The organism is Mesorhizobium sp. M6A.T.Cr.TU.017.01.1.1 (assembly GCF_004023115.1).
In the GTDB taxonomy this organism is placed as follows: domain Bacteria; phylum Pseudomonadota; class Alphaproteobacteria; order Rhizobiales; family Rhizobiaceae; genus Mesorhizobium; species Mesorhizobium mediterraneum.
Genome location: NZ_RZTA01000036.1, coordinates 1 through 55,062 on the forward strand (window position 1 = coordinate 1; position 55,062 = coordinate 55,062).

Annotated in this window: 51 protein-coding genes, 2 tRNA genes, 1 other RNA gene and 2 pseudogenes; 20 read left to right on the plus strand and 36 right to left on the minus strand. The window is 63.4% G+C overall.

Translation table 11 applies throughout. The features are described 5' to 3' along the window. The 15 genes and pseudogenes from EOB36_RS13960 to EOB36_RS14030 form a co-directional block, all read right to left on the minus strand. Window positions 1–353, minus strand: a pseudogene (locus EOB36_RS13960) (aminotransferase); the annotation flags it as partial. Window positions 354–522: 169 nt separating this feature from the next. After that, window positions 523–1,251, minus strand: a complete 729-nt coding sequence (locus tag EOB36_RS13965; RefSeq protein WP_128285066.1) for a GntR family transcriptional regulator — start codon at window positions 1,249–1,251, stop codon at window positions 523–525. 213 nt (window positions 1,252–1,464) lie between these two features. Beyond that, window positions 1,465–1,860 carry a RidA family protein gene (locus EOB36_RS13970; RefSeq protein WP_128285067.1) on the minus strand — a complete coding sequence of 132 codons (396 nt, stop codon included), beginning with the start codon at window positions 1,858–1,860 and terminating at the stop codon, window positions 1,465–1,467. Between the two features lie 83 nt (window positions 1,861–1,943). Beyond that, window positions 1,944–3,092, minus strand: a complete 1,149-nt coding sequence (locus tag EOB36_RS13975; protein WP_128285068.1) for an acyl-CoA dehydrogenase family protein — start codon at window positions 3,090–3,092, stop codon at window positions 1,944–1,946. Window positions 3,093–3,180: 88 nt separating this feature from the next. Next, a complete protein-coding gene (locus EOB36_RS13980; protein WP_128285069.1) occupies window positions 3,181–3,993 on the minus strand; it encodes an enoyl-CoA hydratase family protein in 813 nt (270 codons plus the stop codon). After that, on the minus strand, window positions 3,990–4,460 hold the full coding sequence (locus EOB36_RS13985) for a MarR family transcriptional regulator (RefSeq protein ID WP_095487734.1): 471 nt from the start codon (window positions 4,458–4,460) through the stop codon (window positions 3,990–3,992). The genes EOB36_RS13980 and EOB36_RS13985 overlap by 4 nt, the downstream gene beginning before the upstream one ends. Then, on the minus strand, window positions 4,454–5,212 hold the full coding sequence (locus EOB36_RS13990) for an SDR family NAD(P)-dependent oxidoreductase (protein ID WP_128285070.1): 759 nt from the start codon (window positions 5,210–5,212) through the stop codon (window positions 4,454–4,456). The genes EOB36_RS13985 and EOB36_RS13990 overlap by 7 nt, the downstream gene beginning before the upstream one ends. Window positions 5,213–5,381: 169 nt before the next feature. Next, window positions 5,382–7,676 carry a bifunctional salicylyl-CoA 5-hydroxylase/oxidoreductase gene (locus tag EOB36_RS13995; protein ID WP_128285071.1) on the minus strand — a complete coding sequence of 765 codons (2,295 nt, stop codon included), beginning with the start codon at window positions 7,674–7,676 and terminating at the stop codon, window positions 5,382–5,384. Window positions 7,677–7,821: 145 nt separating this feature from the next. Next, window positions 7,822–8,421, minus strand: a complete 600-nt coding sequence (locus EOB36_RS14000; RefSeq protein WP_128285072.1) for a VOC family protein — start codon at window positions 8,419–8,421, stop codon at window positions 7,822–7,824. A gap of 84 nt (window positions 8,422–8,505) precedes the next feature. After that, the gene (locus EOB36_RS14005; RefSeq protein ID WP_128285073.1) at window positions 8,506–9,336 is read right to left on the minus strand and encodes an ATP-binding cassette domain-containing protein; all 831 of its coding nucleotides are present in this window, start codon (window positions 9,334–9,336) and stop codon (window positions 8,506–8,508) included. Next, the gene (locus EOB36_RS14010) at window positions 9,329–10,213 is read right to left on the minus strand and encodes an ABC transporter ATP-binding protein (protein WP_128285074.1); all 885 of its coding nucleotides are present in this window, start codon (window positions 10,211–10,213) and stop codon (window positions 9,329–9,331) included. Before EOB36_RS14010 ends, EOB36_RS14005 begins: the two co-directional genes overlap by 8 nt. Then, complete coding sequence (locus EOB36_RS14015; RefSeq protein WP_095487744.1) at window positions 10,210–11,058, minus strand: ABC transporter permease; 849 nt, start codon at window positions 11,056–11,058, stop codon at window positions 10,210–10,212. The genes EOB36_RS14010 and EOB36_RS14015 overlap by 4 nt, the downstream gene beginning before the upstream one ends. Beyond that, window positions 11,051–12,058, minus strand: a complete 1,008-nt coding sequence (locus EOB36_RS14020) for an ABC transporter permease (RefSeq protein ID WP_127290171.1) — start codon at window positions 12,056–12,058, stop codon at window positions 11,051–11,053. The genes EOB36_RS14015 and EOB36_RS14020 overlap by 8 nt, the downstream gene beginning before the upstream one ends. Window positions 12,059–12,127: 69 nt before the next feature. Then, entirely contained in the window at window positions 12,128–13,654 is a 1,527-nt protein-coding gene (locus EOB36_RS14025; RefSeq protein ID WP_128285075.1) for an ABC transporter substrate-binding protein, read from the minus strand. A 109-nt stretch (window positions 13,655–13,763) separates the two neighbouring features. Further along, on the minus strand, window positions 13,764–15,338 hold the full coding sequence (locus tag EOB36_RS14030) for an NAD(P)/FAD-dependent oxidoreductase (protein ID WP_128285076.1): 1,575 nt from the start codon (window positions 15,336–15,338) through the stop codon (window positions 13,764–13,766). A 122-nt stretch (window positions 15,339–15,460) separates the two neighbouring features. On the opposite strand from EOB36_RS14030, the gene EOB36_RS14035 reads away from it, so the two are divergent. The 5 genes from EOB36_RS14035 to EOB36_RS14055 all read left to right on the plus strand — a co-directional run bounded on the left by EOB36_RS14035 (window position 15,461) and on the right by EOB36_RS14055 (window position 22,204). Next, entirely contained in the window at window positions 15,461–16,252 is a 792-nt protein-coding gene (locus tag EOB36_RS14035) for a cyclase family protein (protein ID WP_128285077.1), read from the plus strand. Between the two features lie 132 nt (window positions 16,253–16,384). Beyond that, a complete protein-coding gene (locus tag EOB36_RS14040) occupies window positions 16,385–17,956 on the plus strand; it encodes an NAD(P)/FAD-dependent oxidoreductase (RefSeq protein ID WP_128285078.1) in 1,572 nt (523 codons plus the stop codon). Further along, entirely contained in the window at window positions 17,956–18,435 is a 480-nt protein-coding gene (locus EOB36_RS14045; protein WP_126037474.1) for a MarR family transcriptional regulator, read from the plus strand. The genes EOB36_RS14040 and EOB36_RS14045 overlap by 1 nt, the downstream gene beginning before the upstream one ends. A 45-nt stretch (window positions 18,436–18,480) precedes the next feature. Next, on the plus strand, window positions 18,481–20,634 hold the full coding sequence (locus tag EOB36_RS14050) for an indolepyruvate ferredoxin oxidoreductase subunit alpha (protein WP_128285079.1): 2,154 nt from the start codon (window positions 18,481–18,483) through the stop codon (window positions 20,632–20,634). Continuing rightward, window positions 20,627–22,204: an indolepyruvate oxidoreductase subunit beta family protein gene (locus tag EOB36_RS14055; protein WP_128285080.1), complete on the plus strand. Its 1,578-nt coding sequence runs from the start codon at window positions 20,627–20,629 to the stop codon at window positions 22,202–22,204. The genes EOB36_RS14050 and EOB36_RS14055 overlap by 8 nt, the downstream gene beginning before the upstream one ends. A 2-nt stretch (window positions 22,205–22,206) precedes the next feature. On the opposite strand, the gene EOB36_RS14060 is transcribed toward EOB36_RS14055, so the two are convergent. Both EOB36_RS14060 and EOB36_RS14065 read right to left on the minus strand, forming a co-directional pair. Beyond that, window positions 22,207–23,145 carry a carbon-nitrogen hydrolase family protein gene (locus EOB36_RS14060; RefSeq protein ID WP_128285081.1) on the minus strand — a complete coding sequence of 313 codons (939 nt, stop codon included), beginning with the start codon at window positions 23,143–23,145 and terminating at the stop codon, window positions 22,207–22,209. Window positions 23,146–23,184: 39 nt separating this feature from the next. Continuing rightward, window positions 23,185–24,051, minus strand: a complete 867-nt coding sequence (locus EOB36_RS14065) for a class I SAM-dependent methyltransferase (RefSeq protein WP_128285082.1) — start codon at window positions 24,049–24,051, stop codon at window positions 23,185–23,187. Between the two features lie 149 nt (window positions 24,052–24,200). On the opposite strand from EOB36_RS14065, the gene EOB36_RS14070 reads away from it, so the two are divergent. After that, complete coding sequence (locus EOB36_RS14070) at window positions 24,201–25,115, plus strand: LysR family transcriptional regulator (RefSeq protein ID WP_128285090.1); 915 nt, start codon at window positions 24,201–24,203, stop codon at window positions 25,113–25,115. Window positions 25,116–25,183: 68 nt separating this feature from the next. Here EOB36_RS14070 and EOB36_RS14075 read toward each other — a convergent pair. From EOB36_RS14075 to EOB36_RS14095, 5 genes are all read right to left on the minus strand, one after another. Then, window positions 25,184–25,259 (minus strand) — tRNA-Thr (locus EOB36_RS14075). 45 nt (window positions 25,260–25,304) lie between these two features. Then, window positions 25,305–25,838, minus strand: coding sequence for a DUF2380 domain-containing protein (locus EOB36_RS14080; protein ID WP_164897523.1), 534 nt, complete (start codon window positions 25,836–25,838; stop codon window positions 25,305–25,307). 126 nt (window positions 25,839–25,964) lie between these two features. After that, entirely contained in the window at window positions 25,965–26,291 is a 327-nt protein-coding gene (locus EOB36_RS14085) for a hypothetical protein (RefSeq protein WP_127205436.1), read from the minus strand. A gap of 65 nt (window positions 26,292–26,356) precedes the next feature. After that, a complete protein-coding gene (locus tag EOB36_RS14090; protein WP_095487768.1) occupies window positions 26,357–26,782 on the minus strand; it encodes a globin family protein in 426 nt (141 codons plus the stop codon). Between the two features lie 322 nt (window positions 26,783–27,104). Beyond that, window positions 27,105–27,180: transfer RNA gene (locus EOB36_RS14095), tRNA-Thr, on the minus strand. Between the two features lie 345 nt (window positions 27,181–27,525). Between EOB36_RS14095 and EOB36_RS14100 the strand changes: the two genes are divergently transcribed. Continuing rightward, window positions 27,526–28,728, plus strand: a complete 1,203-nt coding sequence (locus tag EOB36_RS14100; RefSeq protein ID WP_164897524.1) for a hypothetical protein — start codon at window positions 27,526–27,528, stop codon at window positions 28,726–28,728. 61 nt (window positions 28,729–28,789) lie between these two features. On the opposite strand, the gene EOB36_RS14105 is transcribed toward EOB36_RS14100, so the two are convergent. Together EOB36_RS14105 and EOB36_RS14115 are read right to left on the minus strand one after the other, a co-directional pair. Next, on the minus strand, window positions 28,790–30,391 hold the full coding sequence (locus EOB36_RS14105; protein WP_128285085.1) for a cisplatin damage response ATP-dependent DNA ligase: 1,602 nt from the start codon (window positions 30,389–30,391) through the stop codon (window positions 28,790–28,792). A gap of 241 nt (window positions 30,392–30,632) precedes the next feature. After that, window positions 30,633–31,643, minus strand: a complete 1,011-nt coding sequence (locus tag EOB36_RS14115) for a ligase-associated DNA damage response exonuclease (protein ID WP_128285086.1) — start codon at window positions 31,641–31,643, stop codon at window positions 30,633–30,635. 206 nt (window positions 31,644–31,849) lie between these two features. Here EOB36_RS14115 and EOB36_RS14120 point away from each other — a divergent pair, with 206 nt between their 5' ends. Continuing rightward, window positions 31,850–32,209, plus strand: coding sequence for a hypothetical protein (locus EOB36_RS14120; protein WP_128285087.1), 360 nt, complete (start codon window positions 31,850–31,852; stop codon window positions 32,207–32,209). Here the strand turns inward: EOB36_RS14120 and EOB36_RS14125 are convergent. From EOB36_RS14125 to EOB36_RS14155, 7 genes are all read right to left on the minus strand, one after another. Beyond that, window positions 32,206–33,147 carry a glyoxylate/hydroxypyruvate reductase A gene (locus EOB36_RS14125; RefSeq protein ID WP_128285088.1) on the minus strand — a complete coding sequence of 314 codons (942 nt, stop codon included), beginning with the start codon at window positions 33,145–33,147 and terminating at the stop codon, window positions 32,206–32,208. The genes EOB36_RS14120 and EOB36_RS14125 overlap by 4 nt on opposite strands. Window positions 33,148–33,179: 32 nt before the next feature. Continuing rightward, window positions 33,180–34,811 carry an ABC transporter ATP-binding protein gene (locus EOB36_RS14130; RefSeq protein WP_095487782.1) on the minus strand — a complete coding sequence of 544 codons (1,632 nt, stop codon included), beginning with the start codon at window positions 34,809–34,811 and terminating at the stop codon, window positions 33,180–33,182. After that, on the minus strand, window positions 34,808–35,947 hold the full coding sequence (locus EOB36_RS14135) for an ABC transporter permease (protein WP_095487784.1): 1,140 nt from the start codon (window positions 35,945–35,947) through the stop codon (window positions 34,808–34,810). The genes EOB36_RS14130 and EOB36_RS14135 overlap by 4 nt, the downstream gene beginning before the upstream one ends. Further along, window positions 35,947–37,041 (minus strand): microcin C ABC transporter permease YejB, encoded by a 1,095-nt coding sequence (locus EOB36_RS14140; RefSeq protein WP_095487786.1) that lies wholly within the window; start codon window positions 37,039–37,041, stop codon window positions 35,947–35,949. Before EOB36_RS14140 ends, EOB36_RS14135 begins: the two co-directional genes overlap by 1 nt. A 30-nt stretch (window positions 37,042–37,071) precedes the next feature. After that, window positions 37,072–38,958: an extracellular solute-binding protein gene (locus EOB36_RS14145; RefSeq protein WP_128285089.1), complete on the minus strand. Its 1,887-nt coding sequence runs from the start codon at window positions 38,956–38,958 to the stop codon at window positions 37,072–37,074. Beyond that, the gene (locus EOB36_RS14150) at window positions 38,958–40,835 is read right to left on the minus strand and encodes an extracellular solute-binding protein (RefSeq protein WP_095487790.1); all 1,878 of its coding nucleotides are present in this window, start codon (window positions 40,833–40,835) and stop codon (window positions 38,958–38,960) included. Before EOB36_RS14150 ends, EOB36_RS14145 begins: the two co-directional genes overlap by 1 nt. A gap of 158 nt (window positions 40,836–40,993) precedes the next feature. Then, a complete protein-coding gene (locus EOB36_RS14155) occupies window positions 40,994–41,653 on the minus strand; it encodes a cytochrome c family protein (RefSeq protein ID WP_128243314.1) in 660 nt (219 codons plus the stop codon). Window positions 41,654–41,846: 193 nt separating this feature from the next. Here EOB36_RS14155 and EOB36_RS14160 point away from each other — a divergent pair, with 193 nt between their 5' ends. The 3 genes from EOB36_RS14160 to EOB36_RS14170 all read left to right on the plus strand — a co-directional run bounded on the left by EOB36_RS14160 (window position 41,847) and on the right by EOB36_RS14170 (window position 44,342). Next, window positions 41,847–42,575 (plus strand): 3-deoxy-manno-octulosonate cytidylyltransferase, encoded by a 729-nt coding sequence (locus EOB36_RS14160; RefSeq protein WP_095487794.1) that lies wholly within the window; start codon window positions 41,847–41,849, stop codon window positions 42,573–42,575. Between the two features lie 28 nt (window positions 42,576–42,603). After that, complete coding sequence (locus EOB36_RS14165) at window positions 42,604–43,467, plus strand: prephenate dehydratase (RefSeq protein ID WP_095487796.1); 864 nt, start codon at window positions 42,604–42,606, stop codon at window positions 43,465–43,467. A gap of 77 nt (window positions 43,468–43,544) precedes the next feature. Continuing rightward, window positions 43,545–44,342: a hypothetical protein gene (locus EOB36_RS14170; RefSeq protein WP_095487798.1), complete on the plus strand. Its 798-nt coding sequence runs from the start codon at window positions 43,545–43,547 to the stop codon at window positions 44,340–44,342. A gap of 63 nt (window positions 44,343–44,405) precedes the next feature. Here EOB36_RS14170 and EOB36_RS14175 read toward each other — a convergent pair whose 3' ends face one another. Continuing rightward, on the minus strand, window positions 44,406–44,879 hold the full coding sequence (locus EOB36_RS14175; RefSeq protein WP_126103778.1) for a VOC family protein: 474 nt from the start codon (window positions 44,877–44,879) through the stop codon (window positions 44,406–44,408). 445 nt (window positions 44,880–45,324) lie between these two features. Between EOB36_RS14175 and EOB36_RS14180 the strand changes: the two genes are divergently transcribed. Both EOB36_RS14180 and EOB36_RS14185 read left to right on the plus strand, forming a co-directional pair. Further along, window positions 45,325–45,822 carry a VOC family protein gene (locus EOB36_RS14180; protein ID WP_280953384.1) on the plus strand — a complete coding sequence of 166 codons (498 nt, stop codon included), beginning with the start codon at window positions 45,325–45,327 and terminating at the stop codon, window positions 45,820–45,822. Window positions 45,823–46,190: 368 nt separating this feature from the next. Continuing rightward, window positions 46,191–46,874, plus strand: coding sequence for a hypothetical protein (locus EOB36_RS14185; protein ID WP_206072995.1), 684 nt, complete (start codon window positions 46,191–46,193; stop codon window positions 46,872–46,874). 97 nt (window positions 46,875–46,971) lie between these two features. Here the strand turns inward: EOB36_RS14185 and EOB36_RS14190 are convergent, their stop codons facing one another. Then, window positions 46,972–47,265 carry a Dabb family protein gene (locus EOB36_RS14190; RefSeq protein ID WP_095487804.1) on the minus strand — a complete coding sequence of 98 codons (294 nt, stop codon included), beginning with the start codon at window positions 47,263–47,265 and terminating at the stop codon, window positions 46,972–46,974. Between the two features lie 59 nt (window positions 47,266–47,324). Beyond that, a pseudogene (locus tag EOB36_RS35745) lies at window positions 47,325–47,408 on the minus strand (NADH pyrophosphatase zinc ribbon domain-containing protein); the annotation flags it as partial. A gap of 165 nt (window positions 47,409–47,573) precedes the next feature. Here EOB36_RS35745 and EOB36_RS14200 point away from each other — a divergent pair. Continuing rightward, window positions 47,574–48,212: a hypothetical protein gene (locus EOB36_RS14200; RefSeq protein ID WP_126103775.1), complete on the plus strand. Its 639-nt coding sequence runs from the start codon at window positions 47,574–47,576 to the stop codon at window positions 48,210–48,212. A 177-nt stretch (window positions 48,213–48,389) separates the two neighbouring features. Here the strand turns inward: EOB36_RS14200 and nudC are convergent, their stop codons facing one another. Further along, entirely contained in the window at window positions 48,390–49,331 is a 942-nt protein-coding gene (gene nudC, locus EOB36_RS14205; RefSeq protein WP_095487810.1) for an NAD(+) diphosphatase, read from the minus strand. Between the two features lie 37 nt (window positions 49,332–49,368). Continuing rightward, window positions 49,369–49,788, minus strand: a complete 420-nt coding sequence (locus tag EOB36_RS14210) for an HIT family protein (RefSeq protein WP_095487812.1) — start codon at window positions 49,786–49,788, stop codon at window positions 49,369–49,371. Between the two features lie 252 nt (window positions 49,789–50,040). On the opposite strand from EOB36_RS14210, the gene ffs reads away from it, so the two are divergent. The 6 genes from ffs (at window position 50,041) to recR (ending at window position 54,803) form a co-directional block, all read left to right on the plus strand. Beyond that, window positions 50,041–50,137, plus strand: an RNA gene (ffs, locus tag EOB36_RS14215) — signal recognition particle sRNA small type. A gap of 105 nt (window positions 50,138–50,242) precedes the next feature. Further along, window positions 50,243–52,090: a DNA polymerase III subunit gamma/tau gene (locus tag EOB36_RS14220; protein WP_127205376.1), complete on the plus strand. Its 1,848-nt coding sequence runs from the start codon at window positions 50,243–50,245 to the stop codon at window positions 52,088–52,090. Window positions 52,091–52,116: 26 nt separating this feature from the next. Next, window positions 52,117–52,440 carry a YbaB/EbfC family nucleoid-associated protein gene (locus EOB36_RS14225; protein ID WP_023802083.1) on the plus strand — a complete coding sequence of 108 codons (324 nt, stop codon included), beginning with the start codon at window positions 52,117–52,119 and terminating at the stop codon, window positions 52,438–52,440. Between the two features lie 27 nt (window positions 52,441–52,467). Continuing rightward, window positions 52,468–52,872 (plus strand): hypothetical protein, encoded by a 405-nt coding sequence (locus EOB36_RS14230; RefSeq protein ID WP_095487816.1) that lies wholly within the window; start codon window positions 52,468–52,470, stop codon window positions 52,870–52,872. Between the two features lie 152 nt (window positions 52,873–53,024). Beyond that, a complete protein-coding gene (locus EOB36_RS14235; RefSeq protein WP_164759195.1) occupies window positions 53,025–53,909 on the plus strand; it encodes a cell wall hydrolase in 885 nt (294 codons plus the stop codon). A 288-nt stretch (window positions 53,910–54,197) separates the two neighbouring features. Beyond that, window positions 54,198–54,803, plus strand: coding sequence for a recombination mediator RecR (gene recR / locus EOB36_RS14245; RefSeq protein ID WP_095487818.1), 606 nt, complete (start codon window positions 54,198–54,200; stop codon window positions 54,801–54,803). Window positions 54,804–55,062 lie beyond the last annotated feature (259 nt).

Here is a 55,062-nt window from a genome sequence, read left to right on the forward strand (position 1 = left end):
GTGTCGAGCACGAAGTTGAAGCGTTCGGCCAGACCGGAAAGCAGGAAGTACAGGCTCGGAAAACAGTCGGCGGCAACCAGCAGGCGCTTTCCCGCCAGCCGCTCGGACGGCAAGGCGCCGATCAGGCTGTAGAGCGCCGAAGTGACGTTCTCGGCAGTGGTCAGTGTTCCTTGTGGCGCGTCGATCAGCGAGCCCCAGGCATCGATGAAGCGCTGCCGCGCGGCGAGGGCCGCCGGCCACTGCCCATCGTCTTCCGCCGACCAGATGCCCGAGAATTCCGACAGCGCAGCAGCCACGCGCTCCGCCTTGCCGGGAAACGTGCCGATCGAATGGTAGAGAAAATAACCAGACACGACGCTCTTACTCCCTGTGATCATGTGATCACAAAAGGGAACATGGATCAATCGCTGCCCGCAAAGAAATGCGATTCAATACCGAAGATCGGGACGATTTTTCTGGCCACGAGCGGTCGCGGATCGGCACATTCGGGCGCCGATTTGACGTTCGACCCGCAGCCGAGCTTCAGGAGGCTTTGCCGAATCCGGCGAACTCGACCGGCCTGGATTCCGGCACGTCGGGGCAGATCGCACGCAGCGTCTCCTGCGTCGTCTGGATGTCGGCAACCACCTCTTCGCGGGCGCGGGCAAAATCGCGATCCTTCAGCGCTGCGATAATCGCCGTGTGCCGCCCCGACGGCTCCATCGTGCCGGCGCGCATCAAAGGCGCGACATGGTTGGACAGCAGCCGCATATAGGGGCCGAAGCGTAGCCATAGCGTCTCGATCAGCTGGAACAGCACGTCGGAGCCTGAGGCACGGTAGATGGTGAAGTGGAATTGCTGGTTCTTGGCGATCAGCTCGTAGACGCTGCCATTGCGCCCGATCGCCTGCTGGTCGGCGGTGATCTTCTCCAATGTGGCTATGTCGGAAGCGGTCAGACGCGATGCCCCGAGTTCGGCAGCCAGCCCTTCGACGGCGACGCGCGCCCGGCAGAGATCGTCGAGCCGTGCGCGGGTGACGACCGGCACGCAGGCCGAGCCATTCTGCGATATCTCCAGCGCGTTCTCGGCGGCGAGCCGGCGCAAGGCCTCGCGCACCGGCATGTTCGAGGTACCGAAGGCTTCGGCTAGCGAGGCAATGGTCAGCACCTGGGCCGGGTCGAAGCTGCCGACCATCAAGGCATGCCGAAGCTGCTGGTAGACGCCGTCCTGGACGGTCACGCGTCCCGATACAGGTTCAAATCCCAGAGCCACGGTTTTTGGTTTCCTTGGGTTTCGACAGAAGCTATGTGCAAGCGGCACGCTGTAATCGCCCAGCCTGAAGCAGGGACGTGATCATCTGATCACAAAAACGGTGTCTAGCCAAGCGTCAGGCCGTCAACGCCGATGCTTCGATGCGCTTCGCCACCGAAGGAATTGCTTCCCCTGCAATGTTCGTGGAAACCGAGTTGATCTGCCTTGCCGGCATCAATCTGGGATCACTGCTGTCGCCTGGATCTCCACCTTGGCGCGATCCTCGACCAGCGCCATCACCTGCATGGCGGCCATGGCCGGAAAATGCCGCCCGATGACCTCGCGATAGGCCTCGCCGATGCCCCTGAGGTTGGCCAGATACTCGGCCTTGTCGATAAAGTACCAGGTCATCGAGGTGATATGCTCAGGCTTGGCGCCAGCTTCGGCGAGCACGGCGACGATGTTGGCAAGCGTCTGGCGCACCTGGCCGACAAAATCATCGGTTTCGAATTGGCCTTGCCCGGTCCAGCCGACCTGGCCGCCGATGAAGATCATCTGCCCGCGCGCGGCGACGCCATTGGCGTACCCAACAGGTTTCGCCCAGCCTTCCGGCTGCAGGATGGTGTGCATATCAAGCCTCCCGATACTCAAATCCGGTCGCAATGTTCAAAATCAAACCAGTCTAATTCGCAATTATCCGTCCCAGCTCGGCCTCAGACCGCTCCCATCACTTGCCTGGCTATGACCACCTTCTGCACGTCGGACGCGCCCTCATAGATGCGCAGCGCGCGAATCTCGCGATACAGGCTTTCGATGATGTGGCCCTTGCGGACGCCATCGCCGCCATGCAGCTGCACGGCCTTGTCGATCACCTCTTGCGCCTTGTCGGTGGCGAACAGCTTGGCCATCGCCGCTTCGCGGGTGACACGGGTGGCGCCCATGTCCTTGGTCCAGGCGGCGCGGTAGACCAGCAAGGCGGCGGCATCGACATCCAGCGCCATGTCGGCGATGTGGCCCTGCACCATCTGCAACTCGGCCATCGCAGCGCCGAACAGTCTGCGCTCGGCCACTCTTTTGATGCTTTCGTCCAGCGCGCGCCGGGCAAAGCCGAGTGCCGCCGCTCCGACCGTCGAGCGGAACACGTCGAGCACCGACATGGCGATGCGGAAACCGTCGCCTGGCTTGCCGATCAATGCCGAGGCCGGAACGCGGACGCTGTCGAAGGACAGGCGCGCCAGCGGATGCGGCGCGATCACCTCCAGCCGTTCGGCGATGGTCAGGCCCTTGATGTCTGCAGGCACGATGAACGCCGAAAGTCCCTTGGCGCCGGGCGCTTCGCCGGTGCGGGCGAAAACGACGTAGAGATCGGCAATGCCGCCATTGGAGATCCAGGTCTTTTCACCTGACAGCACATAGTCGTCGCCGTCGCGCGCCGCCGTCATCTCCATATTGGCGACATCCGATCCGGAGCGCGGCTCCGACAGCGCGAAGGCGGAAATCGCTTCGCCGGCGCGGGTCTTCGCCAGCCAGCGCTGCTGCTCCGGCGTGCCGAACAGGCTGAGTGCGCCCGTGCCAAGCCCTTGCATGGCGAAGGCGAAATCGGCCAGCCCGTCATGCCGGGCCAGCGTCTCGCGCGTCAGGCATAGCGTGCGCACATCGAGCGGTCCCGGATTGTCCACATCGAGCGCTGTCGGCTTCAGCCAGCCGTCGTTGCCGAGCTTCGCCACCAGCTCGCGGCAGGCGGCATCGACATCGTGGTGCGCGACCGGCAGGTTCTTCGCGCACCACGCGTCCAGCCGCTCGGCCAGCTCGCGGTGTCGGTTCTCGAAGAACGGCCAATTGAGGAAGGACCGGTCAGGCATTTCTGCCTCCACTGTGCTTCGGGCCTTGCACTCCACGGCGCCCCCCTCTGTCCTGCCAGCGTATCCATTTTGATTAAAGAAAACATCCTCAATTGCCCTCGAACACCGGCCTCTGCTTGCCAACAAAAGCCTCATACGCCCGCTTGAAATCGCCGGTCTGCATGCAGATCGCCTGCGCCTGCGCTTCCGCTTCGATCGCCTGGTCGAGACCCATCGACCACTCCTGGTTCAACTGCGTCTTGGTAATGCCGTGGGCGAAGGTCGGGCCGGAGGCGATGCGCGCGGCCATGTCGAGTGCTTCGGCCTCAAGCGCTGCGGCATCGACCAGCCGATTGAAGAAACCCCAGCGCTCGCCTTCCTCAGCATTCATCGTGCGGCCGGTGTAGAGCAGCTCTGCGGCGCGGCCTTGGCCGATGATGCGCGGCAGGATCGCGCAGGCGCCCATGTCGCAGCCGGCAAGACCGACGCGGGTGAACAGGAACGCCGTCTTGGCTTCCGGCGTGGCGATGCGGATATCGGACGCCATGGCGATGATGGCGCCGGCGCCCACCGCCACGCCGTCGACCGCCGCAATGATCGGCTTCCCGCAATTCAGCATCGCCTTGACGAAATCGCCGGTCATTCGGGTGAAGGCGAGCAACTCCTTCATGTCCATCTTGACCAGCGGGCCGATGATGTCGTGAACATCGCCGCCGGAGCAGAAATTGCCGCCATTGGGCAGGAACACCACCGCATCGACATCCTCGGCATAGACAAGGTCGCGAAAAATATCGCGCAGCTCGGCATAGCTTTCGAAGGTCAGCGGGTTCTTGCGCTCCGGCCGGTCGAGCCGGATTTTTGCGACCTTGCCTTCGACCTGCCAGAGGAAATGCTTCGGCTTGCGGCCGGCCATTTTTGTCATTCCCGTCCCTCCCAATTGCTGCGGAAGGAATTCAGCATGCCGGTTAGCCGGCGCGCCTCGTCCTCGCTCACATTGCCGAGCAGCTCGCCGATCCAGCTCTCATGTGCGGCGGCGATCACGGCGAAAGCCTTCGATCCTTCCTCCGTCAGCCGCACCATCGAGGTGCGGCGGTCGCCATTGCGTCGGGCGCGGGCGACCAGCCCTTCCGAAACCAGACGGTCGACGATACCAGTCACATTGCCGTTGGACACCAGCAGGAAGCGCGACAGGTCGCTCATCAGCATGCCTTCCGGCACGCGGTAGAGTGCGGCCATCACGTCGAAGCGCGGCAGCGTCGTGTTGAACTCCTGCCGCAGGCGCTCGCGCAATTCGGCCTCGATGCTGCGTGAGGCGCGCAACAGCCGCACCCACAGGCGCAGGCGGTCCTTGCCGGGTCCGGACGGCGCGGGCAGGGGACCGGCTACCATGTCTCGCCTCCCGAGATCGAGATCGTCTGGCCGGTGATCGATTGGGCCGCATCGCCGCACAGCCACAGCACCGCGGCTGCAATTTCTTCCGGCTGGATGAAGCGGCCTTGCGGGTTTGTCGAGGCAAGGCTCGTCCTTGCTTCTTCGGCCGAGCGGCCGGTCTTTTCGACGATGCGCTGGATGGATTCCTCGAGCATCTCGGTTTCGATGAAGCCCGGGCAGACGGCGTTGACCGTCACGCCGGATTTGACGGTCTCGACCGCCAGCGCCCGCATCAGGCCGACGACACCATGCTTGGCGGCAACGTAAGCGGCGACATACGGATAGCCCTTTAGCCCGGCCGTCGACGCGACGAATATGACACGGCCTGATTTCCGCGCGGCCATGCCGGCCAGCGCCGGTTTCACCGTCAGGAACGCGCCGGTCAGGTTGACATCGAGCGTGCGCTGCCAGTCCGCGAGCGAGGTCCGCTGTGCCGGGGCGCTGCCGGACATGCCGGCATTGGCGACGACGATATCGGTCGGCCCGCGCGCCGCCTCCGCCTGGCTGTAGAGCGATGCCATCGCCGTTTCGTCGGTGACGTCCGCAGCGATGCCGAAGATGCGTTCATTTCCCCTGGCGACCTCGGCCAGCGCTGCCTCGCGCCGGCCACAGATGGTCACGTTTATCCCCGCGCCGGCCAGCGCCAGCGCGATGGCGCGGCCGACGCCGGAGCCGCCGCCGGTGACCAACGCGTGCTTGCCCGCGATCATGCGGCAATCCTCGAAACATGGCGCTGCCCCTCACCCTTACCCTCTCCCCGTGAAGAACGGGGAGAGGGGGGCGCCAGCGCTGGAGCGTGTCTCTTCTCCCCGTTCTTCACGGGGAGAAGGTGCCGGCAGGCGGATGAGGGGCAGCGCCCATGTGGAAGTAAGGAAGCGCTCATACTTTCAGCCCCGCGGCCGCGTCGCGTTCGGCCAGCCGGTAGATCTGGTCGCGGCCCGGCAGATAGGGATCCGGCCATTTGACGCCGCGGTCGCCGAGCGTGACGGCCGCATGCAACGTCCAGTAGGGGTCAGCGAGATGCGGCCTTGCCATCGCGACGAGATCGGCGCGGCCAGCCATCAGGATCGAATTGACATGGTCCGGCTCATAGATGTTGCCGACCGCCATGGTCGCCATGCCGACCTCGTTGCGGATGCGGTCGGAAAACGGCGTCTGGAACATGCGGCCATACACCGGCCTTGCCTCGGCCGAGGTCTGGCCGGCCGAGACGTCGCAGATGTCGACGCCGGCCTCATGCAGCAGCCGTGCGATCTCGACCGCATCGGCCGGCGTCACGCCTTCGATGCCGACCCAGTCATTGGCCGAGATGCGCATTGAAACAGGTTTTTCATCAGGCCAGGCGGCGCGCACGGCATGGAAGACTTCGAGTGGATATCGCATGCGGTTTTCGAGCGAGCCGCCATAGGCGTCCGTGCGCCGGTTGGTCAGCGGCGTGATGAAGGAGGACAGGAGATAGCCGTGCGCAGCGTGGATTTCGAGCATGTCGAAGCCGCAGCGCGCCGCCATTTCTGCCGAGGCGACGAACTGGTCGCGCACCAGATCCATGTCGGCGCGGTCCATCGCCTTCGGCAGCTGGTTCTCAGGCGACCATGCCACCGCTGATGCCGCCATCACAGGCCAGTTGCCTGATGTCAGTGGCACGTCGGTTCCTTGCCAGCCGAGCCGGGTCGAGCCCTTGGCGCCGGAATGGCCGATCTGCGCGCAGATTTTGGCCTCGGTCTCGGTATGGACGAAATCGACCAGCCGTTTCCAGGCGACCTCATGATCGGGTGCGTAGAACCCGGGGCAGCCAGGCGTGATGCGGCCTTCCGGGCTGACGCAGGTCATCTCGATATAGACGAGGCCGGCGCCGCCCTTCGCCCGTTCGGCATAATGGGCGAAGTGCCAGTCGGTCGGGCAGCCGTCGACGGCCTTGTACTGCGCCATCGGCGAGACGACGATGCGGTTGTGCAGCGTCATGTCGCGCAGCCGGAACGGCGCGAACATCGGCGCGCGACGAAGACTGTTGCCGCCGGCGCCCGCCTGGCGCTGGAACCATTCCTCGGCGCCGGCCAGCCATTCGGCATCGCGCAGCCGCAAATTCTCGTGGCTGATCCGTTGCGAGCGGGTCAGCAGCGAATAGTTGAACTGGACCGGGTCGAGGCCGAGATAGCGCTCGACCTCCTCGAACCATTCGAGCGAATTGCGCGCCGCCGACTGCAGCTTCAGCACTTCGGTGCGGCGGGCGTCTTCATATTTGCGGAACGCCGCTTCGAGGTCGGGCTCGGACTCGACATAGTCGGCCAGCGCCACCGCACTTTCCAGCGCCAGCTTGGTGCCGGAGCCGATCGAGAAATGCGCTGATGCCGCCGCGTCGCCCATCAGCGCCAGATTCTCGTAGGACCAGCGTTCGCACAGCACGCGCGGAAAATTGATCCAGGCCGAACCTCTGATATGGTTGGCGTTGGTCATCAGCGCGTGGCCGCCGAGATGCCTGGCGAAGATCTGTTCGCAGACGGCGATCGATTCCTGCTGAGACATCGCGCCGAAGCCGAAGCGTTGCCAGGTCTGCTCGCTGCATTCGACGATGAAGGTCGCGGTATCGTTGTCGAACTGGTAGGCATGCGCCCACACCCAGCCATGCTCCGTCTTCTCGAAGACGAAGGTGAAGGCGTCGTCGAACTTCTGCTGCGTGCCGAGCCAGACGAACTTGCATTTGCGGGTGTCGATATCTGGCTTGAACACGTCGACGAAAGTGCCCCGCGCCTTCGAATTCAGGCCGTCGGCGGCGACAACCAGATCGTGGCTCTCCATATAGGGCTTGGGGTCGGCGATATCGGTCTCGAAGACCAGCTTGACGCCAAGCTCGCGCGCCCGCCGCTGCAGCAAGGTGAGCAACCGCTTGCGGCCGATGCCGCAGAAGCCGTGGCCGGTCGAGACCGTGCGCACCCCGTCATGAATGACGGCGATGTCGTCCCAATAGGCGAAATGTTTTTTGATCCAGACGGCGCTGACTGGATCGTTCCTAGTCAGGTTGTCGAGCGTTTCGGCCGACAGCACGACGCCCCAGCCGAATGTGTCGTCGGCGCGGTTGCGCTCGAACACCGTCACCTCGTGCGCGGCGTCCCTGAGCTTCATCGAGATGGCAAAGTAGAGGCCGGCTGGTCCGCCTCCGAGAACCGCAACCTTCATGTGTGCGATCTCCTCTTCGCTTTTCTGCGGCTAGTATCGCGCTTGACGCAAATTATTTCAAGCTTGAAGTTTCATAATTGAAACGACTCGCCTCGGATGCCTATGGCGTGCCTGCGGTCAGGCCCGCAAGCACGCGCCTTCCGGATCATTCCTCCGGGCTCTTCGGGCTCCACAGCACCGTCTCCGCGTCCTTTTCATAGGCCATGCCGTTGGGATAGCTGATCGCTTCCAGTTGCAGGCCCCAGGGCGCCTGGAAATAGAGGATGGTCTGGCCGGCAGCCGGCCCTTCGGTAACCGGCAGCGGGCCCATCCGCGTCTTCACGCCCTTTTCATCGAGATAGGCTTTCGCGGCAGCGATATCGTCGACATAGAAGGCGATGTGGAAGCCGCCAATGTCGCTGTTGCGGGCCTGCAGGTCCCTCTGGTCGGGCGCGGTGTATTTGAACAGCTCGATATTCGAGCCGTAGCCGCAGCGGACGAGGGTGATCTCCTCGATCACCGCCTTGGGGTCGACGCCCAGCAGATCCTGCATGAACGTGCCCTTGTCGTCGGCGAACGGGCCGAAGGACATCGCCTTCTTGCAGCCGACGACCTCGGTGAAGAAGTCGACGGCCTGCTTCATGTCGGGCACCGTAACCCCGGTGTGATCGTGCCCGCGCATGCCGGGAATGGTGCCGGCGGAAGCAGTGCCGATGCTGGCCAGGACGGCGGTCGCAAGCGTTGCGTTTCGGATAGCATTCCTCATGTCAGTCATCCTTCTCGCGGGACGTGGGTGGCTTGCCGGGCGCACGTCCCAGGCCCGCTCTTCGACGTGCGAATGAGATTTGCTTCATACCGGCACCTTAGCGGTGGGCAGCAGCCAGCCGTCATCGATCTCGGGCAGCGGAATGGCTGATATCAGGTCGCGCGTGTAGGCCTGCCGCGGGTTCTCGAATAAAGCGTCGGTGGCGCTTGCCTCGACGATCGCGCCTTCGCGCATGACGATCACTTGCCGGCAAAGCCGCCGGATCACCGACAGATCGTGGCTGATGAAGGCGACCGTCAGGCCCATTTCGGCGGCCAGCTTTTCCAGCAACGTCAGGATCTGTGCCTGGGTCGATACGTCGAGACCGGAAACGATCTCGTCGGCCAGCACGAATTTCGGCGACAGCGCGAGCGCCCGGGCAATGCCGACGCGCTGGCGCTGGCCGCCCGACAGTTCGTGACGGTAGCGGCTGGCGAAGCTTTGCGGCAGGCCGACGCGCTGCAATGCCTCCGCGACACGCCCCTTGAGATTGTCGCCAAACCCGTTTTGCCTGAGCGGTGCGGCGATGATGCTGGCAATGGTGCGGCGCGGGTTGAGCGACGACATCGGATCCTGGAAGATCATCTGCAGATTGCGGCGCAGCGGCCTGACCTCGGCCTCCGGCAGATGCGTGATGTCGCGGCCGTCGAAGGTGATGCTGCCGGCGCTGGACTCCAGCAGGCGTACGAGGGCGCGGCCGAGCGTCGACTTGCCCGATCCGGATTCACCGACGATGCCGGTCACCGACCCCTTTGGCAGGTCGAAATCCAGACCTTTCAGGATCTCTACCATCGGCGCCCGGCCGATCAGCGGCTTACGGGTCATATCAGGCAGCGCGACCTTCAGCCCGCGCACGGAAAACAGCGGCTCAGCCATGCGGTCGCCTCCAGGCCTGGTCGGCGGCGGCGATCTCCGCGGCCAGTCCGGCCAATACCGCGTCGTCCACCGGTTTCAGCGAGGCGAACGGGTCGGTGTAGCGCGGTGTCGCCGCCATCAGCGCTCGCGTGTAGGGGTGCTGCGGAGCCGCGAACAGCGCCGCCGTCTCGGCCTCCTCCACCACCTTGCCGGCATAGAGCACCGAGACTTTCTGGCTGATCTTGGCGACGACGCCGAGATCATGGGTGACGAACAGGATCGCCGTGCCGTGCTCGCGCTGCAATTGCGCAATCAGCCGCAGGATCTGCTTCTGCACGGTCACGTCCAGCGCCGTGGTCGGCTCGTCGGCGACGATCAACCGAGGCTCGGCGGCGAATGCGGCGGCGATCAGCACGCGCTGGCGCATGCCGCCGGAAAGCTCGTGCGGATAGCATTTGAGGACGCGGTCCGGGTCGCGGATCTGCACCTCGTCGAGCAACTGGCGGATGCGGGTGTCGGCTCGCTGCCCGCTCCAGCCGAGGATGCGCACCAGGCGGTCGGTCATCTGCGGGCCGATGCGGCGCGACGGGTTGAGCGCGGTCAGCGGGTCTTGTGGGATCAGTGCGGTGCGGGCGCCGATCAGCGTGCGCCTCGCCTTTGGCTGAAGCCGGCCGAGATCTTCGCCTTCGAGCAGCATATCGCCTTCGACGATGCGCACGCTCAGTGGCAGAACGCCGAGCACCGCCTTACCGATCATCGTCTTGCCGGCGCCGCTCTCGCCGACCAGCGCGCGAACCTCGCCAGGTTGGACGGAGAGCGACACCGAGCGCAGCACGCGCTGCCCATTCGCCAGCACGGCGCTCAGGCTGCGGATATCGAGGCAAACGCTCGCGCTCATCGCAGCACCGGATCGAAGCGTGCCTTCAGGCCTTCGCCGAACTGGCTGAACGACAGCACCGTCAGGATCAGCGTGACCAGCGGGAACACCAGCACCCACCAGGCCTGATGGATCGACAGGCGGCCCTCGGCGATGATGCCGCCCCAGGTCGGATCGTCGGTCGAGATCGACAGATTGACGAAGGACAGGATCGCCTCGACGATGACGGCGATGCCCATTTCCAGTGACAGCAGCGCGACGATCGACGGCACCACATTGGGCAGCACTTCGCGCAGCATGATACCGATGCGGCCGTAGCCGGCGATGCGGGCGTTCTCGACATAATCCATGCGCGCCTGGCCCATGGTCTCGGCGCGGATCACCCGGCAGAAGCGCGTCCAGTCGATGACCGCGATGGCGATGATGACCGAGCTCAGGCCGGTGCCGAGCACGGCGACCAGCAGGATGGCGAACAGCACCGGCGGAAACGCCATCCAGACGTCGACGATGCGCGAGATGATGCGGTCGGCCCAGCCGCCGAAATAGCCGGCGACAAGCCCGAGCGTCGAGCCGACCAGGCAGGCGGCCAAGGCCGCCGCGAAGGCGACTATGAAGGCGATGCGAGCGCCGAAGATCAGCCGTGACAGGAGATCGCGGCCGAGGCTGTCGGTGCCGAGCCAGAAGCCGGGCTCCGCGCCACTCATCCAGAAGGGCGGCAGGCGTTCGAACATCAGGTCCTGCGCCAGCGGGTCCTGCGGCGCGACCAGCGGCGCGAAGATCGCCGCCAGCAGCGCCAGCAGCAGCCAGCCGCCGGCCAGCCACAGCCTTGCGCCCGAGCCATGTCTGGAGATGCGGCCGTCATCCATGGCGCAGCCTCGGATTGAGCAGTGCGTACATCATGTCGACAGTGAGGTTGATCAGCACGAACAGCAGGGCGAAGACCAGCACGATGCCTTGGATCAGTGGCAGGTCGCGGTTGATTACGGCGTCGATCGCCATGTTGCCGAGACCCTCATAGGAAAACAGCCGTTCGACGATGACCGTGCCGCCGATCAGAAAGGTGAACTGCACGCCGACCAAAGTCAGCGTCGGCAGGGCGGCATTCTTCAGCGCCTCGCGCAAAATGACCTGCGTTTCCGAAAAGCCCTTCACTCGGGCCAGCACGACGTAGTCGAGATCGAGCACTTCCTTCAGCGACTGCTTCAGCAGCTGCGAGATGATCGCGGCCAGCGGCAACGCCAGGGCCACGGCCGGCATCAGCATGTGCCCGAGCAGGTCCTTGGTCAGGTCGAAGCGCAGCCGCGCAATGCTTTCGAACAGATAGAACTGGGTGACGAAGGGCAGGTCGAGCTGCGGCGAAACCCGGCCGGAAATGTCGAACACCGGCACCAGCACGCCGAACAAAAGGATCAGCACCAGCCCCCACAGGAAATCGGGAATGGAAAGCGCTGCACCGCTGGCGATGTCGATGCCGGCCTCGACTGCGGTGCCGCGTTCCCGCGCGCCAAGGATCGCCGTCGTGCCGCCGATCGCCAGCGCCATCAAAAGAGCGACGATAGCGAGCTCCAGTGTCGCCGGTAGCCGGTTGAAAACCAGCCCCAGCACGTCTTGCCTAAGCGAGATCGAGGTGCCGAAATCGCCTCTGACAACGCCGGACAGCCAGATGAAGAACTGCTCGACGATGGTCTTGTCGAGCCCATAGAGCGCACGCAACCGGGCGATGTCGGCATCGGTGGCGCCGGGCGGCAGCATCATCGCGATCGGGTCGCCGGGCGCGACGCGAATGACGACGAAAACCACGACGGCGACGCCGAACAGCGTGATCGCCATCGTCAGAAGACGGATCAGGAATCTTTGCAGCAGCATGGTCGCCCGTATGCCTGCGGAAAGGGCGCGCCATCGACGGCGATGGCGCGCTTGGACGCTATGCCGATCTCACGCCGGGGTCATCAGCGCCGGCAGCAGCGCGCCGGATATATGCTGCACGACATTGACGCCCTTGGCATGCACGATCGGCTGCGCATACTGGATCAGTGGCAGCACATAGGCCTGCTCGGCGATGTACTTGTCGACAGCCTTCCAGCCGCCGATGCGCTTGGCCTCGTCCTTCTCGCCCCATAGCGGGTTGATCATGTCGATCAGATCCTGGCTGTCCCACACCGAATGCGGGCTCGGGCCATAGGTGGCAAAGCCGGTCGACGTCGTCGGATCGCCAATGGCGTTGCCCCAATTGTAGAAGGCGGCCGGCGCCAGCTTGTCGGCGGCGCGCAGTTCGTAGTGCTTGGCGATCTCGTAGACCTCGATCGTCGCTTCGATGCCGACTTTGCGCCACATGCCGACGATCGCCTGGATCATCTCGTAGTCTTTAGGCTTGAAGCCTTTGGTCGTCTGTATCGAGAATTTGACCGGCTTTTCCGGCGAATAGCCGGATGCGGCCAGCAATTCCTTGGCTTTTTCCGGATTGTGCTCGACCTTGATCGACGCATCGTAGGCGGCGTATTCCGGTGTTTCCAGCGTGTCGATCGGCTGGCCGTAGCCGCGCAGCAGGCGGTCGACCAGCAGCTTCTTGTCGACCGCCATGACGGCAGCCTGGCGGACGTTCTTGTCCAGCATCACGTCGATGTCGTTGAAGAAGATCATGCCGATGTCGGAAACATTCTTGCACGAGCCGGCAAGCCCGTCCTTGGCGATCAGGCGGTCATATTCCTCATAGGGGATTTCGAGCGTCACCTGCGAGGAACCGGACTCGATTTCGGCAACGCGGCTCGCCGCATCGGTGACGAACTTGATCGTCACATTCTCAAAGGCCGGCTTGCCGCCCCAGTAATTCGGATTGGCCTTCAGCCGCAGGAAGGCGTTGCGCTCGAATTTGTCGACCATGTAGGGGCCGGTGCCGATCGGGGCTTTCTCGAAGCCCTCGGCGCCGACCTTCTCGTAATAGGCCTTCGGCATGATGTAGCCGGTCAGGAACGACATCCATTTGAAATACACCGGGTCGAACTGCACGACGTCCCCGGTGATCTTGTTGCCGTCGATCTTGAAGTTGTTGACGTTCTTCCAGACGAACTGGATCGGATTGCCGGTCTTTTCGTCGCCCGCCCGTTGCAGCGACCAGACCACGTCCTCGGCCGTGAACGGCGAGCCGTCATGCCAGGTGACGCCGTCGCGCACCGTCATCATGATCTTGGTGCGGTCGTCGTTCCAGCCCCATTCGGTAAGCAGGCCCGGCGCGAAGGACAGGTCCGGCTTCTGCGGAATGAACTGGTCGAACACCGACTGGTAGAGCCCCTGGATCGTCGGGTTGACCGCCGAAGGCCCGGTGGTCGGGTCCCAGGAAGGCAGGTTGACGTTGTAGGCGATGGTCAGTTCGCCGGCCGCCTTGGCTGTCTGCGGCAGGCCCAAAGCGGTCGCACCAAGCGCTGCTGCGCCATATCCGAGCAATTCTCGTCTGTTGATTGTCATGGTCGTTCCCCTGTTGGTTTTCTGTGCGCGTCGTCGTTGTCGTTCAGTGGGTTCAGGCTCCTTGGGCAACCGCGCATTGCCTCTCCTTCACCCGCAAGTGTTTTGGATTCTACCTCCCGCCAAGCTGTTGAGCGAGCATATAGCCCGAGGCCGCACCGGTGCCGGCACCCGGCCATGTTGCAGCCCCTGTGAGATGCAAATTCCCGACTGGCGTGTTCCAGCCGGCATAACCGCGCGCCGGGCGGAACAGAAAATTCTGCGCCAAATGGTGGCTGCCGCAGATCTGGTCGCCGCCGACGAGGTTGGGGTTCTCGCGTTCGAGGTCGAGCGGCGAGAACACGGCGCGGCCTAGGATTTTCCGGCGAAGACCTGGCGCATAGGTCTCGATGATGTCGAGAACGCGCTCGGCGTAGCGTTCCTTGACGTTGTCCCAGTGAGCCGGCGCGATCTTGCCCGCCGCATCGCCTGACATTTCGGCGGGCAGCATGCGCACCTGCACCCACAGCACATGCTTGCCTTCCGGCGCCCGCGACGGATCGACCGCAGTCGGCTGGCCGACGACGAGAACCGGCTCGTCCGGCAGCATGCCCGACATTGCCTGCTGATAGGTCCGCGACATGGCGTCGAGCGACGGCGACAGATGCACATAGGCGAATTGCCGAAGCTCGGCGCCGGCGCGCCAGTCCGGCAGATCGTCTAGCGCCAGATGGATCATCATCGTGCCCGGCGCATGGCGGAACTTTTGCATCGCCGTGTCGAAGCCGGCGTCGCCGGAACCATCAGCCAGCAGTCTGCCGGGCAACGCCCCTGGTGCAACCCCGGCGACGACAGCCTTGGTGGCGGTATGGGTCTCGCCGGAAGCGAGCCGCACGCCGGTCGCCTTGCCGGCGGAGACCGTGATCTCGGCCACCTCAGCCCCGGTGATAATCTGGCCGCCGGCAGCGGTTACCATGCCCGACAGGGCGCGGATGATGGTGTCGGCACCGCCCTTGCCGAGCACCATGCCGAAGCACTGGTTGGCCATGGACTCAAGGTATGGGAACACCGCGCCGCCGGCTACGTCGGGGGCGAAATCGAGATGCATGCCCCAGGCGGCGAGCGTCGCCCTGACATGCGGGGTCTCGAAATTCTCCTCGAGCCACGCGCGCGGCGACGACAGCAGCAGGCGACCGGTGTCGAGCGTGCCGGCAAAGCCCTTCCTGCGCCACAGGTTCCATGCAGTGCCGGCCAGCGCCCGCCCGCTCATCGGCGCTCCTAGCAGCCGGAACAGATGCTCGGCCTCCGCCGGGAAGGCGTCAACCAGCCGGCGCCAGGTGGCGGCGTCGGCTTGCGAAAATCCGGCGATGCGCGACGCGGTCTTCTCCAGGTCGTGGCTGACACCGAACCAGCGTCCGTCGGGAAAGGCGCTGGCAAAGCAGTCGGCGACCGGCGCAAATTCCAGCCCGTGTTTTTTCAATTCATTTGCATATTTCTTGTGAAAGGCCGAGCCGGCGAACAGGCTCAGATTCATCGCGCCGAAATCGTGCCGGAAGCCGGGAAGCGTGAATTCGCGGGTCTGGACGGCGCCGCCGATTGTTGCGCTGCGCTCGAAAATCGCGGTTTTCCAACCTTTCAACGCCAGATGCGCTGCGCATGCCAGACTGTTGTGGCCCGCCCCGACGAAAATGGCGTCAAACTCGCTCACACCCCACCCAACCCATTTCCTTTATGCTTAAAGATAATTGCAGATGCATATGTTTTCGTCTAGTAGGATATTAAGGGCCGCAACGAGCCTTCAGAGCCATCCAAGAAGAGGGAACAGAGACCATGGACACGCAAAAACTCCTCGGCGAGGTCGCCGGCCAGCTTCTTTCAGGCGCCATCCAGGTGGTCGACTTGACGGCCCCGCTTGGGCCGAACACGCCGCTGATCAAGCTGCCGCCGGAACTCGCCGTCGATACGCCGAAGGTCGAGATCCACGCCATCTCCGCCTATGACAAGAACGGACCGTGGTGGGCCTGGAACTGGCTGAAGCTCGGCGAGCACTCGGGCACGCATTTCGACGCGCCGCAGCACTGGATCACCGGCAAAGATTATCCGGACGGCGCCACCGACACCATTCCGGCGCAGAACTTCGTCGGGCCGGTCAATGTCATCGACTGCTCCAGCCAAGCCGCTGCCGATCACGACTTCCTGCTCACCGTCGACCACATCAAGGCGTGGGAAGCCGAGCACGGCACGATCAATGCCGGCGAATGGGTGGTGATGCGCACCGACTGGTACAAGCGCAACGGCTCGGAAGCCGAATTCCTCAACGCCGACGAGACCGGACCGCACACGCCAGGACCGACGGCCGAGGCCATCCAGTACCTGATCAGCAAGGACATCAAGGGCTGGGGCAGCGAGACCATCGGCACGGATGCCGGCAAAGCAGGGGGAATGGAGCCGCCATTCCCAGCGCACAGCCTGATGCACAAGGCCAACCGCTACGGGCTCGCCAGCCTCTGCAACCTCGACCGGCTGCCGCCAAAAGGCGCGATCCTGATCGCGGCACCGCTCAAGATCGAGCACGGCACCGGCAGCCCGATCCGCGCACTGGCGCTGGTGCCGAGACAATAGGACGAGGTGGCGGTCTTCGGGAGAAGATCATGGTCGCAGGTAACGCCGTAGTGACGATTTGGGAGCGGCAGCCTTGTAACGCTGCGGCTCTACGGCGCCCCCCTCTGTCCTGCCGGCGGAGAGCAATCGTCGATGAACGCGCCCGATCACATCATCGTCGGCAGCGGCATCAACGCGCTGGTCTGCGCGGCGATGCTTGGCGGCAAGGGGGCGAAGGTGCTGGTGCTCGAGCGCAACGACCGCATCGGCGGTTGCATGCGCACCGAGGAGATCACCGCGCCCGGCTTCATCCACGACGTGATGGCCACGACCTTCGTCCTGTTCATCACCTCGCCGGCCTATGCGGCGCTGGGCAAGGATCTGGCGCGGCACGGCCTGGAATTCTGCAACACCGGCACGCCGACCGGCGTGCTGCGCCCGGACGGCAGCCATGCCATCCTGCGCACCGACCGCCCCGCCAATGTCGCGGGGATGAATACGATGACGGCAGGTGACGGCGACCGGCACGGCAGCGATGTCGGCGAGATCGAGCGCAATGCCGGTCTGCTGTTCGGCCTGCTTGGCGGCAGCCTGTGGTCCTACCCCACGGCAAAGCTGCTGGCGGGCGAAGCCTGGCGGCGCGGGCCGCGTGGGCTTGCCGCCTTTCTTGGCGAAGCGCTGGTGCCGGCGCGCGGCTGGCTCGAAAGATCCTACCAATCCGAAACCACCCGCGCGCTGTGGGCGCCCTGGGTGTTGCATGCCGGCCTTGGGCCTGAAGACGCGTTCTCCGGCCAGATCGCCAGGGTAATCGCCTTCGCGCTCGAAGCGGCCGGGGCGCCAATCGTCAAGGGCGGCGCGAAGAACCTGCTGTCCGCGTTCGAAGCGCTAATCAAGGAGCGCGGCGGCGTGATCCGGACTGGCGGGGACGTCGCCTCGATCGTCCAGAGCGGAGGCCGAGCCACCGGCGTGCGGCTGGCTTCGGGCGAAACGGTCACCGCGAAGAAGAGCGTCATCTGTTCGGTCACGCCGACCCAGCTCTACGAGCGGCTGCTCGGCGACGCAGCGCCGAAAGCCGACGTCGAAGCGACGCAAAAATACCGCTACGGCAAGGGCAATTTCCAGATCCACTATGCCTTGGACAAACCACCCGCATGGCGCGGCGACGGCTTGGACAAGGTCGCGCTGCTGCATCTGACCCCCGGGCTCGACGGTGTATCGAAAGCCTGCAACGAGGCCACGCGCGGCATGCTGCCGGAGGTTCCGACCATCTGCGTCGGCCAACCGCATGCGCTCGATCCTTCGCGCTGTCCGGACGGAAAGGCGATCCTGTGGCTGCAACTGCCCGAGGCCCCACGCCATATCAAGGGCGATGCCGCCGGCAAGCTGCCGACGCCGGCCGACGGCCGCTGGACCGAGGCATTGCGCGAAGCCTACGCGGACCGTGCCGAAGCGATCCTCGCCAGCCATATCGCCGGGTTCAAGGACAGCGTGATTGCACGCCGCGCTTATTCGCCGGCCGATCTGGAAACAATGAACATCAATCTGGTCGGCGGCGATCCCTATGGCGGCTCCTCGGCCATCGATCAATCGTTCTTGTGGCGGCCGTTCAAGACGAGCCGCAATCACGCCACCGGGGTCAAGGGCCTCTACCATATCGGCGCCTCGACCCACCCCGGCGCGGGACTTGGCGGCGGTTCCGGCTTCCTGCTGGCGGGAAGGCTGTGATGGAACAGAAAGTTGAAAAGCGCCAGCGCATCTCGACACTGGGCCAGATCGGCCTGCAGCAGTTCGCGCCCTATCTGATGAACCGCATCATGGGCCGCTACAACGCCACCTTGCGCGACGATTTCCGCAAGCAGGGCCTGACCATCCCACAGGTGCGGACGCTGGCCGTGCTGTCGGTCACCGACGGCGTCACCGTCAACGACCTCTCGGTCTATACGGTCATCGAACAATCCACGTTGAGCCGGACGCTCGACACGCTGGAAGGGCAAGGGTTTGTGCGGCGCGAGCAGGGGGTAACCGACAGCCGTATCCGCCATGTGTTCCTGACCGACGAGGGTCGCGCCGAGTTCACCCGCGCCTGGCCGGCCATGCATGACGCGTTCGAGGCCATGTTCGACGACGTCGACGATGCCGAATATGCGGCGCTGATCGCGACGCTGCAAAAGATGCTGAAGAATATTCGCAAGCACGACATTTGATCTTACGCGCTGCCGGATGCCGGCGGTAACGGAAGGAGCCAAAAAATGGCCGAACGGTCTTTTGCTAAGGAAGTCGAAAAGCTCAGGCTCGGCGCCGGCGAGGAGTTTTCCGGCGAAGGTATTCTCGCCATCACCAAGGCGCTGCTGCAATGCGGCGTCGGCTATGTCGGCGGCTACCAGGGCGCGCCGATCAGCCATCTGATGGACGTGCTCGCCGACGCGCAGGACATTCTTGGCGAGCTCGGTGTGCATTTCGAGGCCAGCGCCTCGGAAGCGACCGCCACCGCCATGCTGGCGGCATCGGTGCATTATCCGATCCGCGGTGCGGCCACGTTCAAGTCGACCGTCGGCACCAATGTCGCGTCGGACGCGCTGGCCAACCTCGCCTCGGGCGGCGTCACCGGCGGCGCGCTGATCATCGTCGGCGAGGATTACGGCGAAGGCTCCTCGATCATGCAGGAGCGCAGCCATGCCTTCGCCATGAAGAGCCAGGTCTGGCTGCTCGATCCCCGGCCGAATCTGCCGTCGATCGTCAAGGCGGTGGAGGACGGCTTCGAACTGTCGGAGATTTCCAACACGCCTGTCATGCTGCAGGTACGCATCCGCTGCTGTCATGTCCATGGCCATTTCATCGCCAAGGACAACAAGCGGCCGGCGATGACGGTGGCCGATGCGCTCGACGCGCCGCGCCGTGACACCGGCCGCATCGTGCTGCCGCCAGCCTCCTTCCTGCACGAGAAGGAAAAGGTGCAAAAACGCTGGCCGGCGGCGGTCGATTTCATCCGCGAGAACAAGATCAACGAGTTCTTCGGTCCGGAGCACGGCTCGGTCGGCATCGTCATGCAGGGCGGCATGTATAATTCGGTCATCCGGGCGCTGCAGCGCCTCGGCCTCGCCGACACTTATGGCGACACAGACGTGCCGCTCTATGTGCTGAATGCCGTCTATCCCTTGGTCGATGACGAGTTCCTGTCCTTCTGCGAGGGCAAGGACGCCGTGCTCGTCGTCGAGGAAGGCCAGCCCAACTATATCGAGCAGGCCTTTGCCGCGATGCTGCACAAGGCCGGGCGCGGCACGAATCTCGTCGGCAAGGAGCATCTGCCGATGGCCGGCGAATACACCGGCCAGGTCTTGCTCGACGGCATCGGATCGTTCCTGCGCGCCACCATCCCGCATTTGCTGCCGGGCGAGGTTCGCGCGCCGAACAAGATCGGCGACGGGCTCGACACCGCCGACCTGATCAACGTCGTCCCCGGCCGTCCGCCCGGCTTCTGCGTCGGCTGTCCGGAACGGCCGATCTTCGCCGCCACCAAGCTGGTCGAGCAGGAGCTCGGCAAGCACCACATCGCCTCCGACATCGGCTGCCATCTGTTCTCGATCATGCCGCCGTTCGAGCTCGGCGCCACGACCATGGGATATGGGCTGGGGCCGGCCTCGGCCTCGGCGTTCAATTCGCCCGATGCCAAGCGCCGCTCGATCTCCTTCGTCGGCGATGGCGGCTTCTGGCACAACGGCCTGACCTCGTCGATCGGCAATGCGGTGTTCAACAAGAATGACGGCGTTATCGTCATCGTCGACAATTTCTATTCGGCCGCGACGGGAGGGCAGGATATTCTTTCATCCCGCGCCGGCAACAAGACGAAGTCGACAAAGCATCCGATCACCGAGGCGGTGAAAGGCATGGGCGTCAAATGGCTGCGCCACATCGACCGCACATATGACGTGACCAAGATGCAGGACACGCTGCGCGAGGCGCTGACGACGGATGAGAAGGGCCCAAAAGTCATTGTCGCCTCGTCCGAATGCATGCTCAATCGGCAGCGCCGCGAAAAGCCGCTGGTCGACAAGGCGATCAAGGGCGGGACAAGGATCGTCAAGCCGAAATTCGGCGTCGACGAGGACATCTGCACCGGCGACCATGCCTGCATGCGGCTTTCCGGCTGCCCGTCGCTTTCGGTGAAGTCGCTGGACGATCCGCTGCGTGACGATCCGGTGGCGCATATCGACCAGAGCTGCGTCGGCTGCGGCAATTGCGGCGAGGTCGCCGATGCGGCGGTGCTGTGCCCATCCTTCTACCGCGCCGACGTGGTGCACAATCCGAGCCGCTGGGACCGTTTCCTGGAAGCCGCACGTCGCGCCACGATCGGCCTCTTGCAGCGGCGCCGTGAAAGCCGGCGCCTGACATTCGCCGATGCTTGACGCCGTCCCCTCATCGCGCTCGAAAGCCGGCGCTCCCGAAGACGAGCGCGTCATCAAGCTAGCCGTGCTGGCGGTCGGCGGCCAGGGCGGTGGCGTGCTCGCCGACTGGATCACCGACGTCGCCGAGCGCAATGGCTATGTCGCGCAGTCCACTTCGGTCGCCGGCGTCGCCCAGCGCACCGGGGCCACCATCTACTATGTCGAAATGTGTCGCGACACCGGCCGGCTGCCGGTCTTCGCGCTGTCGCCCTCGCAGGGCGACGTCGACATCCTGATCGCCGCCGAACTGATGGAAGCCGGCCGCGCCATCATCCGTGGCTTCGTCACGCCCGAGCGCACGACGCTGATCGCCTCGTCGCACCGCATCGCCGCTGTATCGGAAAAGATCGAGCCCGGCGACGGCCGGGCATCGTCGCCAAAGGTGCATGCGACAGCGGAAGCCGCGGCCAAGCGCTTCATCGCCTTCGACATGGAGAAGATCGCCGCCGACAATGGCTCGATGATCTCGGCCAGCCTGCTCGGCGCACTGGCGGGGTCCGATGCCTTGCCGTTCACCCGCGAGAGCTATGAGCAGGCGGTCAGTGCCGGCGGCCGCGGCGTCAAGGCCAGCCTCGCCGCTTTTGGCGCCGCCTTTGATCGCGCCCGCGGCATTACGAACGCGCCACCTCTGGGCGACAAGATCGCAGAGCCGAAAGCTGCCGAAATCGGCTCGGGCGCGGCGGCAAAGGTGAGCGGCCCGGAAAGCCTGCTGAAGGGCTGGCAGGATCTTGCGGCGCGCGTCGACGCGCTGCCGCTTCCCCTGCACGACATGGCGTTTCGCGGTCTGAAAAAGGTCGTCGACTATCAGGACATCGCCTATGGCGGCGAGTATCTCGACCGGCTAGACCGGGCGGTCGTCCTGGACAATGCCGACCACGACTACGCGCTGTCGATCGCTGCGGCAAAGCATCTGGCCAACGCCATGTGCTACGACGACATGATCCGCGTCGCTGACCTGAAGACGCGCTCGACTCGCGACAAGCGCGTGCGCCGCGAGGTCGGCGTCAAGGACGGCTCGATCCTCCAGGTGACCGAATATTTCCATCCGCGCATCGAGGAGTTCTGCGGCACGCTGCCGGCCGGGCTCGGCAGCTACATTGAGGCGCGGCCGAAGCTGGCCGCCTTTCTCGACCGCCGTATCAATCGCGGCCGCCGCATCCGCACCGACAGCTTCGCCGGCTTTGCCGCCCTCTGGTTCATCGGCGGCATGCGCCGCTGGCGTCGCCGCCTGCTGCGCCACAAGGTCGAGACCGCGCATCTCGAGCGCTGGTACGCGCTGGCGCTCGGCCATGTCCCGGAAGACTACGCGCTTGCCGTCGAGATCCTCAACTGCCGCCGGCTGATCAAGGGCTACAGCGACACCCATGTCCGCGCGCAGTCGAAATTCGACCGGGTGCTGTCGGCGCTCGACTTGGTCAAGGGCCGCGCGGATGCTGCCGACTGGATCCGGCGCCTGCGCGAAGCCGCGCTGAAGGACGAGAAGGGCGATATGCTCGATGGTGCGCTGAAGACCGTGGCGTCGCTGCAGTAGAGCTAATAGCTGAATTCTGCCGGCCTTTGCGATTTTGCGTTGACCTGCAAGGTGAAAATATCCGGCCGGCTGTAGTGCCCGGCGACGTCGAGACTGCGGCGAGCGGCAATTGCCGCCTTGAGATCGATGTCGGCATGCAGAATGCCTGTTTCCTTGCGCAAAGGGCCGGCAACGATTTTTCCCCCTGGCGCGATGACCACGGAGTCGCCCTGATTGATCCACTCGTCCGCGTCCGGATAGAGGCGGTCACGGTCGGGAAAGTCGCGCGGCAAGTCTTCCACGCGCAAGACATTGCCGGCGCCGATGACCCAGCAGCCGCCCTCGCGGGCGATATGCTGCAATGTGCCGATCCAGCCGTCGCCACTGTCGTAGGTTGGGGCGACGTGGATATCGATGCCTTGAGCGTAGAGCGCGTACCGGGCAAGCGGCATGTAGTTCTCCCAGCAAACCAGCGAGCCAACCCGTCCTGAAGGCGTGTCGACGACCTTGAGCCCACTGGCGTCACCAAATCCCCAGACCATCCGCTCGGGGTTGGTGGGCATGAGCTTGCGGTGCCTGTTTAGAAGCGAACCGTCCGGGCCAATCACGATGACGCTGTTGTAGATAGTGGCGCGGCTCCACTGGCTGTCGCGTTCGTTGATGCCGCACAGGATGGTCACTTTGAGCGTCCTGGCGGCGTCGAACAGCGGACGCAGTTGATCCGACGAGAGGTCGACGGCATTGTCGACCAGGCGCCCGTGCAATTGGCCTGCCAGGCCGCCGTCGGCCCCCGGCTTCAGGCGCCAGATCCAGGCGGGGTATCCGGGGATGAACGCCTCGGAGAAGACCACAAGCTCGGCCCCGCCATTCGCGGCCTCGGCAACCAGCCGCACTGCCTTGGCGATCGTCCCTTCGCGATCCAGAAAAGCCGGCGGTTCCTGGACAATGGCAATTCTCGTCATGAGGTTCCTCCTCGCTTCGGCACAGAGGCCGGCGTGTCCCTATCTTGTGGCGGCCGCGACTAGCATTTCGCATGGTCCCGCGAATTGTCCGTCCCGCTCGAACTGGCCAAGCGCCTCTTCGATTTCCGCCCACGCGTCGTCCTGTTCCCGGGCGGACAGGCCGGCGAGCATCTGATGCAGCGCGCCAAACGATTCCTGCTCGAACTGCAGACATTCCAGGGCCGAGTGCAGCCGCACCGGCGCATCGATCCTTTCGATCCGGACCTTACGGAATCCGGCATCGATCAGACGTTTTGCTAGAACCGTGGGATCGCCCAGGCTGAATGGGCCTGGCTGGCCGGGCAGCGGTGCGGGCAGCGCGGCGCGGCGGCGAATGATGCCGACAGGGATCGAAAAGAACGGGTTCTTGTCTGCCGTGGAATAGACGATTGCACCGACCCTTCCCCCCGGTTTGAGGTGGTCGCGCATTCCGCCCAGCGCCTTGTTCTGATCCGGAAAGTAGATCAGGCCGACGCGCGAAATGACGGCGTCGAAGGGGTCAGCGGATATGGCGCCCAGCATTTCGCCGTCGGCGACGATGGTGTCGATGTTGCCATGGCCCGCCAGTTTCGCGTTGCTGGCGGCGAAATCGAGAATCCCGGCCGAAATGTCGGTGGCGAGCACATAACCCTCGGGGCCAACGCGCCGCGCCGCGGTCAATGTCTGTTCCCCGGCACCGGCGGCGACATCGAGGACGCGACTGCCGCGCTTTACATCGGTCATGTCCAGCATCAGTTCCGTCGCCGGTCCAAGCCACCGGGACAGGAGCGGACCCCAGCGGTTCCATGCCTCGGCCGCGCTGTCCCATTGCTTGCGGGTCGTTTCCTTGAATTTGACGGGGTCGAAAGTCGGTTGCTGCTGATCCATGGTCGCCTCCAGGCGCATAACCTCGGAAACCGGACGGCATCCGGAAGACAGTATTGTCTTGCAGGAAACGATATTCGGCGCGTAGTTTCGGCTCAATTCTCGAAATCTAGACGCCCATTTTGCAAAATTGCACAGATCGGGGCTCCATGATGCAATGGGATGATTTGCGGATTTTCCTGGCGGTCGCGCGCGACGGCTCGATCAGCGGCGCCGCCAAACGCATGAACGTTCAGCATTCCACCGTGTCGCGCCGGATCAGGGTGCTGGAGACGCAGCTTGGCACGCGCCTGATCGAGCGCAAGAAGTCCGGATACGAACTGACCGCGGCCGGCGAGGAATTGAAAATGGCGGCCGGCAAGATGGAGATGGAGGTCCTCGAAGTCGAGGGCGCTCTCGGCGGTCAGGAAAATCGGATTGCCGGCGAGCTGAGGGTGTCGGCGATCAACAATATGGCATCATCCGTGCTGATGCCCATGTTTGCCAGTTTCAACGAAAGCTATCCGGACATCGAGCTGCATGTGCAGGTTTCCAACAAATATGTCAGCCTCGCCGAGCGGCACGCGGATATCGCCATTCGCCTGACCAACACGCCACTTGACACTCTGGTCGGTACCCGGCTCGCCAACGTTGCATCAGCCGTCTACGGGGAAAGAAACTACCTCAAGGCTTTGCGCGCCGGCAGCGCCAAACCAAGGTGGCTGGGGGTGGAATGCTGCGCTTTCCATCAATCCTGGACCAACGAGGCCTGCCCGGATCATCGTCACAGCTTTTTTGTCGACGATACGTTGCTTACGCTCGCAGCCATGAAACAGGGAGTCGGCTTGGCCTACCTGCCCTGCTTCATGGGCGACGGTGACGACCGGTTGGAGCGCTTCCGCGCGCCAGACCCGATACACGATCTGGGGCTATGGCTGCTTTATCACCCCGACTTGCGGCGCACCAAACGGGTGAGGGTCTTTCGCGAACATATGATTGCGCAGATCGGCGACCAGAGTGCCCTGTTCGAAGGGCGACGACCGAGGCACGGCGACGACACGCTGCTTGACCGAGAAGCGTTGGGATAAGTTTGGCCGGAGTCACTTTGGCTTTGATCGGCCAGCATTTCGGTGGCCGATTTGTTCGGGAAAATTTTTGGTGCCGCTTGCATGACTCGAACACGCGAACCCCGCATTACGAATGCGGTGCTCTACCAACTGAGCTAAAGCGGCCCGAGAAGCCAAGGCACTCCAAGATGCGCTGGGTGATAGACGCAACTACGGAATGCAGTGCTTCTCGATGTCGCGCGCTGTGAACTCTGCTGCTCGTCGCCACGCTTCGTCGGTATCTCCCCGGTAAGTCAGGTATCGATCGCAGACAGGCTTGTTGTTGTTCAAATCCAGCACTGCAAACTTCACCCAGCCAACCAGCGTGCTCATCTTGTGCATCTGACCGATCAGTAGATATTTCGCGCTGGCTGTTCTTGCCTGCTTCGAGAGATCGACAAGGCCGGGGTCCCTGATGGTGCACCGTTCTGCCTGACAGGGTAATGCGACGAGGTCGATCTTCTTCGAAAGACCATCCCGCAATGCAACGCCAAACGCCTTCAGTCGCGTTTCGTGTTCGGCGGTCTGGTCCCTGACTTCGCCTGACGTATCCCTGAACTCGAAATCCGCGACGGCGAGCGTTGTGGGCTCGGCGGCATCGGCAAAGGCGGCCGACGCAAGTGCACCGGCGCCTACCAGGACAAGGAAAAATCGTCCGCACTCAAAAAGCCGAAATCGAACTTCTGCACGTAGCACCTTGAGCATCTCGTTCTCCGAGGTTGGGACGATAGCCATCCCAATGGCGGTGCCGATTGTCTCTTCGCGTTGTTGGAGGCGCGGAAAGCAAGCGCAAGACTACCCGGTTGCGTCGCGACGTCAACTTTCCGCCCGTTACTGGGTGGATTCCGCCTTCGCGACGACGAGCTTGCCTTTGGCGCGCGAGATTTCGAGCGTCTGGCCGGGTTTTGCCAACTCGCCCGGGACCGAGATCACCATCGCCTGGCCTTCGGTGAGGGTCGCGACGAAGCGCACGGGCAGGTTTTCTTCGCCCGCCGCCATCGTGGTGACCACCCGATAGCCGTCATCGGCCTCGGTGTAGTAGACGACGCCGTGAAAGTTGCCGAGATCGACGGTCCCACCCTGACGGGCCGTGAGTTCGCCGGCAGAAGCGGAACTTGCCGCAACGCAAAGCGCTGCAAGAGCTGTGTATCTGAACATCGTTTTTCTCTCCATTTAGAATTGTCGTTCGGGTGGATGGTCGCCTTCGGCTGCATCCCAATAAATCACGCTGCGAGCTGATCCTCGCGGGCAGCCGCGATCATCACACTTGCGAGCAACCCGTAGGCTGCCTCCCAAGCGTCGCGCACGGCCGGCGTGAAAGCCGTGCCGAGGCCGGCCGCCAGCGTCTCGATGAGCGCTTGCCCGACGATCGGGTAATGATGTTCCTTGACGCCGTAGGTCACGTGACGCCTGGCAAGCACGCGCACCGTCGGGAGAATGGTGTCGGCACGGTCCAATCCGTGCACGACGAAGCCCAGGCTCGCCATCAGCTTGGCGCCTTGCTTGGCCATGTCTGTCACCGGAAACAGCGTGCGAAGATCCGCGTCGATCGCGAACAGGCGTTCATAGAACAGCGCGGCGGCGGCCACGCGTATTGCGACGACCTCGCGAAAACTGTCCTGGACAAGTCTGATCTGGTCGGGTGTCATCGGCGACGCTCCTGCATTCCCTAAGCTGGGTGAGGCTCGACAATCCTCCCAAAGCGTTTCGCGTGCATGTCGCCTGCGCGTAGATGTGTTTCAGTTGTGTCTCAATTGGGTTTCATTTGCGCTCATTTGTCTTTCAGATCCCGACGGACGGGATCGTGCGCTAGGGTCGCTCGCATCCTGGTGATGGGCGCGTTTGTGAGGCGGAGGGAGCCTGTGGCGACATGAGGCAAGGGGCGAAAAGGCGCCGCTTAAGAATGCTACCAACGTGCTACCACGTTTTTTGGCTCTACCCCTCGAAAACCCGCAAAGCCTTGAGAAATAGTGGTGCCGCTTAGGTGACTCGAACACCTGACCCCATCATTACGAATGATGTGCTCTACCAACTGAGCTAAAGCGGCCCGGGAAGCCAGGGCCTCCAAGATGCGCTGGGTGATAAACGCAACCCGCCACAAATTCAAGATGGGACTTTGGCATTTCGCGTTGGGGCTCATCCCAGGCCTGTCAGGGGCCGCCGCGCCGATCCGCCATGCGGTCGCGTGATGCCGCACCGGCAGGTCGCGCGACCGCCACGTTGGCGCCGTGGCGGGAAAATCGGTGAAAAATGTTGATTCCTTTACCGAAAATCGCCGAAATCGGCCGAGGATGCGTCGCCAAGGCAGAATGCGGCCGCTGGCCCGTTGATTGATTGGTCGCCTACGGCTAACGATCATGACAATGTGACCGTACGTGCAGAGGGATCCCGCTTGGACGCGATCGAAAAAGCGATCCGGAACGCCTTCGAAAAAGGCAATGCCGACGACCGGGCGTTTCGCGAGCGGGTCTACCGATCGGCCTTCGCCGCACTGGACCGCGCCCTGCAGGCCAACCCGAGCGTGACGGTGGAAGTCGCCATCAAGCGCCGCAAGGCGGTGCAGGCCAAGATCACGCAAATCGAATCCGAGTTCCTGCCGGCGGTTCCCGATGTCGCCCTACCGACCGATGATGACGCCGCAGCACCGGCGGCGGAGCAGCCGGCCGACAGCGAAGTCGAGGCCGATGCCGAAGCTGAAGCCGATGCCGAACCGGATGTCGAAGCCGATGCTGGACCCGCGCCGTCGCCTGACGTCGTTGTCGACGGTCCGGTAGGGTCTCGTGCATCCGATATGCCCCGGTCGCGCATCTTGCCGGTCGTTCCCGATATCATGCCCGAGGCGGTTTCTGCCGATGTGCCGGAGATCGACATGTCGTCCCCTGCATCGACCGGAGACGACGACGCAGAGGTGATGCCCGACCGCGACGAGAGGCGGGTGAGAGGCCCCCGCCTGCCTCTCACCGCGATCTTCCTCGGCGTCACGTTGCTCGCGGCCGCCGGCATCGGCCTCTATTTCGCTGCGCAGACCGGCGTCTTCAAGTCGGCGGCCCAACTCGACACGGCCCCTCCGCAAGCGCCTCCGACAGTGGAGGACGATGATTTCACGCCGCCAAGCGACACGGCCTCGCCGCTGACCCCCGGTGAGGCGGATGAGGATCGCGACTGGATCAATGTGTTTTCGCCGAGCGACCCGGCGCTTGTCAGTGCGCCTTCGGATGCCAAGGCCGAAGTCATGCAGGACGACAGCGGCTCCTTCCTGCGCATCCGGTCGGGCGCCTCCGGCTCTGCCATCAGCTTTGACGTCGGGCAAGGCGTGCTGGAAAAACTCGCCGGCAAGCACGCCGTGTTCGACATCATCGCCCGCTCCGAGGAGGGCAAGGAGACGCAGATCTCCGTCGATTGCAATTTCGGCGAACTCGGCGACTGCGGCCGCAAGCGCTACGCGGTCGGCCATGAGAACAACGAATATCTGTTCGACGTGCGCTTTCCCGACAAGCGTCCGGGCGCTGCCGGCACCATCGCCATCAATTCCGACTTCGACAAGCAGGGCAAGTCGGTCGACATCTACGAGATCCGCGTCTCGATCGTTCCTTGAGCTTCAACGCATCCAAAAGTGTTAGAGCGTACTTTGTGCGTCCAATTGGACGCACGTCGCTCTAACGGTCGAGCAGGGCCTGCAGCGTCTCGATGCGGTCGGCTTCGGCCGCCGGCTTGTCCCAGCGCAGCCGTGAAATGCGCGGAAAGCGCATGGCGACGCCGGATTTGTGCCGTGTCGAGCGGTTGAGCCCTTCGAACGCCACCTCCAGCACGAGGCCTTGTCTGCGGTCGGCGCGCACCGAGCGGACCGGGCCGAAACGCTCGATCGTGTTGTCGCGGACATATTTGTCGATCTGCCTCAACTCCTCGTCGGTGAAGCCGAAATAGGCCTTGCCCACCGGCACCAGTTCCTCCGACCCTTCCGGCCCGGACCAGACGCCGAACGTGTAGTCGGAATAGAAGCTCGAACGCTTGCCGTGGCCGCGCTGGGCATACATCAGCACGGCGTCGACCGTGTGCGGATCGCGCTTCCATTTGAACCATGGGCCTTTCGGCCGGCCGGCGACATAGGGCGAATCCCAGCGCTTCAACATGACGCCTTCGATAACCGGATGCAGCGGCTTGCGGCGCAATTCCTCCAGCGCCTGCCAGTCGGTGAACTCGACCAGCGGCGAAAGATCGAAGCGGCTCGGATCGAGACTCCTGACGAAGGCTTCGAGGCGGCCGCGCCGCTCGCGGAAGGAGAGCGGCCGCAAGTCCTCGTCGCCGATCTGAAGCACGTCGTAGCAGCGCATGAAGGCCGGGTATTGCTGCTGGATCTTCGGCGTCACGCTCTTGCGGTTCAACCGCTGCTGCAGGTCCGAGAACGTGCCGGTCGCCTGCAAGGGATCGCCGACCAGAAGCTCGCCGTCAAGCGTGGCGGAAAAATTCATCGCCTCGGCGAGGTCCGGAAAGGCACCGGAGACGTCGTCGCCGGTGCGCGAATAGAGCCGGCGAACACCGCCTTCGCAAACCGCCTGGACGCGGATGCCGTCCCATTTCCATTCGGCGGCGTAGTCGGCCGGGTCGAGCTTTTCGAGATCGCCGTCGCCGACCGGCGTTGACAGCATCACCGGCCGGAACAGCGCTAGCGCCGTTTTCTCAGGTTTCTCGGTCTTGCCTTCCAGCCAGGCGAACAGCTCGGTATACGGTGGCATCAGCCCGTGCCACAACTCCTCGATCTCGGCGATGTCGACCTTGCCAAGATCGGCCAGCGCCTGCTTGGCCAGCCGTGCCGAGACGCCGATGCGCAGGCCGCCGGTCACCAGCTTTATGATGGCAAAGCGCGCCGAGATGCTGGCGCTGTCGAGCAATCTGGCCAGCACCTTCGGTCCGTCGGAACGGCTCGCCGCCTGCAGCTTTGCGACGACCTCGGCGAGCGTCGGCTCATGGTTCGCGATGTCTGCGGGCGATTGCGGCCAGACCAGCGACACCGTCTCCGCCAAGTCGCCGACATAGTCGTAGGAATAGCCGAACAGCACCGGGTCCATGCGCTCCATGACCAGCGTGCGCAGCATCGCCGGCTTGACCGCCGCGATGGTGAGGTCGCCGGTGATGGCAGCCAGCGCCAGCCCGCGATCCGGATCCTCGACGCTGCGGAAATAATCGGTCAGCAGCGTCAGCTTGCCGTTGCGCGACGGTGTCAGGACGAGGCGATCGAGGAGTTCGGCGAAGCGGTTCATGTGGGTGCGCGCCAGGCCAATCGGGAAAGCTTGCGATCCTTCGCGCCCCCCTCTGTCCTGCCGGACATCTCCCCCACGAGGGGGGAGATTGGCAGTTTCGTTCTTGCCGCCCGTCCTGCAACGTCAGTGATTGGCGAAAGCCGGCGCGACATCCGATCTCCCCCCTTGAGGGGGAGATGTCCGGCAGGACAGAGGGGGGCGCCGTAGAGCTCTGCGCAGGTGACTACCGAACCTCCCGCCATCAATCGCCCTCATCCTCATAGCCGACCAGATGCAGCGGCCGCGCGGCGATGCCTTCGAGTTCGCACCAGCGCACCAGGGCCTCCTCGCGGCCATGCGTCACCCAGATTTCCTCGGCGCCGGTCTCCTTGATCGTCGCGGTCAGTTCGTCCCAGTCGGAATGGTCGGAAATGATCAGCGGCAGCTCGACGCCGCCCTGTTTGGCGCGCTGGCGGATGCGCATCCAGCCGGACGCAAAGCACGAGATCGGATCGGGAAAGCGCCGCGCCCAGCGGTCGGCGAAGGCCGAAGGCGGGCCGACGATGACGGCGCCGGTGAAATCGCCCTTGCCACCGCTTTCGACCGTCGCCGGTTCCAGTGTCCCGAGGTCGATGCCCTGGCCCTGGTAGTAGTCGCTGAGCTTGGCCAGCGCACCGTGGATGTAGATCGGCCTGTCGTAGCCGGCATCGCGCAGCAAGCGCATGACGCGCTGCGCCTTGCCGAGCGCATAGGCGCCGACCAGATGCGCGCGTTCGGGAAACTGCGCCGTCGATTTCAGCAGGCGGCCGATCTCTTCGGTATCGTGCGGATGGCGGAACACCGGCAGGCCGAAGGTCGCCTCGGTGATGAACACGTCGCATTTGACCGGTTCGAACGGCTCGCAGGTCGCGTCCCTCTGGCGCTTGTAGTCGCCCGACGCGACGATGCATGTGCCCTGATGCACGACCTCGATCTGTGCCGAGCCGAGCACATGGCCGGCCGGATGGAAGGTGACGGTGACGCCGTTCAGCGCAATCGTCTCGCCGAGTGCGGCTGCTTGCGTCGTCCCGGCAAAGCCCTCGCCGTAGCGAAGCCCCATAATGTCCAGCGTCTGTTGTGTGGCCAGCACCGAGCGGTGGCCGGAACGGGCATGGTCGGAATGGCCGTGCGTGATCAGCGCCCGGTCGACCGGCCGCACCGGATCGATGAAAAAATCGCCGGGTGGGCAATAGAGGCCCTCAGGCCGGGGATGAAGCAGGTCGCTGGCGCGCATGGCTTAGAGATAGTTGCTAATTCCGGCGCGGGAAGCCTGTTGCAAGTGACTGCTGACTCGGCCTACAGGCAACGGCCGGCGGCACCTCCGTTTTGGGGCCTCGTCCGGCGCCCTTTTTCGTTCACTTGCGCCACGTGTGGCGCAGGCTGCGAAAAAGCCCGATTCGCATGCCCGAAAGGGCGGGACATCGATACGGAGGACATTCCATGCGCTGGAACTTGGTGGCCTTGGCATCTTGCCTGGCGATGGCCGGCTGCGCCGGCGCCTCGATGGCCGAACGACAGGATGAGAATGTCCAGTCCTCGCTGCAATATGATAGCGTGCCTTGCGATCAATTGCTGGCGCAACGAAACGAGCTGGCGCAGCGATATCGCCTTTCGCGGGACGCCAAGCCGTCCTTCTCCGATCCGGGGGTGGGCCTCGGCCCATTCACGCCGGATGTTCGCTCCAAGACCCAGCGTGACGTCGAACAGGCAAGCGGCAGGATCGACGCCATGAACCGGTCGATCGCCCGCCGCGAATGCGGCAACCCGGCCAAGCAGACCAAGCTTGGCTTGCCTAGTTAATACCCCGCGTCGCGATCCACCAGGTTCTCGAGCTTCTCGCCGCGCTCGAAGGCGGCCATCTGGCGGAGCATGATCGGCGCCAGGTGGACGGGGTCGGAGGTCGCCGCCGCATGCGGCGTCACGAACACTTTCGGGTGGCTCCACAGCGGACTGGTCTTCGGCAGCGGCTCGACCTCGAACACGTCGAGGCTCGCTTCCTTCAGCGTGCCGTCCTCCAGCGCGCGCGCGATGTCGGCATCCTTCTGCAGGCGGCCGCGCCCGGCGTTGATCAGCACCGAGCCGCCGAGGCCGTTGCGTTTCCTCAGCTCCTTCAGCACGCCATAATTGATGATGCCTTGCGTGTGCGGCGTGAGCGGCAAAAGCACCACCAGAATGTCGGTGGCGTTGAGGAAGGGGATCAATCCGGCCTCGCCCGCATAGGTCGAAACGCCCTTCATCGGCCGCTCGCTGCGCGACCAGCCATTGACTGCAAAGCCGAGCGACAAAAGCACCGACGCCGCCGCGCGGCCAAGCGTGCCGAGCCCCATGATGCCGACAGAGATGTCGCCGGCCGGGCGCTGCGGCGGCTCGTGCCAGATCTTCCTTTTCTGCTGCGTTCGGTAGAGCATGCCCTGGCGGTGATGATCGAGCACCCGCCAGACGACATATTCGGTCATGTACTGGGTCAGGTTGTCGGCGACGACCTTCACGATCGGCACGTCGGGCACAGTGGGATCGGCCAAGATGTGGTCGACGCCGGCGCCGATCGAAAAGATGGCGCGCAGATTGGGCAGAGACGACAGAAGGTTCGGCCGCTGCTTCCAAACCACCGCATAGGTGATCGAGGGATCGCTGGCGCCGTCCGGCTCGAGCACCACCTCGCGTTCCGCCGACAAGAGTTCGCGCCAGCGTTGCGGATGAAAGCCGGTGACGGCGAGCAGGATACGGCCTTTTTCCATTTCGGATTCTTTTTCCTATTTACGCGACCCTGTCACTCGCTGACGATGCCGACCGGCGCCGTCTCGATCCTGAACGCGGCCGAGATCAGCGCCTTGGTATAGTCGGTCTGCGGCCGTTCGAAAATCTGTTCGGAGGGGCCGGCCTCGACGATCCTGCCATTGCGCATGACGATGACGTCGTTGGCAAGCGCGCGGATGACCTTCAGATCGTGGCTGATGAACAGATAGGCGAGGTCGTGCTTCGCCTGCAGGCTGCGCAGAAGGTCGACCACCTGTGCTTGCACGCTCATATCGAGCGCCGAGGTCGGCTCGTCCAGCATGACGAAGCGCGGGTTGAGCACCATGGCGCGGGCGATGGCGATGCGCTGGCGCTGGCCGCCGGAAAACTCATGCGGATAGCGATTGCGCGTGGCGGGATCGAGCCCGACTTCTCCGAGCACATCGACGATGCGCTTATCACGTTCATCGGGCGACAGTTTCGGCTCGTGGATCTTCAGCCCTTCCTCGATGATCTCGGAGACCGACATGCGCGGGCTCAAGGACCCGAACGGATCCTGGAAGACGATCTGCAACTCGCGCCGCAGCGGCCGCATGGCGTTGAAAGTCAGCTCGTTGATGTCGCGCCCGTTGAACCGAATGGTCCCGGTCGAAGAGATCATCCTGGCCAGCGCCAGGCCGAGCGTCGTCTTGCCCGAGCCGGATTCGCCGACGACGCCGAGCGTCTGGCCGGCGCGCACGGTGACGTCGATGCCGTCGACCGCCTTCACATTGTCGACGGTGCGCCGAAAAAAGCCTTTCTTGATCGGAAACCAGACTTTTATGTCCTGGCCCGTCATCACAGGCTTGGCGGCAGCGTTGGCCGCCGGCGGCTTGCCCTTCGGTTCGGCGGCCAGCAGATGCCGCGTGTAGCTATGCTGCGGATTGGCGAAAATATCTTTCGTCGGTCCGGTCTCGACGATCTTGCCTTTTGTCATCACGCAGACTCGGTCGGCGATCTTTCTGACGATGCCGAGATCGTGGGTGATGAACAGCATCGACATGCCCTTGCGGCTTTTCAGCTCCGCAAGCAGTTCGAGGATCTGCGCCTGCACGGTGACGTCGAGCGCGGTCGTCGGCTCGTCGGCGATCAGCAGTTCCGGCTCGTTGGCCAGCGCCATGGCGATCATGACACGCTGGCGCTGACCACCGGAAAGCTGGTGCGGATAGGCGTCAAGCCGCTTCTCCGGCTCGCGGATGCCGACCTCGTTGAGCAGCTCCAATGTGCGCGCCTTGGCCTGGCGGTCGCCCAGGCCCTGGTGCAGCGTCAGGACCTCGACGATCTGCTGCTCGATCGTGTGCAGCGGGTTGAGCGAGGTCATCGGCTCCTGGAAGATCATGGTGATCTTGTTGCCGCGCACGCGGCGCAATGCCTTCTCGTCGGTGGCGAGCAGGTCGGCGCCCTGGAACAGGATCTTTCCCGACGGATGGCTGGCGGCCGGATAGGGCAGCAGCTTCAGCACCGACAGGGCCGTGACTGATTTGCCGGACCCGGATTCACCGACCAGCGCCACCGTCTCGCCCTTGGCGATGTCGAAGGAGATGTGGTCGACAGCCATCGACTGGCGGCTTTCTTGCACGAAGGCGACGCTGAGATCGCGGACGGAGAGGAGAGGGGCTTCGCTCATCTGAACGTCTTGCGCGGATCGAAGGCGTCGCGGGTCGCCTCGCCGACGAAGACCAGCAGCGACAGCATCAGCGAGATGACGACGAAGCCGGAAATGCCCAGCCATGGGGCGTTGAGGTTGCGCTGCGCCTGCTTCAGCAGCTCGCCCAGCGAGGCCGAGCCGGGCGGCAGGCCGAAGCCAAGGTAGTCGAGCGAGGTCAGCGTCGAGATCGAGCCGCTGAGCAGGAAGGGCAGGAAGGTCAGCGTCGCCACCATGGCATTGGGCAACAGATGCCGGAACATGATGGTGCCGTTGGGCACGCCGAGCGCGCGGGCCGCATTGACATATTCGAAGTTGCGGGCGCGCAGGAACTCGGCCCGCACGACACCGACCAGCGCCACCCACGAGAACAGCAGCATCAGCCCGAGCAGGATGAAGAAGCCGGGCGGCAGAATGGCGGCGACGATTAGCAAAAGGTAGAGCACCGGGATCGCCGACCAGATTTCTATGAAGCGCTGAAACAGAAGGTCGGTCCAGCCGCCGAAATAACCCTGCAATGCGCCGGCCGTCACGCCGATCAGCGCCGATCCGGCGGTGAGGATAAGGCCGAACAGCACCGAGACCCTGAACCCGTAGATGACGCGCGCCAGCACGTCGCGTGCCTGGTCGTCGGTGCCCAGCCAGTTCCAATTGCCGACGACGCAATTGGGGTCGGCGGCACCTTGCGGATACTGGTTGCAACGTGTCTTGGCATCATAGAGCCAGGACGGCTTGGTGGGCGCTGCCTCGGGAATGGCGTTGTTGACGGTCCGGTAGGAGTAGCGGACCGGCGGCCAGATCATCCAGCCATGGGCATTGATCTCGTCCTGGATGACCGGGTCGCGATAGTCGGTGACCGCATAAAAGCCGCCGAACTTCTCCTCGGGATAAGCGACCACGACCGGAAACAGGATCTCTCCCTTGTAGGCAACGAGAACCGGTTTGTCGTTGGCGATCCATTCGGAAAACAGCGACAGCACGAAAAGCACGAGGAAGATCCATAACGACCAATAGCCGCGCCGGTTGGCCCTGAAATTCTGCAGGCGCCGCTGGTTGAGCGGCGACAGCCAGGGTCGGGCAATCCGGTCCGGCGTCGTTTCGACTGCGGCCCCGGCCATCAGACGTCTCTCCGCTCGAAGTCGATGCGCGGGTCGACCCAAGTGTAGATCAGGTCGGACAAGAGCCCGACAATCAGGCCGAGAAGCGAGAAGATGTAGAGATTGGCGAAGACCACCGGGTAGTCGCGCTCGACCACCGACCTGAAACCGAGCAGGCCGAGCCCATCGAGCGAAAAGATGTTCTCGATCAGCAGCGAGCCGGTGAAGAAGGCCGAGATGAAGGCGCCCGGAAAGCCGGCGACGACGATCAGCATGGCGTTGCGGAACACGTGTCCGTAGAGCACCTGCCGTTCCGACAGGCCCTTGGCGCGCGCGGTCACCACATATTGCTTTCGGATTTCCTCGAGGAACGAATTCTTGGTCAGAAGCGTCGTGGTGGCGAAGGCCGACAGCACCAGCGCCGTCAGCGGCAAGGTCATGTGCCAGAAATAGTCGACGATCCGCGCCGGCCAGGACAGCTGGTCCCAATTGTCGGAGGTGATGCCGCGCAGCGGAAACCAGTCGTAGAACGATCCGCCGGCAAACAGCACCATCAGCAAGATGCCGAACAGGAAGCCCGGAATGGCGTAGCCGACAATGACGACGCCGCTGGTCCATATGTCGAATGTCGAGCCGTCCTTGACTGCCTTGCGGATGCCGAGCGGGATCGAGATCAGGTACGACAGAAGCGTGATCCACAGCCCGATCGAGATCGACACCGGCATCTTCTCCAGGATCAGATCGATCACTGAAATGTCGCGGAAATAGCTGTCGCCGAAATCAAACCGGATGTAGTTCCACAGCATCATGCCGAAGCGCTCGAGCGGTGGCTTGTCGAAGCCGAACTGCTTTTCCAGCTTGGCGATGAATTCGGGGTCGAGCCCTTGCGCGCCGCGATATTTCGAACCGACGTCGCCGGCCACGTCGACATTGCTGCCGCCCGCGTCGCCACCGCCGCCGCCAAGGCGGTCGCTGCCGCCCTGGTTGGTCAGCCTGGCAATGACCTGCTCGACCGGCCCGCCCGGCGCGAACTGGATGACGGCGAAGGAGATAGCCATGATGCCGAACAGGGTCGGGATCATCAGCAGGATGCGGCGCAGGATATAGGCGCCCATCAGGCTCTCTGTCTTGCTTGAGCGAAAATCTCAGGCTTTGCCAATCGTTGCCGCCTTATCCTTGTCGAACCACCACAGCGCCTCGACCGGAAAGCCGAAATCGGGCTTCTGCTCGGGAAAGCCGAACATGTCCCAATAGGCGACTCGGTGATTCGCGAGATGATATGTTGGAATCCAGTCTAGCCGCGCGCGCAAGACCCGATCGAGTGCTTTGAGCGCTGTGACCAGCTCGATCCGGCTCTGCGCCTTGCCGGCTGCCTCGATCAGCGCGTCGACGGCTTTGCTTTCTGTACCGGGATAGTTGCGCATCCCCGGCATTTTCGCCATCCGGGAGTCATAGAGGATTTCCAGGCCGTCGGCAGTCGGCGTCGCCCCGATCGACCATCTGAACAGGTTGAAATCGAAATCGAAATTGCTCTGCCGCGCTTCGTATTGCGTCGAATCGACCTGCCGGATCGAAGCGTCGATCCCGATCGCCTTCATATTCTCGGCCCACGGGGAGAAAAGGCGGACGATGCCATCGTCCTCGGCCAGCATTTCCACCCGCAGTCGCTCGCCCTTATCATTGACGACGAAATTGCCCGCTCGCTTCCAGCCGGCTTCGGCAAGCAGTCTCGAAGCCTCACGCAGCAGCTTACGGTCGTGACCCGAACCGTCGGAGACAGGCTGCATCACCGGTTCGCTGAAGGTTTCCGGCGGCAACTCGGCTCGGAACGGCTCCAGCAGGGCCAATTCCCTGGGCGTGGGCAGGCCCTCGGCCTTGTAATCCGACTGTTCGAAGTTCGAGTGCGAACGCTCGTAGGCGCCGTAAAACAGAACCCGCTTGGTCCATTCGAAATCGAAGCAACTGGCGATCGCCCGTCTCACGCGCACATCACGGAATTGCGGACGACGCTGGTTCAGCGCGACAGCCTGCATGTCCGGCGTTTTCTCGCCGGGAAATTCACGTTTGATGACCCTGCCGTCCTTCAGCGACGGAAAGTCGTAGCCGGTCGCCCATACCCGTGCGGTAAATTCCTCGCGAAAATGCGTGTCGCCCTTTTTCAAGGCTTCAAACGCTGCCTGGCGATTGATGTAAAAATCGATACGGATGCGGTCGAAGTTGTAGACGCCGCGGTTCACGGCCAGATCGCGGCCCCAATAGTCGGCGACACGTTCATATTCGATGGTCTGTCCGGCCGCTACGCGCCCCACCTTGTATGGTCCGGAACTGAGCGGCGGTTTCAGCGTTGAGGCATCGAATTCGTTGACCGTATAAAAGGCTTTGGACACGACCGGCATTGCGACGATCGCAAGGATATTCTGCGCCGACTGTTTGCCGTTGAAGGTGAGGTTGACGGTAACCGGATCGACCGCGACGGCTTCAGTCATATGCCGCAACGCTTGGGAAAGGTTCGGATGGCCTTTGTCTTTGTAAAGTTTCAATGCGAAGGCGACGTCCCCAGCGGTCAGTGGCGAGCCGTCGTGGAAGCGCGCTTGCGGTCGCAGGCTGAAGCGGAAGCCATTGCGGTCCGGCGATAAGGTAACGGATTCGGCAAGCAGGCCATAGACCGCATCAGGCTCATCGAGTGCGCTTGCCATCAGCGAATCGAAACAGAGTTCGGTGCGCGGCGGCGAATCCCCCCTCAACACCAGGGAATTCAACGTGTTGAACGTCAGAAAGCTCTGGTTGAAGGTGGAGTTCGGCGGTGCGAAATTCATCTGGCCGCCCTTGGGGGCGTCCGGATTGACATAGTCGAAATGCGTGAAGTCCGCGGGATATTTAAGGTCGCCGAAGGCCGACAGGCCGTGCAGCTTTACGCCGGTCGGGATGGCGGCGAAGGCCCGGCCTGGCAGCAGCGCTGCCGCCGTGGCCGCGGCGCCCAGAGCCAGAAAGTCGCGGCGGGCCAGAGAGTCGCGCCGGGGGAGCGCCGCCATCAATTGCCACTCTTGTATTTTGCCGCCAGCGCCTTTTCCTTGTCCGCGTCGATCCACCAGGAATTCTGATCGACGCCGCTATAGGCCGGTTGCTTTTCCGGGATGCCGAACTTGTTCCAATAGGCCATCCAGACCACCGACCGATGGTGTTGCGGCACGACATAGTAATTCCACAGCAGCACCCGGTCGAGCGCATGGGTGGCAGCAACCAGATCGTCGCGATCGGTGGCGAAGATGACGCGGTCGACCAGCGCATCGACGACCGGGTTCTTGATGCCGGCATAGTTGCGGGATCCAGGCGTGTCGGCGGCCTTCGAGCTCCAGAAGTCACGCTGCTCGTTGCCTGGCGAATCCGACTGTCCCAGCTGCGATATGGTGACATCGAAATCGAAGTTGTTGACGCGGTTGACGTACTGGGTCTGGTCGATCAGCCGCAGCGTGGCGTCGACACCGATCTTGCGCAGATTGGCGATGTAGGGACTGGAAAGGACCTGGTCGGTGTCGTTCCAGCCGAGGATTTCGAACTTGAACGGCTCGCCCGTCTTGGCATTCACCATTTTGCCGCCCTTGATCACCCAACCGGCCTTGGCGAACAGATCGACCGCAGTCTTCAGATACTTACGCTCCGCCTGTGGCGAATCGTAGACCGGCAGCTTGAATTCCTGGGTGAAGATTTCGGGCGGCAGCTTGTCGCGATATTGCTCAAGGATCTCCAGTTCCTTGCCCTGCGGCAGTCCGCTCGATGCCAGTTCGGTGCCTTGGAAATAGCTTGATGTACGGGTATTGGAACCGAAGAACAGCGTGCGGTTCATCGACTCGAAGTCGAGCGGGTAAGTCAGCGCGGCGCGCACCAGGCGATCCCTGAACAACGGACGTCTCGTGTTGAGCATGAACGCCTGCATCGGTTCGGGTGAGGCGGTCTTGAATTCCTTCTTGATGACGTCGCCAGCCTGGACTGCCGGGAAATTATAGGCCGTGTTCCAGCGCCTCGAACTGTTTTCCGGCTTAATGTCATCCAGCCCGCCTTTGGTGAAGGCCTGCCACGCCGCATTATCGTCGAGAAAGTAGCTGAAACGCTGGGTGTCGAAGTTCTCCCGGCCGATCTTCACCGGCAGCTTGGCTGCCCAATAGTCGGGCACGCGCTGCCAGATGATTTCCGAGCCCGGCTTGAAGCTGGCGATCTTGTAGGCGGCGGACCCCAGCGGCGGCTCCAGCGTCGGCCTGGTGACGTCGCGCTTCTTTCCATTGGCGTCGGTACCTTCCCACCAGTGCTTCGGCAGCACGACGAGATCGCCGATGATTTTCGGCAACTCCCGATTGCCCTTCTGGCTGAAATGGAATTCGACTTCGCGATCCGAGATCGCGACGGCATCGGTGACATTCTCGAAATAGCGACTGTACATCGGGCTGTTGGCCTTCAGCACCTGAAACGACCAGATGACGTCGTCGGTGGTGATCGGCTGGCCGTCGTGCCACCTGGCCCGTGGATCCAGGCGGTAGGTCGCCGAGGAATAGTCGTCCGGATGTTTGTAGGCGTCGGCGATCAGCGGATGGCTGACGCTGCCCTCGTCGGTCGCCTGCTCCATCAGCGTGTCATAAAGCAGCCCGCCGCCGAACTGTGTGAAGCCGGCTGCCGGCGAACCCTGGACGATATAGGGATTGAAGCTGTCGAACGTGCCGAGCACCACCAAATTCAGCGTGCCGCCCTTCGGCGCATCGGGATTGACGTAGTCGTAGCGCTGGAAGTTGTTGCCATATTTGGATTCGCCGATCAGCGACGAGGTGGTGCGCCATTCGTCCGCGAAGGCTGCCTGCAGGCCGCCGGCAAAAGCCGCCATAACCAGCACCGATCTGAGAAACGTTCGGCCAACCGTCATGCCTTCTCCTCTTTGCGATAGCTATCAGCAGACAATCTAGATCATTTGACGCCTATGAAAACCGAGACAGGCCGGCTTTGTCGCCGCAGATGCGCTTTTCCCATTAAAAAAGCCGGGCTGAGCCCGGCTTTCCCAAAGATATGTCCATGACAATTGCGTTATTGCGCCGGTGCTGGTGCGGGAGCAGCAGGGGCTGGTGCAGGTGCTGCACCCTCTGCAGGCTTTGCCGGCGCTGCACCCTCGGCGGGCGCGGCCGCTGAAGCGCCAGGCGTCGGCAGTGGCTTCGGATTGTCCGACAGCGTGCGCAGATAGGCGATGACGTTGGCGCGGTCCTCATCCTTCGGCAGGCCGGCAAAACCCATAGCCGTGCCCTTCACGTCCTTCTTGGGCGACAGGAGGAAGTGGTCGAGGTTCTCGTAGGTCCACTTCTCCGCGCCGGCCTTCGAATATTCCTTCATGCCAGCCGAATAGGCAAAGCCCTCGTGAGAGGCCACTGGACGATCGACGACGTCCCACAGATCGGGGCCGACCTTGTTAGGCCCGCCCTTTTCGCCGGAGTGGCAGGCCTGGCACTTCTTGAACACGGCGGCACCCGCCTCGACATTGGCGTTGGCCAGGAGGTCGGCGATCGGCTTGGCTTCTGCCGCCGGGGCTGCCGGGCCGCCCTCGGCAGGCTCCTCGGTCGCCTCGATGGCGAAGCCGGGTTTTTCCGGTGCGGGGGAGGCGAACAGCGCATCGGACACGATGCCGACGGAGAACACGACGAACACGGTTCCGAGCAGCCCGCCGATCAGCTTGTTGATTTCGAAAGAGTCCATACGCCCCAGGCTCCCTTTTCCGGCGGACCGATCCGTCCACTCCGTCCGTCGGTAATCGTGAACCACCCCGCGAGGCGGTCAAATCGGGCGGAAACTAGGTCTTTTGCTCTGGCGTTGCAACACCTATAAGGGCGCTTCCAGTGAGACCTTTTGCCACTTTTCCCATCCTCTTTTTCGAACGCTTCGTCACCCGATGTCCACGCTCATCCTCATCCCGGCCCGCATGGCCTCGACCCGCCTGCCGGGCAAGCCGCTGGCCGACATCGCCGGCGCTCCGATGATCGTCCACGTCGCCCGCCGCGCCGCCGAGGCCGGGCTTGGCCGGGTGGTGGTCGCCACCGATACGCAAAGCGTGGCGGAAGCGGTGCGTGCGCACGGGTTCGAGGCGGTGATGACGCGGGCGGATCACGAATCGGGCTCCGACCGCATCTTCGAGGCGCTGGCCACGCTGGATCCAGGGCGCAAGGTCGAAACGATCGTCAATGTGCAAGGCGACCTGCCGACCATCGATCCCGAGATCATCAATGCCGCGCTGAGGCCTTTCGAGGATGCGACGGTCGACATCGCCACGCTCGGCATCGAGATCGTCCGCGACGAGGAAAAGACCAATCCGAATGTCGTCAAGATCGTTGGCTCGCCGCTGTCGGAGACACGGCTGCGGGCGCTCTATTTCACCCGCGCCACGGCACCTTGGGGCGAGGGGCCGCTCTATCATCACATCGGCCTCTATGCCTATCGCCGCTCAGCGCTCGAACGCTTCGTCGCGCTGAAGCCGTCGCCGCTGGAACGGCGCGAGAAGCTCGAGCAGTTGCGGGCGCTGGAGGCCGGCATGCGCATCGACGCCGAGATCGTGCAGTCCGCGCCGTTCGGCGTCGACACGCCGGACGACCTCGAACGCGCCAGAACCATCCTTTCAACCTGAGACATTTGGTCAACCCGAGACATTTGGCATGCCTGAAAAAACCAACAGAATATCCTTCCAGGGCGAGCCGGGCGCCAATTCAGACACCGCCTGCCGCAACATGTTCCCTGATATGGAGCGGTTGCCGTGCCCGACCTTCGAGGATGCCTTCAACGCGGTCGAGACCGGCAAGGCCGACCTCGCCATGATCCCGATCGAGAACACGATCGCCGGCCGCGTTGCCGACATCCACCATCTCCTGCCGGAATCGAAGCTGCACATCGTCGGCGAATATTTCCTGCCGATCCATTTCCAGCTGATGGTCTTGCCGGGCGTCAGGCGCGACGAGATCAAGACCGTGCACAGCCATATCCATGCGCTCGGCCAGTGCCGCAAATACATCCGCAAGAACGGCTGGAAGCCGGTGGTCGCCGGCGACACGGCGGGTTCGGCCAAGCTGGTCGGCGAGGTGAAGGATCGCACTATGGCGGCGCTTGCCCCGGCGCTGGCCGCGACGCTCTATGGGCTCGACATCATCGAGGAGAATGTCGAGGACACCGACAGCAACGTCACCCGCTTCGTCGTGCTGACGAAGAACAGGCAATGGGCGGAACGCCCATCCGACGCCGCCAAGATGATGACGACGTTCATCTTCCGCGTCCGCAACGTGCCGGCCGCGCTCTACAAGGCGATGGGCGGCTTTGCCACCAACGGCATCAACATGACCAAGCTGGAGAGCTACCAGCTCGGCGCCTTCACGGCGACGCTGTTCTATGCCGATATCGAGGGCCATCCCGACGATCCGCTGGTGAAGCTGGCGCTCGACGAGTTGCGCTTCTTCTCGCGCGAAATGCGGATCCTGGGTGTCTATCCCGCCAGCGAATCGCGCGAGCAATGGAAGGTGGCGGATTAGCTAGCATTCATCGAGAGCTCTGCGGCGTCCTGACCTGGCGCCTTGCCAGATGACGAGTGCCGGGCGACATTCCTCGCATGTGGCTCCTGAAACTGGCGCTCGCAGCCGCTGGATTGTATGCGGCGGTTGTCGCCGTCGCGTATGTGCTTCAGTCCTGGCTGATCTTTCCGGCCGGCTTTGCGGCTTTCGGACCCGATCTGCCGGCCGGGGCCCGCCATGTCGAGTTGGCGACGCAGGATGGCGAGCGCTTCGTTCTGGTGCGCCTGCCGGCAAGACAGGCCGAGCCACGCCCGCTCCTGCTGGGGTTCGCCGGCAATGCCTGGAATGCCGACGCGCTTGCCCTCATGCTGCACCAGCTATTCCCCGAACATGAGGTCGCGGCGCTGCACTACCGCGGATATGCGCCGAGCAGCGGAAGCCCGTCAGCCTCCGCCCTGTTCGAGGACGCCCGACGCGCCCATGACCACCTGGCCACCGACGCCAAAGCCGGCATCGTCGCCATCGGCCTTAGCCTCGGCGCTGCGGTTGCGGTCGATCTGGCGACCGTCCGGCCCTTGCGCGGCATTGTCATGGTGACGCCCTTCGACTCGCTGAAGGAACTCGCCGCCCACCACTATCCCTGGCTGCCGGTGCGCCTCTTGCTGCGGCACCGCATGGAGGCGGCAGAAACTCTGCGCGACCTCGATGTGCCCACGGCCGTCATCGTCGCCGAGAACGACACCATCGTTCCAGCGGCACGCTCGGCACCTCTGCGCGAGGCCGCCCGTGATTTGCGCAGCCACATCGCCATAGCGGCTGGCCACAACGACCTCTATGGCCATCCCGACTTCGCCGGCGCGCTACGCGCCTCCGTTGCGGCGGTCACGCACGATTGACGAGCACTGGGTGGCGAGCGGGCAAGCTCTGGCAGCGATTTGGCCGCAAATCGCGATGGGCCGTCAACCGCGCCGCGCCGCCTCGATCGCGGCGACGTCGATTTTCCTCATGGTCATCATGGCATCAAACGCGCGCTTTGCTTCGTCGCCGCCAGCCGCCAGCGCTTCAGTCAGGACGCGCGGCGTGATTTGCCAGGAAACGCCCCACTTGTCCTTGCACCAGCCGCACGCGCTCTCCTGGCCGCCATTGCCGACGATGGCATTCCAGTAGCGGTCGGTCTCCTCCTGATCGTCGGTGGCGATCTGGAACGAGAAGGCTTCGTTGTGCTTGAAAGCGGGACCACCGTTGAGGCCGAGACAAGGAATGCCCGCAACTGTGAAGTCGACCGTCAACACGTCGCCCTCCTTGCCGGCTGGGTAGTCACTGGGTGCATGGTGCACGGCACTCACCACGCTGTCAGGAAAGGTCGCGGAGTAGAAGCGGGCGGCAGCCTCGGCGTCCTTATCGTACCAGAGGCAGATCGTATTCTTCGCCATTGCGGGTTCCTTTCGCCTTGAAGCCAAGATTTCGGCCTTCCCCATCCGCTCCCTTCCGAAATAGGTAGCCAATCGCTTTTCTCCACCCCGGAAGCGTCCGGCCCGCCCCGGCGATCGCAAAGGGCAGCTTACCCTAGCGTCGCGGTCCGCTTTGGGCGGACAGACATTCTCGTTGTTTCCCAAAGCGGACGTTCGCGCGATGACTGGTGTTGGCCCTTTTGCACACCATCACGAGCCGACCGGCCATGTACATGACGGCGGGTCGCGGAAGGTGTTTCAATTGAAAGCAGACTCCTGCCCTCCTGAAATCAGAATGTAACGCCCTCCGCGAATTTTTGGCCCCCGCCGTCGTTCGCATCGGATCGACCGAGCGGACGGAATTTGAGTCAACACGGAGTTTGTCACCCTGACTACGAAGAAAACAGGCAGGCCGACCGCGCCACGGATCGTTGGTCTTCGCCACGTCGGCATGGTCGCCGAAAACCCGGCTGCGCTTGCGCGATTTTATGAGGATGTCCTCGGCCTTCAGGTGGTCGGCGGCAGTGGCGAAGAAAACCCGTTCGGCGCCACCGCCTTCCTGAGCAGCGATCCGGCCGAAGAGTCCCATCAGATCGCTATCTTCACCAATCCTGCCTTGCGCCACATCGCATTCAAGGTCGGCACATTGGCCGATCTGCGCGCCGCCTACACGCGCATCGTCGACATGGGGCTGCCGATTAAGATGGCCTTCAATCACGGTGTATCGCTTGCGTTCTATTTCGAAGACCCTGAGGGAAATCTTGTCGAAGTCTACTGGCCGACCGGCATGGCCTTCGACCAGCCCTACGGGGATCCGCTCGATTTGACGCTGCCGGAAGAGGCATTGCGGCAGAGGGTCGAGCAACTGGTGCGGCAGGCGAGTGAACAGGTTCCGGTATCTCTGCCGTCTGCATCCGCGTCATAGCGCGGAGCGGTCGCTCCTTCACCCCTCCTACCATTCAATTCTCACTCCTGACGAGGAAATGACGACACCTCTACCGCGGACGCGTACTGCTGGCTTGCGCAGATCGGATTGATCGATAAGGCGGCTCTGCCGATCCTCGGCGCGACGCAATCGCGCGCGCTGATGCCGTCCGCCACAGGGAATTATCAACTCAACAAGTTGATGTATTTCAAATGAAACAGTCAAGACATACGGCGAAAACATTGTGGTGGTAGCCAAGCTGCCTCGGGACGTGGAAGCGAGTAAATATTTCCATCGCAGACTCACTTTCTACGTCAGCCAAAGCCGAGATATTTCGTGGAAGCCCAGGAATACAGGAGAGCATCCAGATGAGCTCAAGATCAGCAACCTTTGTCGCGTCTGCAATCGCGATCATAACTACCACCGCCGCCGCTCCGACCGCTCCGCTGACACCGGCGGAGGCAGCGCGGATCGACGCATCGTCGTTCCCCGCGCCCGGCGAGCCGAGCCTTGCCGAAATCCGCCATGCAACGGAGCGATTCCGCAACGTCAACGTCGCGCTCGCGGAGGGCTACATCCGCGATCCTGCCAACATGTGCGAGACCGCCGAAATGACGGGACAGCCGCAGAAATTAGGGGCTATGGGCCTCCACTACTTTCGCCCCGATATGCTCGGCATCACCGCTCCGCCCAATCCGCGCGTCGACGGCACCGGCACGCACACGGACTTCGGCAAGCCCGCGGTCCTCGTCTACGAGCCGCAGGCCGACGGATCGCTCGAGCTGATCGCGGTGGAGAATCTCGTCTTCGCGAAAGCGTGGAAGGAAGCCGGCCACGACGCCCCGCCTTCCTTCTACGGCGTTCCCTGGGACACCATGATCGACGACCCGACGACGCCCGCGGATGAGGCGCATAATTTCGAGCCGCATCACGACCGGCACGTCTGGCTCTATCGAGAAAACCCGAACGGCATCTTCGCCCAGTTCAACCCGCGGGTGACCTGTGAGCACCACAACTCCGGTGCGTCCCACCAGCATGCGTCAGGCCAGTGATAAGCGGCGACCTGGCTTACCTGCTCGCGCCGAGCGGCAGGTGAGCCAGGCGTCGTCTGTTCGAACTTGCTCGTTCAGAGCGATTGGATTTTTGGTCCTAGGTCAGCGGCTCGTAGTCGATCTCGAGAAACGCCTCGACCTCCGGGATCCAGCGATCGCGGACGAAGGCGACGTGGTCAGGATGGTCGTTGTAACGGGAATAGGCGGCCTCGTCGGCGAACTCCATCGAGAAGCCGAAGCGATAATCGTTCTTCGGACTGACTTGCCGCAACTGCTCGAATTTCTCGACACCCGATATCGCCGCGAGCACTTTCGCATCAGTGAGGAATTTCACCTCCTCGGCCGAGTTCTCCCTGTGCTTCAGCCTGAACACCACAGTGTGACGGATCAATTTCTGCTCCCCATAGCGTTTACGCGCTGTCGGCCCAGGCGCGGATCAGGTGATGGACAAATGATCACCACCGGGTCGGTGCGCGGAAAATGCTCGGTGCCGCAGGCCGGGCAGTGTCGCTTGTAGCCGCCCGCCCGCATTTCGACTAGGCGAAAAAGCCATCGAAATTCAAACGGCGCAGTTCGATAGCCTTCTTTCCAAAGCCATGGATGCAGACGCAAGCAACGGAATTCACCCATCCGTATGCCATCCGTAAGTGCGCTTCTCGCATGGTCGTGCGGGCACAATTCACTGCTCGGAGGTTCACCATGCATGACGTTTCATCTTCCCATCTCTCAGGCAGCATTTCGCGAGACATGTTTGTTTCTTTCGTCCGCGACCTGCTGGGCAGCTATCCGAATCCAGACGAACCGCAGCCGCGAGGTCCCTGGGATCCAATCATCTTTGCCGCCTTGCAGCGAATGGCATGGTTCGGTCCACATCCGGAGCCCTGGCACTCACTGTTTCACGTCATCGCCCAGCGGCATCCTGAACTGTGGGATATCCTTGGCGGCCCCCTGGTTCGGGCGGCGCTCAATCCGCAGCCGCTACCGCCCCGCATCGCCTTCGCCGCCGCTCTGGCCGACGGGTTGATAGAGCGCGCAGCGTCTGCTCAGGAAATCGCGGACTGGCTGCCGCAGCAGGGGGAACAGCGCGGCATCATCATCGTCAGCGGCCGTCTTCTGCAGTATGTCGACGATCTTTGCGGCAACGGCCTCAGGCTCAAATTCCCTAAGCCCGTTCCACCGCCGCCGTGGTGGCAGGAGCAGTTGAGTGGCGCCGACCTGGCGGTAATGGGCGTCCGGTTCGAGAGCGCGGCAGCGCAGGTTGTCAACGAGGCGCTCGGAGGCGCATTCCGTCAGGCCGGCGTCAAACTTATTCAGACCGGGCTATCGAAGTTCCAATAGCGGCAGACGGGCGATCGCTATGGCCGACCTGCAGCATTCTTGCCCGGATTGAAGTGTTGTGGTGGGGCGGATTTGGGTCAGGGTCGAGGGTTCGGTGCAGTTGCAATATCGCTGCAACCGCGCCGAAGCCCGAAGGCTCTGACCCAAATGGCCCAGTCATTTTGGTCCCACAAACCTTTACGCGCTGTCGGCCCAGGCGCGGATGAGGTTATAGGCGATCGCCCCCTTCGGCGGCGTGACCAGGCCGCCCGGATGCTCGCGGGCCAGCATCGAGAGCACCTCGTCGCGAAAGAACCAGCGGCAGTCTTCCAGCTCGTTGAGGTCGGCCTGGATGTCGTCGTTGAGCGGCTCGCCGAAGCAGCCGATCATCAGCGAATAGGGAAACGGCCAGGGCTGGCTGGCGTGGTAGACGACGCGGCCAAGCCTGATGCCGGCCTCCTCCAGCGTTTCACGGCGCACAGCCGCCTCGATCGTCTCGCCCGGCTCGATGAAGCCGGCAAGCGCCGAATACATCCCCGGCGCGAAATGCCGGCCGCGGCCAAGCAGGCATTTTTCGCGCGTCGCCGTCAGCATGATCGCCACCGGATCGGTGCGCGGAAAATGCTCGGTGGCGCAGGCCGGGCAAAGCCGCTTGTAGCCTCCGGCCCGCATTTCGGCTTCATTGCCGCATTTGCTGCAGAAGCGGTGGCTGGCATGCCAGGCGAGCAGCGCCGCCCCTTGCGCCATGGCGCCGGCCGCCGCTTCGTCGATCAGCCCCTGCATGTAGACCGAGCGATAGTCGATGGCCTTGATCGTCTCCGGCAATTGTTCGGGATCGATGCCTGCCGGAACGGCGAGTACCGGGCCGCTGTCGGAAAAACCGAGCAGGACGCCATGGTCGAGCGACGCCTGGAGCGGCTGGCTCTCCTCGGCGCCGAACCAGGGGTCGAAGCCGTCGCCAACGAGCTTCAGATAAAGGCGCCCGCCATGCATCAGCAAAAGCCTGGCTGAGGGATCGGCGAGTGCCTTTTCGACGGAATCGTCGGCGCGGTTTTCGGATTGCCGGTCGATCATATTGCCGGCGAAGCCGACGAACTGGCTCGGCTCGCGCAAGGGCGCGTCAAACAGGCGGAAGCTCATGGGAGACTCTGGATTCCAGGATGGACACGGGACAGGCTTATAGCGCCGCCTTTATCTGTTGCGCAAACCGGCGCAGGTCCGGGCGCTGATAAGGCTCGCGCAGGCCGTGGCCCCACACCGGGCCCGGCCAGCCGGGATCACCTTCCGAGCGCGCGATGACATGGACATGCAACTGGCGCACGATGTTGCCGAGTGCGCCGGTGTTGATCTTGGTGCAGCCAGTCACCCTCTTCAGAGCCTGCGCCACCATATTGGTCTCGAAGGTCAGCATCGCCTGGTCGAGCGGCGTCAAATCGTGGATTTCCTCCACACCCGGTCGCTGCGGCACCAGAAGCAGCCACGGCCAGCGGCGATCGTTCATCACCCGCAACTCGCACAGCCCGAGCCACATCAACTGTTCGCTGTCCGTCTCCAGACGAGCATCCAGCGTGAATCCGGCCTTGAGGCCCGGCAACATCGGCGTTTCCTTCGCTTTTGTAGTGTTTTTTAAACGTCATGAACGCTAAAGCGGCTGCCGGGGGGCCGCAAGAGGGCGGCAAGCGAATCATTGCTCCGTGACGGCAGTTATGCTATTGATTTGGGCATGGTGCTGATTTGCGCCGATGACCCGCCTTCCGAGGCGGGTTTTTTGTTTCAGCTTTCGGCGTCACCCCTGCTGATTGATCCTGCGCACTTGCATTTCATCGCCGAATTGCCGATATGGAGAACGGGAGGTTGGTGGTGGACGGTCCACTCGCCAACCGGGTCAGGTCCGGAAGGAAGCAGCCCTAACGAGCCCGGAACGGGTCATTGTTCCAGCCTCCCGCCTCTTCGCCTTTCTCCCGCGACATTGACGGCGCCAAGCCCTGCGGGCGAAACTATGCGCAGGAATCGGCCGCCTGCAGCGGCGGCCCTTGGAGCTTTACGGGCGAATGAGCGAAGCCGGAAATTCGGGAACGGAAAAGGCCGCCGCCTATCGCGTTCTGGCGCGCAAATACCGTCCTGCGAACTTCTCCGAGCTGATCGGCCAGGAGCCGATGGTCCGCACCCTCACCAACGCCTTCGCCACCGGCCGCATCGCCCAGGCCTGGATGCTGACCGGCGTGCGCGGTGTCGGCAAGACGACGACGGCGCGCATACTCGCGCGGGCGCTCAACTACAAAACATCGACCGTCGACCAGCCTTCGGTCGATCTTGCCGTTCCGGGTGAGCACTGCCAGGCGATCATGGAAGGCCGCCATGTCGACGTCATCGAGATGGACGCCGCCTCGCACACCGGCATCGACGACATCAGAGACATCATCGAGCGCGTGCGCTACGCGCCGGTGTCGGCGCGCTACAAGGTCTACATCATCGACGAAGTGCACATGCTCTCGACCCAGGCCTTCAACGGCCTGCTGAAGACGCTGGAAGAGCCGCCGCCGCACGTCAAATTCATCTTCGCCACCACCGAAATCAGAAAAGTTCCGATCACCGTTTTGTCGCGCTGCCAGCGCTTCGACCTCAGGCGTATCGATGCCGGCGCGCTGGTCGCGCATCTCTCCTCGATTGCCGGCAAAGAAGGCATTGCGGTCGATGACGACGCGCTGGCGATGATCGCCCGTGCGGCCGAAGGCTCGGCACGCGATTCGCTGTCCATCCTCGACCAGGCGATCGCCCATGGCAGCGGTACTGTCAGTGCAGAGGCGGTGCGCGCCATGCTCGGGCTGGCCGACCGCGCCCGGATCGTCGACCTGTTCGAACATGTGATGAAGGGCGACGTGGCGGCCGCGCTGGCCGAGTTCCGCAACCAATACGACACCGGCGCCGATCCGGCCGCGGTGCTGACCGATCTTGCCGAGTTCAACCACCTCGTCACTCGGCTGCGCTTCGTGCCGACAGCCCTCGACGACGCCTCGCTGTCCGAGGACGAGCGCCGGCGCGGCGCCGACTTCGCCAAGGCACTGTCGGTCAGGGTGCTGTCGCGGACCTGGCAGATGCTGTTGAAAGGCATTCCCGAGGTGCAGTCTTCCAATCGGCCGGTCAGCGCCGCCGAAATGGTGCTGATCCGGCTGGCGCATGCCGCCGACCTGCCGACGCTGGACGAGGCGTTGAAATCGCTGGAGGCCGGAGCATCGGTGCCGAATGGCGCGCCACGCTCAAATGGCGCGCCTGCAAGCTCTGGTCCGGCAAATACTGGCCCGGCAAGTCCCGGCCCAGCAAGTGCCGGTAATGGCGGCGGCGCCAGCGCCGTGGCGCAGACGCGGATGCCGACGGCCAATGGCGGCGCGCAGATCATGCGGCTGGTCGAGGCCGAGCCGATGCCGGCGGCCTTCATTCCGGCGCCGGAGCCGGTTGCGGATGCGCCGGCGGTGCCGGTGAAATCGCTGGCCGACATCGTCGCGCTTGCCGACGCCCAGCGCGACATGGCCTTCAAGGTGCTGGTGAAGCGCTGCGTGCGCCTGGTGCGCATCGAGCCGGGCCGCATCGACGTCAGCCTGACCGATGACGCGCCGAAGATGCTGCTCAATGAGCTGACCGCCAAATTGCGCGCCTGGACCGGCCGCAGCTGGCTGGTGTCGCTGTCGAAGGAAGAGGGCGGCCAGACACTGGCCGAGATGGAATCGACCAAACGCGAAAACGCCCTCCTCGATGCCAAGAGCGACCCGACCGTCGCCGCCATCCTGGCGCGGTTTCCCGGCGCCAAGATCATCGACGTGCGCATTCCCGACGCACCGGAAGCCGATGCGGTCGAGGCCGAAGTTCCGGTCGAGCCGGCGGCGGACGACGACGAAACCTGATACAGATCAATCTAGAGGACCACGCGATGAAAGATCTTCTCGGCCTGATGGGCAAAGCGAAGGAAATGCAGGCCAAGTTCCAGGCCATGCAGGACGAGATCGCCACGCTGGAAGCCACCGGGCAGGCCGGCGGCGGCTTGGTCAGCGTGACGCTGACCGGCAAATTCGAGATGAAGTCGCTGAAAATCGACCCGTCTCTGTTCAAGGAGGACGAGGTCGAGATTCTGGAGGATCTGCTTCTCGCCGCCCACAATGACGCCAGGGCCAAGGTCGAGCAGATGATGCAGGAAAAGACCCAGGCACTGACCGCGGGACTGCCGATACCCCCGGGAATGAAGCTGCCGTTCTAGATCTGAGCTTTAGCGTTCAGCGGCGCCATGACCAAAGAGCCATCAGCCAGGTTGATAGAGCAGCGCCTCCGAAACAGGATCTATGAGATCCTGGAGATCCTGGCCGACTGCGACGCGGGCGTGAATCTCGTTGGAATCAATGGCTATTTCAATCTTTTCGACGATTTCCTCCATCGTCCGTCCATCGAATCCGGCATGTCCGTCCTGTCGAAGGATGAACGTGCCATCGTGCTGGAAATCGCCCATCTTCTAGAAGAAGCCTGCGTGGCTATGCCCGATTTCACCAAGGCTGAGTTCGTCGAAAGCGGCTGGCCGCGGCAGATTGCGCCGAAAGCGACGGTCGCACGGATGCTGTTCCTGCAACGCGGGCTGTTTTCGGAGGAGTTCGATGAGGCCGAACCCGGGCAACGGTTCGTGCCGTCAGCCAGTTAAATCTGCCCTCTATCGGGTGTGTCTGTTCTGCCACTTTCCGCTTAATAACGCTTTAGCCATCTTTTTGCCTGAAAGTGTCTCATTCTTGCCGCAGCCTGGGCGGGCTGGCAGCAGAAACGAGGGGATACCTGTTGATCTCTACCCGATGGAAGATGCCGTTGTTGCTCGGCGTCGTCACGTCTCCGCTGTTTTTGGCCGCCTGCAGTCAGACCACCTCGCATGGCCTGTCCGTGGCCAGTCTGACCGATGCCGTCAGGTCCCGGCCCTCCAGTCACACAGCGAAGGACAAGGAGTGCCTCCAGCGCGCGATGTTCTTCGAATCCAACCGGTCGAGCCGTGACGGCATGATTGCCGTTGGCACCGTGGTCATGAACCGGCTGCGCTCCGGCAAGCACGGCAACACCATCTGTCAGGTGGTCGGCGAGCGCGGGCAGTTTGCGCCGGGCGTGATGACACGGCGGATGAATTCGAAGGCGATGCCCGATGTCGAGGAGGCCGCCGAGGCGGTGCTCAAGGGCGAGCGCAAGGCCAAGCTGAAGAACACGATGTTCTTTCACACCGCCGGCCTGCGCTTCCCCTACAAGAACATGCACTACACGATGGTTGCCGGCGGCAACGCCTTCTATGAAAAGCGCGGCCGGAACTGGAAGCCGCTGCCGGACGAGCCCACGGTCGCGGTGGCACAAGCCACGCCGCGGGCGCCGGCGGCCACCGCTCCGGTGACGCTCGTCGCCTCCGCGGCGCCGGTTCCCAAAGCAACACCCGCCAAGGCAACCTATGTGACCGCGATCGCATCGCAGCCGGTAAAGCCGACTCTGGAGAAGGTGACGCCACAGAAGGCGACCCTTGTTGCGATGCAAGAACCGATGCAGGAGCCGGACGCGGCCCGTTTCGGCGGCACGGCCGACACCCGGCCTGTCACCTCGTTCCCGGCCGCGTCGGCCGAGCCGACAATGGCGTTTGAATCGACCCCCGAGAACACCGACGCCATCGGTGCGATGATCGCCGGCCAGACCCGGCCGCTGGAAGAAAACTGAGGCGGTCGACGTCGGCGCCGCCCCTCATCTGGCTGCCATCTTCTCCCCGTATTAGTGACGGGGAGAAGGACGCTCTCGTCGATGATTTCGCCAATCGTCAGCCTTGCAGGAAGGGTGCCGAGGTCGCGGTCTGCCCTTTCTCCCCGTCACTATACGGGGAGAAATGCCCGGCAGGGCAATGAGGGGCGGCGCAAGCCGACGCGATTGTCCCGCAGCAGCGTCGTTGCGTTGAACATCACCCGCCGCTGCGGTGTTTCAAAACCCATTGAAAAATCCTAAACCGATGCGATGTCGAAGCGAATCGCCGGTCCCGAGATCGAACGCCTGATCCAGCTCCTGGCCAAGGTGCCGGGGCTCGGTCCCCGTTCGGCCAGGCGAGCCGCACTCCACCTCATCAAGAAGAAGGAGCAGCTGCTGGCGCCGCTCGCCGCCGCCATGAGCGAGGCGGTCGACAAGGTGCGCATCTGCTCGACCTGCGGCAATGTCGACACGTCCGACCCCTGCATGATCTGCACCGATCCGCGCCGTGACCCCGGCACGCTCATCGTCGTTGAGGACGTGGCCGATCTGTGGGCGCTGGAGCGGGCGGCCGCCATGAATGTCCGCTACCATGTGCTCGGCGGCTCGTTGTCGCCGCTCGACGGCATCGGCCCCGAGCAGCTCAACATTCGCTCGCTGGTCGACCGCGTCGCCGGCGGCGAGGTCAAGGAGGTGATCCTCGCCGTCAACGCCACGGTCGAGGGCCAGACCACCGCGCACTATCTCACCGACCAATTGTCCGGCTTCGACATCAAGGTAACGCGGCTGGCGCATGGCGTGCCGGTCGGCGGCGAGCTCGACTATCTCGACGAAGGCACGCTGGCCGCGGCGCTGCGCTCGCGTACGGCGTTTTGAGGCGATTGGGGGAGGGGTATTCTTGAGATGATTGCATTCTTTCGCGCCCCTCTCTGTCCTGCCGGACATCTCCCCCACACGGGGGGAGATCGGACGTCACGCCGGCTTTCGCTAACCTTCAACGCTGGAGAAAAGCTGCCATCGCCAAAGCTGCCAATCTCCCCCCAAGTGGGGGAGATGTCCGGCAGGACAGAGGGGGGCGCGACAGAACGTCGACTTTGCGGATTGGCGTTCTTTCTTGCTACGCTCGTTGCCCTCC

What these genes read in the sequence shown, in the direction of transcription:
- EOB36_RS14000 (WP_128285072.1), bottom strand. Translation starts at nt 8,421, where the DNA reads ATGAGGAATGCTATCCGAAACGCAACGCTTGCGACCGCCGTCCTGGCC.
- EOB36_RS14040 (WP_128285078.1), top strand. Translation starts at nt 16,385, where the DNA reads ATGAACGCGCCCGATCACATCATCGTCGGCAGCGGCATCAACGCGCTG.
- EOB36_RS13995 (WP_128285071.1), bottom strand. Translation starts at nt 7,676, where the DNA reads ATGAAGGTTGCGGTTCTCGGAGGCGGACCAGCCGGCCTCTACTTTGCC.
- EOB36_RS14090 (WP_095487768.1), bottom strand. Translation starts at nt 26,782, where the DNA reads ATGACACCCGACCAGATCAGACTTGTCCAGGACAGTTTTCGCGAGGTC.
- EOB36_RS14165 (WP_095487796.1), top strand. Translation starts at nt 42,604, where the DNA reads ATGCCTGAAAAAACCAACAGAATATCCTTCCAGGGCGAGCCGGGCGCC.
- EOB36_RS14200 (WP_126103775.1), top strand. Translation starts at nt 47,574, where the DNA reads ATGCATGACGTTTCATCTTCCCATCTCTCAGGCAGCATTTCGCGAGAC.
- EOB36_RS14220 (WP_127205376.1), top strand. Translation starts at nt 50,243, where the DNA reads ATGAGCGAAGCCGGAAATTCGGGAACGGAAAAGGCCGCCGCCTATCGC.
- EOB36_RS14175 (WP_126103778.1), bottom strand. Translation starts at nt 44,879, where the DNA reads ATGGCGAAGAATACGATCTGCCTCTGGTACGATAAGGACGCCGAGGCT.
- EOB36_RS14185 (WP_206072995.1), top strand. Translation starts at nt 46,191, where the DNA reads ATGAGCTCAAGATCAGCAACCTTTGTCGCGTCTGCAATCGCGATCATA.
- EOB36_RS14115 (WP_128285086.1), bottom strand. Translation starts at nt 31,643, where the DNA reads ATGCGCGCCAGCGACCTGCTTCATCCCCGGCCTGAGGGCCTCTATTGC.
- EOB36_RS13980 (WP_128285069.1), bottom strand. Translation starts at nt 3,993, where the DNA reads ATGACAAAAATGGCCGGCCGCAAGCCGAAGCATTTCCTCTGGCAGGTC.
- EOB36_RS14140 (WP_095487786.1), bottom strand. Translation starts at nt 37,041, where the DNA reads ATGGGCGCCTATATCCTGCGCCGCATCCTGCTGATGATCCCGACCCTG.
- EOB36_RS14105 (WP_128285085.1), bottom strand. Translation starts at nt 30,391, where the DNA reads ATGAACCGCTTCGCCGAACTCCTCGATCGCCTCGTCCTGACACCGTCG.
- EOB36_RS14085 (WP_127205436.1), bottom strand. Translation starts at nt 26,291, where the DNA reads ATGTTCAGATACACAGCTCTTGCAGCGCTTTGCGTTGCGGCAAGTTCC.
- EOB36_RS14005 (WP_128285073.1), bottom strand. Translation starts at nt 9,336, where the DNA reads ATGGCTGAGCCGCTGTTTTCCGTGCGCGGGCTGAAGGTCGCGCTGCCT.
- EOB36_RS14170 (WP_095487798.1), top strand. Translation starts at nt 43,545, where the DNA reads ATGTGGCTCCTGAAACTGGCGCTCGCAGCCGCTGGATTGTATGCGGCG.
- EOB36_RS14155 (WP_128243314.1), bottom strand. Translation starts at nt 41,653, where the DNA reads ATGGACTCTTTCGAAATCAACAAGCTGATCGGCGGGCTGCTCGGAACC.
- EOB36_RS14130 (WP_095487782.1), bottom strand. Translation starts at nt 34,811, where the DNA reads ATGAGCGAAGCCCCTCTCCTCTCCGTCCGCGATCTCAGCGTCGCCTTC.
- EOB36_RS14060 (WP_128285081.1), bottom strand. Translation starts at nt 23,145, where the DNA reads ATGACGAGAATTGCCATTGTCCAGGAACCGCCGGCTTTTCTGGATCGC.
- EOB36_RS14230 (WP_095487816.1), top strand. Translation starts at nt 52,468, where the DNA reads ATGACCAAAGAGCCATCAGCCAGGTTGATAGAGCAGCGCCTCCGAAAC.
- EOB36_RS14235 (WP_164759195.1), top strand. Translation starts at nt 53,025, where the DNA reads ATGCCGTTGTTGCTCGGCGTCGTCACGTCTCCGCTGTTTTTGGCCGCC.
- EOB36_RS14045 (WP_126037474.1), top strand. Translation starts at nt 17,956, where the DNA reads ATGGAACAGAAAGTTGAAAAGCGCCAGCGCATCTCGACACTGGGCCAG.
- EOB36_RS14010 (WP_128285074.1), bottom strand. Translation starts at nt 10,213, where the DNA reads ATGAGCGCGAGCGTTTGCCTCGATATCCGCAGCCTGAGCGCCGTGCTG.
- EOB36_RS14035 (WP_128285077.1), top strand. Translation starts at nt 15,461, where the DNA reads ATGGACACGCAAAAACTCCTCGGCGAGGTCGCCGGCCAGCTTCTTTCA.
- EOB36_RS14120 (WP_128285087.1), top strand. Translation starts at nt 31,850, where the DNA reads ATGCGCTGGAACTTGGTGGCCTTGGCATCTTGCCTGGCGATGGCCGGC.
- EOB36_RS14210 (WP_095487812.1), bottom strand. Translation starts at nt 49,788, where the DNA reads ATGTTGCCGGGCCTCAAGGCCGGATTCACGCTGGATGCTCGTCTGGAG.
- EOB36_RS14070 (WP_128285090.1), top strand. Translation starts at nt 24,201, where the DNA reads ATGCAATGGGATGATTTGCGGATTTTCCTGGCGGTCGCGCGCGACGGC.
- EOB36_RS13970 (WP_128285067.1), bottom strand. Translation starts at nt 1,860, where the DNA reads ATGCACACCATCCTGCAGCCGGAAGGCTGGGCGAAACCTGTTGGGTAC.
- nudC (WP_095487810.1), bottom strand. Translation starts at nt 49,331, where the DNA reads ATGAGCTTCCGCCTGTTTGACGCGCCCTTGCGCGAGCCGAGCCAGTTC.
- EOB36_RS14020 (WP_127290171.1), bottom strand. Translation starts at nt 12,058, where the DNA reads ATGCTGCTGCAAAGATTCCTGATCCGTCTTCTGACGATGGCGATCACG.
- EOB36_RS14080 (WP_164897523.1), bottom strand. Translation starts at nt 25,838, where the DNA reads ATGCTCAAGGTGCTACGTGCAGAAGTTCGATTTCGGCTTTTTGAGTGC.
- EOB36_RS13985 (WP_095487734.1), bottom strand. Translation starts at nt 4,460, where the DNA reads ATGGTAGCCGGTCCCCTGCCCGCGCCGTCCGGACCCGGCAAGGACCGC.
- EOB36_RS14065 (WP_128285082.1), bottom strand. Translation starts at nt 24,051, where the DNA reads ATGGATCAGCAGCAACCGACTTTCGACCCCGTCAAATTCAAGGAAACG.
- EOB36_RS14145 (WP_128285089.1), bottom strand. Translation starts at nt 38,958, where the DNA reads ATGGCGGCGCTCCCCCGGCGCGACTCTCTGGCCCGCCGCGACTTTCTG.
- EOB36_RS14225 (WP_023802083.1), top strand. Translation starts at nt 52,117, where the DNA reads ATGAAAGATCTTCTCGGCCTGATGGGCAAAGCGAAGGAAATGCAGGCC.
- EOB36_RS13975 (WP_128285068.1), bottom strand. Translation starts at nt 3,092, where the DNA reads ATGCCTGACCGGTCCTTCCTCAATTGGCCGTTCTTCGAGAACCGACAC.
- EOB36_RS14150 (WP_095487790.1), bottom strand. Translation starts at nt 40,835, where the DNA reads ATGACGGTTGGCCGAACGTTTCTCAGATCGGTGCTGGTTATGGCGGCT.
- EOB36_RS13990 (WP_128285070.1), bottom strand. Translation starts at nt 5,212, where the DNA reads ATGATCGCGGGCAAGCACGCGTTGGTCACCGGCGGCGGCTCCGGCGTC.
- EOB36_RS14050 (WP_128285079.1), top strand. Translation starts at nt 18,481, where the DNA reads ATGGCCGAACGGTCTTTTGCTAAGGAAGTCGAAAAGCTCAGGCTCGGC.
- EOB36_RS14015 (WP_095487744.1), bottom strand. Translation starts at nt 11,058, where the DNA reads ATGGATGACGGCCGCATCTCCAGACATGGCTCGGGCGCAAGGCTGTGG.
- EOB36_RS14055 (WP_128285080.1), top strand. Translation starts at nt 20,627, where the DNA reads ATGCTTGACGCCGTCCCCTCATCGCGCTCGAAAGCCGGCGCTCCCGAA.
- EOB36_RS14160 (WP_095487794.1), top strand. Translation starts at nt 41,847, where the DNA reads ATGTCCACGCTCATCCTCATCCCGGCCCGCATGGCCTCGACCCGCCTG.
- EOB36_RS14135 (WP_095487784.1), bottom strand. Translation starts at nt 35,947, where the DNA reads ATGGCCGGGGCCGCAGTCGAAACGACGCCGGACCGGATTGCCCGACCC.
- EOB36_RS14025 (WP_128285075.1), bottom strand. Translation starts at nt 13,654, where the DNA reads ATGACAATCAACAGACGAGAATTGCTCGGATATGGCGCAGCAGCGCTT.
- recR (WP_095487818.1), top strand. Translation starts at nt 54,198, where the DNA reads ATGTCGAAGCGAATCGCCGGTCCCGAGATCGAACGCCTGATCCAGCTC.
- EOB36_RS14125 (WP_128285088.1), bottom strand. Translation starts at nt 33,147, where the DNA reads ATGGAAAAAGGCCGTATCCTGCTCGCCGTCACCGGCTTTCATCCGCAA.